At 67.4% G+C, this 55866-nt stretch carries 54 protein-coding genes and 1 tRNA gene (1 of these 55 running past the window's edge); 31 read left to right on the forward strand and 24 right to left on the reverse strand.

Annotated features, from left to right (window positions below):
• Positions 1-160: 160 nt before the first annotated feature.
• Positions 161-724: a transcription elongation factor GreB gene (gene greB, locus A3A5_RS0120260; RefSeq protein ID WP_018312352.1), complete on the forward strand. Its 564-nt coding sequence runs from the start codon at positions 161-163 to the stop codon at positions 722-724.
• Positions 725-805: 81 nt separating this feature from the next.
• On the opposite strand, the gene A3A5_RS0120265 is transcribed toward greB, so the two are convergent.
• The 4 genes from A3A5_RS0120265 to A3A5_RS0120280 form a co-directional block, all read right to left on the reverse strand.
• Positions 806-3217: a bifunctional (p)ppGpp synthetase/guanosine-3',5'-bis(diphosphate) 3'-pyrophosphohydrolase gene (locus A3A5_RS0120265; RefSeq protein WP_026200944.1), complete on the reverse strand. Its 2412-nt coding sequence runs from the start codon at positions 3215-3217 to the stop codon at positions 806-808.
• A gap of 196 nt (positions 3218-3413) precedes the next feature.
• Positions 3414-3617, reverse strand: a complete 204-nt coding sequence (rpoZ, locus tag A3A5_RS0120270) for a DNA-directed RNA polymerase subunit omega (protein ID WP_006578656.1) — start codon at positions 3615-3617, stop codon at positions 3414-3416.
• Between the two features lie 105 nt (positions 3618-3722).
• On the reverse strand, positions 3723-4385 hold the full coding sequence (gene gmk / locus A3A5_RS0120275) for a guanylate kinase (protein ID WP_026200945.1): 663 nt from the start codon (positions 4383-4385) through the stop codon (positions 3723-3725).
• 31 nt (positions 4386-4416) lie between these two features.
• The gene (locus A3A5_RS0120280; protein WP_018312355.1) at positions 4417-5352 is read right to left on the reverse strand and encodes a YicC/YloC family endoribonuclease; all 936 of its coding nucleotides are present in this window, start codon (positions 5350-5352) and stop codon (positions 4417-4419) included.
• Positions 5353-5542: 190 nt separating this feature from the next.
• Between A3A5_RS0120280 and A3A5_RS0120285 the strand changes: the two genes are divergently transcribed.
• The 5 genes from A3A5_RS0120285 to hemW all read left to right on the forward strand — a co-directional run bounded on the left by A3A5_RS0120285 (position 5543) and on the right by hemW (position 10246).
• The gene (locus A3A5_RS0120285; RefSeq protein WP_018312356.1) at positions 5543-6589 is read left to right on the forward strand and encodes a serine/threonine-protein kinase; all 1047 of its coding nucleotides are present in this window, start codon (positions 5543-5545) and stop codon (positions 6587-6589) included.
• A gap of 56 nt (positions 6590-6645) precedes the next feature.
• Complete coding sequence (locus A3A5_RS0120290; protein ID WP_018312357.1) at positions 6646-7560, forward strand: PP2C family serine/threonine-protein phosphatase; 915 nt, start codon at positions 6646-6648, stop codon at positions 7558-7560.
• Between the two features lie 95 nt (positions 7561-7655).
• The gene (rph, locus tag A3A5_RS0120295; RefSeq protein WP_018312358.1) at positions 7656-8375 is read left to right on the forward strand and encodes a ribonuclease PH; all 720 of its coding nucleotides are present in this window, start codon (positions 7656-7658) and stop codon (positions 8373-8375) included.
• A gap of 15 nt (positions 8376-8390) precedes the next feature.
• Complete coding sequence (gene rdgB / locus A3A5_RS0120300) at positions 8391-9017, forward strand: RdgB/HAM1 family non-canonical purine NTP pyrophosphatase (protein ID WP_018312359.1); 627 nt, start codon at positions 8391-8393, stop codon at positions 9015-9017.
• Entirely contained in the window at positions 9014-10246 is a 1233-nt protein-coding gene (gene hemW, locus A3A5_RS0120305; RefSeq protein ID WP_018312360.1) for a radical SAM family heme chaperone HemW, read from the forward strand. The genes rdgB and hemW overlap by 4 nt, the downstream gene beginning before the upstream one ends.
• An 80-nt stretch (positions 10247-10326) precedes the next feature.
• Here the strand turns inward: hemW and A3A5_RS0120310 are convergent, their stop codons facing one another.
• Positions 10327-10824: a glycine zipper 2TM domain-containing protein gene (locus A3A5_RS0120310; protein WP_018312361.1), complete on the reverse strand. Its 498-nt coding sequence runs from the start codon at positions 10822-10824 to the stop codon at positions 10327-10329.
• A 288-nt stretch (positions 10825-11112) separates the two neighbouring features.
• On the opposite strand from A3A5_RS0120310, the gene A3A5_RS0120315 reads away from it, so the two are divergent.
• A tRNA-Ser gene (locus A3A5_RS0120315) sits at positions 11113-11202 on the forward strand.
• 43 nt (positions 11203-11245) lie between these two features.
• Here A3A5_RS0120315 and A3A5_RS0120320 read toward each other — a convergent pair.
• Genes A3A5_RS0120320 through A3A5_RS0120340 form a run of 5 tightly spaced genes read right to left on the reverse strand, consistent with a single transcriptional unit; the run spans position 11246 to position 15174 of the window.
• The gene (locus A3A5_RS0120320) at positions 11246-11620 is read right to left on the reverse strand and encodes a hypothetical protein (RefSeq protein WP_018312362.1); all 375 of its coding nucleotides are present in this window, start codon (positions 11618-11620) and stop codon (positions 11246-11248) included.
• Between the two features lie 48 nt (positions 11621-11668).
• Positions 11669-12838 carry a betaine/proline/choline family ABC transporter ATP-binding protein gene (locus A3A5_RS0120325; RefSeq protein ID WP_018312363.1) on the reverse strand — a complete coding sequence of 390 codons (1170 nt, stop codon included), beginning with the start codon at positions 12836-12838 and terminating at the stop codon, positions 11669-11671.
• A complete protein-coding gene (locus A3A5_RS0120330) occupies positions 12835-13485 on the reverse strand; it encodes an ABC transporter permease (RefSeq protein ID WP_018312364.1) in 651 nt (216 codons plus the stop codon). The genes A3A5_RS0120325 and A3A5_RS0120330 overlap by 4 nt, the downstream gene beginning before the upstream one ends.
• A gap of 10 nt (positions 13486-13495) precedes the next feature.
• The gene (locus A3A5_RS0120335) at positions 13496-14431 is read right to left on the reverse strand and encodes a glycine betaine ABC transporter substrate-binding protein (RefSeq protein WP_018312365.1); all 936 of its coding nucleotides are present in this window, start codon (positions 14429-14431) and stop codon (positions 13496-13498) included.
• A 26-nt stretch (positions 14432-14457) separates the two neighbouring features.
• Entirely contained in the window at positions 14458-15174 is a 717-nt protein-coding gene (locus A3A5_RS0120340) for an ABC transporter permease (RefSeq protein ID WP_018312366.1), read from the reverse strand.
• A gap of 687 nt (positions 15175-15861) precedes the next feature.
• On the opposite strand from A3A5_RS0120340, the gene A3A5_RS0120345 reads away from it, so the two are divergent.
• The 6 genes from A3A5_RS0120345 (at position 15862) to A3A5_RS0120370 (ending at position 22431) form a co-directional block, all read left to right on the forward strand.
• Positions 15862-16794, forward strand: coding sequence for a pirin family protein (locus tag A3A5_RS0120345; RefSeq protein ID WP_018312367.1), 933 nt, complete (start codon positions 15862-15864; stop codon positions 16792-16794).
• 320 nt (positions 16795-17114) lie between these two features.
• On the forward strand, positions 17115-18677 hold the full coding sequence (locus A3A5_RS0120350) for an ABC transporter ATP-binding protein (protein ID WP_018312368.1): 1563 nt from the start codon (positions 17115-17117) through the stop codon (positions 18675-18677).
• Positions 18670-19779, forward strand: coding sequence for an ABC transporter permease (locus A3A5_RS0120355; protein ID WP_018312369.1), 1110 nt, complete (start codon positions 18670-18672; stop codon positions 19777-19779). Before A3A5_RS0120350 ends, A3A5_RS0120355 begins: the two co-directional genes overlap by 8 nt.
• An 18-nt stretch (positions 19780-19797) precedes the next feature.
• On the forward strand, positions 19798-20718 hold the full coding sequence (locus A3A5_RS0120360) for an ABC transporter permease (RefSeq protein WP_018312370.1): 921 nt from the start codon (positions 19798-19800) through the stop codon (positions 20716-20718).
• Between the two features lie 61 nt (positions 20719-20779).
• Positions 20780-21925, forward strand: coding sequence for a BMP family ABC transporter substrate-binding protein (locus A3A5_RS0120365; RefSeq protein ID WP_018312371.1), 1146 nt, complete (start codon positions 20780-20782; stop codon positions 21923-21925).
• A 212-nt stretch (positions 21926-22137) separates the two neighbouring features.
• A complete protein-coding gene (locus A3A5_RS0120370) occupies positions 22138-22431 on the forward strand; it encodes a YkvA family protein (protein WP_018312372.1) in 294 nt (97 codons plus the stop codon).
• A gap of 76 nt (positions 22432-22507) precedes the next feature.
• Here A3A5_RS0120370 and A3A5_RS0120375 read toward each other — a convergent pair whose 3' ends face one another.
• The 4 genes from A3A5_RS0120375 to A3A5_RS0120390 are packed head-to-tail and all read right to left on the reverse strand — an operon-like array spanning position 22508 to position 25745.
• Positions 22508-23485: a quinone oxidoreductase gene (locus A3A5_RS0120375; protein WP_018312373.1), complete on the reverse strand. Its 978-nt coding sequence runs from the start codon at positions 23483-23485 to the stop codon at positions 22508-22510.
• A gap of 39 nt (positions 23486-23524) precedes the next feature.
• The gene (locus tag A3A5_RS0120380) at positions 23525-23917 is read right to left on the reverse strand and encodes a methylglyoxal synthase (RefSeq protein ID WP_018312374.1); all 393 of its coding nucleotides are present in this window, start codon (positions 23915-23917) and stop codon (positions 23525-23527) included.
• Positions 23918-23974: 57 nt separating this feature from the next.
• Positions 23975-24763: an SDR family oxidoreductase gene (locus A3A5_RS0120385; protein WP_018312375.1), complete on the reverse strand. Its 789-nt coding sequence runs from the start codon at positions 24761-24763 to the stop codon at positions 23975-23977.
• A 55-nt stretch (positions 24764-24818) separates the two neighbouring features.
• Entirely contained in the window at positions 24819-25745 is a 927-nt protein-coding gene (locus A3A5_RS0120390) for a DMT family transporter (protein WP_232431412.1), read from the reverse strand.
• Between the two features lie 187 nt (positions 25746-25932).
• On the opposite strand from A3A5_RS0120390, the gene A3A5_RS0120395 reads away from it, so the two are divergent.
• Entirely contained in the window at positions 25933-26412 is a 480-nt protein-coding gene (locus A3A5_RS0120395) for a MarR family winged helix-turn-helix transcriptional regulator (protein WP_018312377.1), read from the forward strand.
• A 30-nt stretch (positions 26413-26442) separates the two neighbouring features.
• Here the strand turns inward: A3A5_RS0120395 and A3A5_RS0120400 are convergent, their stop codons facing one another.
• The gene (locus A3A5_RS0120400) at positions 26443-28716 is read right to left on the reverse strand and encodes a molybdopterin cofactor-binding domain-containing protein (protein ID WP_018312378.1); all 2274 of its coding nucleotides are present in this window, start codon (positions 28714-28716) and stop codon (positions 26443-26445) included.
• A gap of 82 nt (positions 28717-28798) precedes the next feature.
• Here A3A5_RS0120400 and A3A5_RS0120405 point away from each other — a divergent pair, with 82 nt between their 5' ends.
• The gene (locus A3A5_RS0120405; protein ID WP_018312379.1) at positions 28799-29560 is read left to right on the forward strand and encodes a TetR/AcrR family transcriptional regulator; all 762 of its coding nucleotides are present in this window, start codon (positions 28799-28801) and stop codon (positions 29558-29560) included.
• A gap of 27 nt (positions 29561-29587) precedes the next feature.
• Here A3A5_RS0120405 and A3A5_RS0120410 read toward each other — a convergent pair whose 3' ends face one another.
• From A3A5_RS0120410 to A3A5_RS0120425, 4 genes are read right to left on the reverse strand one after another with little or no spacing between them, the layout of a single operon-like run.
• Positions 29588-30223 carry an N-carbamoylsarcosine amidohydrolase gene (locus A3A5_RS0120410; RefSeq protein WP_018312380.1) on the reverse strand — a complete coding sequence of 212 codons (636 nt, stop codon included), beginning with the start codon at positions 30221-30223 and terminating at the stop codon, positions 29588-29590.
• A complete protein-coding gene (locus tag A3A5_RS0120415; RefSeq protein WP_018312381.1) occupies positions 30216-31295 on the reverse strand; it encodes a peptidase M29 in 1080 nt (359 codons plus the stop codon). Before A3A5_RS0120415 ends, A3A5_RS0120410 begins: the two co-directional genes overlap by 8 nt.
• Positions 31296-31308: 13 nt before the next feature.
• Complete coding sequence (locus A3A5_RS0120420) at positions 31309-32139, reverse strand: alpha/beta fold hydrolase (RefSeq protein ID WP_018312382.1); 831 nt, start codon at positions 32137-32139, stop codon at positions 31309-31311.
• Between the two features lie 11 nt (positions 32140-32150).
• Positions 32151-32903 (reverse strand): Asp/Glu racemase, encoded by a 753-nt coding sequence (locus tag A3A5_RS0120425; protein WP_010812897.1) that lies wholly within the window; start codon positions 32901-32903, stop codon positions 32151-32153.
• A 357-nt stretch (positions 32904-33260) separates the two neighbouring features.
• On the opposite strand from A3A5_RS0120425, the gene A3A5_RS0120430 reads away from it, so the two are divergent.
• From A3A5_RS0120430 to A3A5_RS41960, 6 genes are all read left to right on the forward strand, one after another.
• Positions 33261-34421 carry an FAD-dependent monooxygenase gene (locus A3A5_RS0120430; protein ID WP_018312383.1) on the forward strand — a complete coding sequence of 387 codons (1161 nt, stop codon included), beginning with the start codon at positions 33261-33263 and terminating at the stop codon, positions 34419-34421.
• 90 nt (positions 34422-34511) lie between these two features.
• Positions 34512-35009, forward strand: coding sequence for a (2Fe-2S)-binding protein (locus tag A3A5_RS0120435; RefSeq protein ID WP_018312384.1), 498 nt, complete (start codon positions 34512-34514; stop codon positions 35007-35009).
• Entirely contained in the window at positions 35006-37933 is a 2928-nt protein-coding gene (locus tag A3A5_RS0120440; RefSeq protein WP_018312385.1) for a c-type cytochrome, read from the forward strand. The genes A3A5_RS0120435 and A3A5_RS0120440 overlap by 4 nt, the downstream gene beginning before the upstream one ends.
• Before the next feature lie 620 nt (positions 37934-38553).
• Positions 38554-39954: an MFS transporter gene (locus A3A5_RS0120450; protein WP_232431414.1), complete on the forward strand. Its 1401-nt coding sequence runs from the start codon at positions 38554-38556 to the stop codon at positions 39952-39954.
• Positions 39955-40157: 203 nt separating this feature from the next.
• The gene (gene upp, locus A3A5_RS0120455) at positions 40158-40808 is read left to right on the forward strand and encodes a uracil phosphoribosyltransferase (protein WP_018312388.1); all 651 of its coding nucleotides are present in this window, start codon (positions 40158-40160) and stop codon (positions 40806-40808) included.
• 129 nt (positions 40809-40937) lie between these two features.
• Positions 40938-41111: a DUF3149 domain-containing protein gene (locus A3A5_RS41960; RefSeq protein ID WP_018312389.1), complete on the forward strand. Its 174-nt coding sequence runs from the start codon at positions 40938-40940 to the stop codon at positions 41109-41111.
• Positions 41112-41157: 46 nt separating this feature from the next.
• On the opposite strand, the gene A3A5_RS0120465 is transcribed toward A3A5_RS41960, so the two are convergent.
• Positions 41158-42681: a helicase HerA-like C-terminal domain-containing protein gene (locus A3A5_RS0120465; RefSeq protein WP_018312390.1), complete on the reverse strand. Its 1524-nt coding sequence runs from the start codon at positions 42679-42681 to the stop codon at positions 41158-41160.
• A 218-nt stretch (positions 42682-42899) separates the two neighbouring features.
• Between A3A5_RS0120465 and A3A5_RS0120470 the strand changes: the two genes are divergently transcribed.
• From A3A5_RS0120470 to rng, 8 genes are all read left to right on the forward strand, one after another.
• On the forward strand, positions 42900-43625 hold the full coding sequence (locus tag A3A5_RS0120470) for a YebC/PmpR family DNA-binding transcriptional regulator (protein ID WP_018312391.1): 726 nt from the start codon (positions 42900-42902) through the stop codon (positions 43623-43625).
• Positions 43626-43713: 88 nt separating this feature from the next.
• Positions 43714-44982 carry a phosphoribosylamine--glycine ligase gene (gene purD, locus A3A5_RS0120475; RefSeq protein WP_010812906.1) on the forward strand — a complete coding sequence of 423 codons (1269 nt, stop codon included), beginning with the start codon at positions 43714-43716 and terminating at the stop codon, positions 44980-44982.
• Between the two features lie 113 nt (positions 44983-45095).
• Positions 45096-46007: an oxygen-dependent coproporphyrinogen oxidase gene (gene hemF / locus A3A5_RS0120480; protein ID WP_018312393.1), complete on the forward strand. Its 912-nt coding sequence runs from the start codon at positions 45096-45098 to the stop codon at positions 46005-46007.
• Between the two features lie 10 nt (positions 46008-46017).
• Positions 46018-46752 (forward strand): nicotinate-nucleotide adenylyltransferase, encoded by a 735-nt coding sequence (locus A3A5_RS0120485; protein ID WP_018312394.1) that lies wholly within the window; start codon positions 46018-46020, stop codon positions 46750-46752.
• Between the two features lie 65 nt (positions 46753-46817).
• Entirely contained in the window at positions 46818-47567 is a 750-nt protein-coding gene (rsfS, locus tag A3A5_RS0120490) for a ribosome silencing factor (protein WP_018312395.1), read from the forward strand.
• 53 nt (positions 47568-47620) lie between these two features.
• Positions 47621-48100, forward strand: coding sequence for a 23S rRNA (pseudouridine(1915)-N(3))-methyltransferase RlmH (gene rlmH / locus A3A5_RS0120495; protein ID WP_011614787.1), 480 nt, complete (start codon positions 47621-47623; stop codon positions 48098-48100).
• Between the two features lie 33 nt (positions 48101-48133).
• Positions 48134-48748 carry a nucleoside triphosphate pyrophosphatase gene (locus tag A3A5_RS0120500; protein ID WP_018312396.1) on the forward strand — a complete coding sequence of 205 codons (615 nt, stop codon included), beginning with the start codon at positions 48134-48136 and terminating at the stop codon, positions 48746-48748.
• Between the two features lie 87 nt (positions 48749-48835).
• Positions 48836-50302, forward strand: coding sequence for a ribonuclease G (gene rng, locus A3A5_RS0120505; protein WP_018312397.1), 1467 nt, complete (start codon positions 48836-48838; stop codon positions 50300-50302).
• A gap of 62 nt (positions 50303-50364) precedes the next feature.
• On the opposite strand, the gene A3A5_RS0120510 is transcribed toward rng, so the two are convergent.
• The gene (locus A3A5_RS0120510) at positions 50365-50670 is read right to left on the reverse strand and encodes a hypothetical protein (protein ID WP_026200949.1); all 306 of its coding nucleotides are present in this window, start codon (positions 50668-50670) and stop codon (positions 50365-50367) included.
• A 270-nt stretch (positions 50671-50940) separates the two neighbouring features.
• Between A3A5_RS0120510 and A3A5_RS0120515 the strand changes: the two genes are divergently transcribed.
• Positions 50941-51450, forward strand: a complete 510-nt coding sequence (locus A3A5_RS0120515) for a hypothetical protein (RefSeq protein ID WP_018312399.1) — start codon at positions 50941-50943, stop codon at positions 51448-51450.
• 21 nt (positions 51451-51471) lie between these two features.
• Here the strand turns inward: A3A5_RS0120515 and A3A5_RS0120520 are convergent, their stop codons facing one another.
• Complete coding sequence (locus A3A5_RS0120520) at positions 51472-52062, reverse strand: peroxidase-related enzyme (protein ID WP_026200950.1); 591 nt, start codon at positions 52060-52062, stop codon at positions 51472-51474.
• A 180-nt stretch (positions 52063-52242) separates the two neighbouring features.
• On the opposite strand from A3A5_RS0120520, the gene waaC reads away from it, so the two are divergent.
• Entirely contained in the window at positions 52243-53229 is a 987-nt protein-coding gene (gene waaC / locus A3A5_RS0120525) for a lipopolysaccharide heptosyltransferase I (RefSeq protein ID WP_026200951.1), read from the forward strand.
• Between the two features lie 58 nt (positions 53230-53287).
• Here waaC and msbA read toward each other — a convergent pair whose 3' ends face one another.
• Together msbA and A3A5_RS0120535 are read right to left on the reverse strand one after the other, a co-directional pair.
• Positions 53288-55018 (reverse strand): lipid A export permease/ATP-binding protein MsbA, encoded by a 1731-nt coding sequence (gene msbA, locus A3A5_RS0120530; RefSeq protein ID WP_018312402.1) that lies wholly within the window; start codon positions 55016-55018, stop codon positions 53288-53290.
• 91 nt (positions 55019-55109) lie between these two features.
• Positions 55110-55866 carry the 3' portion of a glycosyltransferase family 25 protein gene (locus A3A5_RS0120535; RefSeq protein WP_018312403.1) on the reverse strand. 17 nt of this gene lie beyond the right edge of the window, so 757 of the gene's 774 nt are visible here — the last part of the coding sequence; its start codon lies off the right edge, out of view; the stop codon is at positions 55110-55112.

The following is a 55866-nucleotide window of genomic DNA, read 5'->3' on the forward strand; positions in this document are numbered from 1 at the left end:
CCGCACGCGAGAAAAAGATTATAACCCAGTTTTTATTTTTGGGAAGCCCCTTCGCAACTTTTTTGCGATCTTTCTTTGGAAGGGGCGCAGCAGATGCCCGCCGGCGAGGATCGCCTGTGGCGTTTTCCTATAATGACAGACCCAAGAAGTGATCCGGAACATGAACAAGGCATTTGTCAAAGAGTCGTCCGGCGACGAGGACGACGATCTCCCCGAAGGCGCAACGCCGCTACCTCCCGGCACCAAGAACTACATCACCGCCGAAGGCTACAACCGCCTGCGTAATGAGCTGATGCAGCTGATCGACGTCGACCGGCCCGATGTGGTGCAGATCGTGTCGTGGGCGGCCTCCAATGGCGACCGCTCGGAGAATGGCGACTATCTCTACGGCAAGAAGCGCCTGCGCGAAATCGACCGCCGCATCCGCTTCCTGACGCGCCGCCTCGACAAGGCGGAAGTGGTCGACGCGTCCCTGCAGGGCGACAACGACCAGATCTTCTTCGGCGCCACCGTCACCTACGCCAATCGCGCCGGCGAAGAAACCACCATCACCATCGTCGGCATGGATGAAGTCGACCTGGACAGCAACCACGTGAGCTGGATCTCGCCGATCGCCAAGGCGCTGATCAAGGCGCGCGAGGGCGACACCGTGGCATTGCGCACGCCGGCCGGGGTCGAGCAGATCGATATCCTGGAAGTCCGCTACCCGTCGGGGAAACAATAGCCTGGAGGCCGTTTCAGGGCGGCCCTGGCTAGGCGTGCCGCCGCAGACAGTACAAGAGTACGGCCGTCCTGAGACGGCCTCCTAGCCGTCGTTGCGGTCGCGGAAGATGCGGATGACGTCGGGGTTGCGGCGCAGCCCGCGCATCACGTTGGCCAGGTGCAGGCGGTTCTGCACCTGGATGATGAACTGCATATAGGTGGCTTCCTGGTGGCCGGCGTCCTGCTGCTCCATGGCCACGTGCGCCACGTTGGCATCGGCGGCGGTCAGGTCCGCCGCCACGCGCGCGACGATGCCCTTGACGTTGCGCACCATCACCTTGATCGACACATCGAAGGCGCGCGTGGTCTTCTTGGCCCACATCACGTCGATCCAGTGCTCCGGATCCTTGCTGTGCAGGCGCTTGGCGATCTTGCAGTCCTGCACATGGATCTGCAGCCCTTCACCCTTGCCCAGGTAGCCGACGATCGAATCGCCCGGGATCGGGCGGCAGCACGCCGAGAAGATCATCGACATGCCTTCGTCGCCGGTGATCGGCACCGCGGGCGCTTCCTCGCCGGCAAAGGTCTGCACCGCCGCCAGCAGCGCGCTGTCGACATCGCCGGACAGTTCCTGCAGCAGGATCTCCATGCGCTTGGCGACCACCGCCGGCACGCGCCGGCCCAATGCCAGGTCGGCAAAGATGTCTTCGCGCTGCTTGTTGCCGGTCCACTGGACCATGCGGTCCCACACCGACTGCGGCACCGCCTTGAGCTCGAAGCCGAGCTGGCGCGCCGATTGTTCCAGCAGGCGCTCGCCGAGCTGGATGGCTTCGTCGAGCTTGGTGGTCTTCAGGTAGTGGCGGATCGCCGCGCGCGCCTTGCCGGTGCGCACGAACGACAGCCACGCGGGATTGGGCTTGGAGTACGGCGCCGTCACCACCTCGACGATATCGCCGCTCTTGAGCTCGGTGCGCAGCGGCAGCAGCTCGTTGTTGATCTTGACCGCCACGCACTGGTTGCCCAGGTCGCTGTGCACCGCGTAGGCAAAGTCCAGCGCGGTGGCGCCGCGCGGCAGCGCGCGGATATGGCCCTTGGGCGTGAACACGTAGACCGCATCCGGGAACAGGTCGATCTTGACGTGTTCCAGGAATTCCTGCGAATCGCCGGTCTGGCTCTGGATGTCCAGCAGCGACTGCAGCCACTGGTGCGCCTGCTGCTGGATATCGTTGGCCTGGTCGGCCTGGTGCTTGTACATCCAGTGCGCGGCCACGCCCGCCTCGGCGATCTGGTGCATGTCGCGCGTGCGGATCTGGAACTCCACCGGCGTGCCGAACGGTCCCACCAGCGTGGTGTGCAGCGACTGGTAGCCGTTGATCTTGGGGATGGCGATGTAGTCCTTGAACTTGCCGGGCATGGGCTTGTACAGCCCGTGCAGCGCGCCCATCGCCATGTAGCAGTGCATCTGCGTTTCCACCACCACGCGGAAACCATATACGTCCAGCACCTGCGAGAACGACAGCTGCTTGTCGTGCATCTTGCGGTAGATGCTGTAGAGCGTTTTCTCGCGCCCGGACAGTTCGGCCACGATGCCGGCGTCGGCCAGTCCCTTCTGCGCGGCTTCCAGGATACGCTTGACCACCTCGCGGCGGTTGCCGCGCGCGGCCTTGACGGCTTTCTCGAGCGTGGCGTAGCGGAACGGCGAGCCGACCTTGAAGGACAGCTCCTGCAGCTCGCGGTAGATCGTGTTGAGACCGAGACGGTGCGCGATCGGCGCATAGATCTCCATGGTCTCCAGCGCGATGCGGCGGCGCTTCTCCGGCGGCACGAAGTCGAGCGTGCGCATGTTGTGCGTACGGTCGGCCAGCTTCACCAGGATCACGCGCACGTCGCGCGCCATCGCCAGCAGCATCTTGCGGAAGCTTTCCGCCTGCGCCTGCTCGCGGCTCTGGAATTCAAGTTTGTCCAGCTTGGTCAGGCCATCGACCAGTTCAGCGACCTTGGGGCCGAATTTCTCGGCCAGCTCGCTCTTGGTGATGCCCTGGTCTTCCATCACGTCGTGCAGCAGCGCCGCCATGATGGACTGCACATCCAGCTTCCAGTCCGCGCACAGCTCGGCCACCGCCACCGGATGGGTGATGTAGGGCTCACCGCTCTGGCGGTACTGGCCCAGGTGGGCTTCATCGGAAAACTGGAAGGCCTCGCGCACGCGCGCCAGGTCGGGCGCTTTCAGGTACGCGAGTTTCTCCATCAGCCGGGTGATGGAGATGACCTGCTGGCGCGGCGGTACCGCTGGCTGTGAGGTCGGGCCGAAGAAGTGCCGGTATGACTGCGCCAGCACTGCGTCGATAAACAGGCTGTCAGCCGCCGGCGCCACATCCTGCAGCGCGGCCAGCTCGTCCTGCAGCGCCGCGCCCCTGGCCTTGCCCGGCGCCAGCGCGGGCGCGACGGCACGTTCGCCGACGACATCGTCGCCGAGCGGATCGGGAAGATTGGGAGCGCCGGTGCGCGCGTTCACGGAGGACTGGCCCGGAATGGTGCGCTTACGCGCCGTAGGCGGAGCCGCATCGCCAAGCGCCGGCGCCACGGCAGTCGGCGACGGCTGGGAGGGAGGCTTGGAGGGCGAATGCGGCGAAGGCATGGCGGCGGCCCCTGGAATCCGGCTGGATACGTGCTGGCACGATGCGAGGATAAGCCATGGGCCGCCTGACCAATCAGGTCGGGACCTTCTTCAGCATCTCGATGCCGACCTGGCCCGACGCGATCTCGCGCAGTGCCACCACGGTCGGCTTGTCCTTTGCTTCGACTTTGGGCGTGTGGCCCTGCACCAGCTGACGGGCACGATACGTGGCCGCCAGCGCGAGCTCGAAACGATTCGGAATGTGTTTCAGACAATCTTCGACGGTAATACGCGCCATATCAAATCCACCTTGGGACAAAACCTTACGTTGGGTTGCTATTTTACAGCACGCGGCGGAAAACGCCGGCGGCGCCCCGCGCGGCTGTCATCGGCATGCATCGGCTCAGTGGATGCCCAGCTCGATAAACAGCTCCGTATGCCGCGCTTTCTGCGAGGAAAACCGCAGCCGCGTGGCGCTGATCACATTGCGCAGCTGCTCCAAAGCATCGTCGAAGACCTCGTTGATGATGACGTAGTCCGACTCCGACGCGTGGGCCATTTCACTGCCCGCCGCCAGCAGCCGGCGCACGATCACATTGGGCTCGTCCTGGCCGCGCTTTTTGAGGCGATCTTCCAGCGCGGTCAGCGACGGCGGCAGGATGAAGATCTCCATCGCGTTGGAAAAGCGCTGGTGCACCTGTTGCGCGCCCTGCCAGTCGATCTCGAGCAGCACGTCGTTGCCCTGCGCCATCTGCTGCTCGATCCACACGCGCGAGGTCGCGTAGTAGTTGCCATGGACCTCGGCCCATTCCAGGAAGTCGCCGCGGTCGCGCGCAGCGCGGAACGCGTCGACCGTGACAAAGTGGTATTCGCGCCCGTCCTGCTCGCCCGGGCGCGGTGCGCGCGTGGTGTGCGAGATCGACAGGCGGATGGCCGGGTCCTGCGCCAGCAGCGCGTTGACCAGCGTCGATTTGCCGGCTCCGGACGGCGCCACCACCATGAAGAGGTTGCCGGGGTAGACGGTATCGATGGCCGTGTGAGGCGCAGATTGAGACGTTGGGCTCATGATGATTCTTCGGTGATTCCTGGGGCTGTCTTTATTCGAGATTCTGGACCTGCTCGCGCATCTGCTCGATCAGCAGCTTGAGCTCCATCGAGGCGTCGGCCAGTTCCTTGGCGGCGGCCTTGGAGCCAAGCGTGTTGGCCTCGCGGTTGAGCTCCTGCATCATGAAATCCAGGCGCTTGCCGGCCTGGCCGCCCTTCTTCAGGATATGACGGGTTTCATTCAGGTGCGCCTGCAGCCGCGACAGCTCTTCGGCGATGTCGATGCGGATGCCGTAGACGGTGGCTTCCTGGCGGATGCGCTCGGCGATCTCGTCGCGGCTCATCGACGGCATGCCGGTGGGCGCGGCCAGGTTGAAGGCCTCCTGCAGGCGCTCGGTCAGCTTGTCCTGGTGATGGGCGATCAGCTGCGGGATGGTCGGCGTCAGGCGCTCGACGATCGCCAGCATGGCGTCGATGCGCTCCACCAGCGTCGCCTTGAGCGCGTCGCCTTCGCGGCGGCGGGCTTCCAGCAGCTGGTCCAGCGCCTCGCGCGCGGCGCCCAGCACCGCCTCGCGCAGTGCTTCCTGCGACAGTTCCGGCTCGACCAGCACGCCCGGCCAGCGCAGGATCTCGCCCATGCGCAGGGTTCCGGCGCTGGCGAAGGTGGCGGCGACGGTGGTTTCCAGCGCGCGGATCTGCGCCAGCAGCCCTTCGTTGAGGGCCAGGGTGGCGCCGCCGGCGTCGGTGCGCTGCAGGTTGATGCGGCACTCGAGCTTGCCGCGCGACAGCTCGGCCATCAGCATCTCGCGCAGGGCCGGCTCGAAGGCGCGGCACTCTTCCGGGGCCCGGAACAACAGGTCGAGGAAACGCGAATTGACAGTGCGGAATTCCACCGAAACGGACGCGGAGCGCCCGCTGGGCTCGCCTTGCGCGTTGGTCAATGGCGCCTGGCGCGTCGCCAGGCCATAGCCTGTCATGCTGTGGATCATTGGATGTTCTCGTGAATGGCGGCGGCCCCGGGCTCCTGGCGGCCCGCGCACGCCCGCCTCGAGCGCCCCGCACGGGAGCCCGGGGACGCTCTCAATACGTTGAAAGGAGGGCAACAATGCCCTTATTTGTGTTCTTTACAAGTGACCGATTAGCCCGGACAATCCGGAGGCAAATCAGGTCCCTATTCCCATGACAGAGCTAAAGGGCACGACACAACCGAAGAGTGCACCGCTGCCCGTCGGCACGCTGTTGTCCAACTATCGTATTGTAAAGAAGTTGGCCAGCGGGGGGTTCAGTTTCGTCTACCTGGCCACGGACGATACCGGCGCACCGGTTGCCATCAAGGAATACCTGCCGGCGTCGCTGGCGCGGCGCAACCCGGGCGAACTCATCCCCGTGGTGCCCGAGGAAAACGCCGCCGCGTTCCGGCTGGGCCTGAAATACTTCTTTGAAGAGGGCCGCTCGCTGGCCCGCATCTCCCATCCCAGCGTAGTGCGCGTAGTGAATTTCTTTCGCGAGAATTCCACCGTCTATATGGTGATGAACTACGAGCTGGGCAAGACGCTGCAGGAGCACGTGCTGGCCGCCCGGCAGCAAGGCGGCCCCAAGGTGCTGCGCGAGCATTTCATGCGCAAGGTCTTCCACGACCTGATGAGCGGCCTGCGCGAGGTCCATATCCACAAGCTGCTGCACCTGGACATCAAGCCCGGCAACATCTACCTGCGCGAGGACGAATCCCCGATCCTGCTGGATTTTGGCGCCGCGCGGCAGACCCTGACGATGGAAGCGGCCCGCTTCCAGCCGATGTACACCCCCGGCTTTGCCGCGCCCGAGCTCTATGGCAAGCATTCCGACCTGGGCCCGTGGACCGATGTCTACAGCCTGGGCGCCACGCTCTATGCCTGCATGGCCGGCATGCCGCCGCAGGAAGCCAACCAGCGCGAAAAGGAAGACCGCATGGGCGAAGCCCTGACGCGGCTGCGCAACAGCTACACCAACGGGCTGGTGGACCTGGTCGAATGGTGCCTGCGGCTGACGCCGGCCGAGCGCCCGCAGAGCGTGTTCCGGCTGCAAAAGGAGTTGCGCGAGCAGACCAACGCCCTGGGCGAGCAGGCGCTGGCGCCGCAGACGCAAGCCCCGGCCCTGGCGCCGGCGGAGCGGCCCGCGGTAACCTCGCGCTTCCTGACCCTGCTGCGCCGGCGTGACGAATCCATCCCCGGCGCAGGCATCGACTGAATCACAAATCTGGCGCCCCGGTTGCGGCCAGTCCACTGAATTCCCTGAAAGCCAACATGCGATTCTCTGTCTACCAGGAAAGCAGGAAAGGCGGCCGCCGCGTCAACCAGGACCGCATGGGCTATTGCTTCACGCGCGACGCGCTGCTGATGGTGCTGGCCGACGGCCTGGGCGGCCATGCGCACGGCGAAGTCGCCGCGCAGCAGGCGCTGCAGACGCTGGCGCGCCAGTTCCAGGTGCAGGCGCGGCCCACGGTGCGCAACCCGGCCGAGTTCCTGCAGGACACCATCATGCTGGCCCACCGCGAGATCCACCGCTATGCCGAAGCCAACCAGATGGCGGACGTGCCGCGCACCACGGTGGTGTGCTGCCTGGTGCAGCAGGGCCAGATCTACTGGGCCCATGCCGGCGACTCGCGCTATTACCTGCTGCGCAAGGGCCGGCTGCTGACGCGCACGCGCGACCACTCCAAGATCGAGAACCTGCTGCAGCAGGAGCGCGTGCTGCCGATGCACGTGGCCAACCACCCGGAACGCAACAAGCTCTACAACTGCCTGGGCTCGCCCAACCTGCCGCTGATCGACCTGGGCGGCCCGGTGCGGCTGGAGCCGGGCGACGTGGCCCTGCTCTGCTCCGACGGCCTGTGGGGCGCGCTGGAAGAGCCCGCGCTGGTGGACAAGCTGTCGCGCCTGTCGGTGGTGCAGGCGGTGCCGGCGCTGATCGAGCAGGCGCTGCAGAACGCCGGCGAAGGTGCCGATAACACCACCGGCATCGCCATGATGTGGGAACTGGACAGCAACGCGGCGGGACAGGATTCGGTCATGACCGACACCCTGCCGCTGAACGCCTTCACCACCTCGATCCTGGAGCGCACCGGCTCTGACAGCGACCTGCTGTCAGAAGAGGAGATCGAGCGCTCGATCGCCGAGATCCGTGCCGCCATCGACAAGACCAGCAACCTGATGCGGTAATGCCCGTCCCCGCGCACGCCGGGACCGGGTGAGAAGCGCACAAGGGCTGGCGGCGTTAGAATCACGGTCTCTCCCCGATTCGGACAAACCATCCCATGCGACCCAGCGGCCGCGCAGCCGATGCGCTGCGTTCCATCAGCCTTACCCGCCACTACACCCGCCATGCCGAAGGCTCTGTCCTGTGTGCCTTTGGCGATACCAAGGTGCTATGCACGGCCAGCGTGCTGGCCAAGGTGCCGCCGCACAAGAAGGGTAGCGGCGAAGGCTGGGTCACGGCTGAATACGGCATGCTGCCGCGCGCCACGCACACCCGCTCGGACCGCGAAGCCGCGCGCGGCAAGCAGACCGGCCGCACCCAGGAAATCCAGCGCCTGATCGGCCGCGCCATGCGCTCGGTGTTCGACCTGGCGGCGCTGGGCGAATACACCATCCACCTGGACTGCGACGTGCTGCAGGCCGACGGCGGCACCCGCACCGCGGCCATCACCGGCGCCTTCGTCGCCGCTCATGACGCGGTTTCGACCATGCTGCGCGACGGCCTGATCGCCGCCAGCCCGATCCGCGACCATGTTGCCGCGGTCTCGGTCGGCATGGTCGACGGCGTGCCGGTGCTGGACCTGGACTACGCCGAGGACAGCAGCTGCGACACCGACATGAACGTGGTCATGACCGGCAGCGGCGGCTTTGTCGAGGTGCAGGGCACCGCCGAAGGCGCGCCCTTCAGCCGCGCCGACCTGGACGCCATGACGCGCCTGGCCGAAGCCGGCATCGCCCGCCTGGTGCAGCACCAGCGCGAAGCGCTCGGCCTGGCCTGAGAAGCGGGGTCCGCGATGCAACGGCTGGTACTGGCTTCCAACAACGCCGGCAAGCTGCTCGAATTCGGCGCGCTGCTGGCCCCGCTCGGCTTTGACGTGGTGCCCCAGGGCGAACTGGGCATTCCTGAGGCCGAAGAGCCCTTTGCCACCTTCGTCGAGAACGCGCTGGCCAAGGCCCGCCACGCCAGCCGGCTGGCCGGGCTGCCCGCGCTGGCGGACGACTCCGGCATCTGCGTGCAGGCGCTGGACGGCGCGCCCGGCGTCTATTCCGCGCGCTATGCGCAGATGGCCGGGCAGGCCAGGTCGGATGCCGCCAACAATGCGCACCTGGTCTCGCAACTGGCCGGCAAGCTGAACCGCCACGCGCACTACTACTGCGTGCTGGTGTTCGTGCGCCACGCCGAAGACCCCTGCCCGATCATTGCCGAAGGCCTCTGGCACGGCGAGGTCGTCGACGCGCCGCGCGGCGCGGGCGGCTTTGGCTACGACCCGCACTTCCTGCTGCCGGGCCTGGGCAAGACCGCCGCCGAACTGTCGCCCGAAGAGAAGAACACGGTCAGCCACCGGGCGCAGGCGCTGCGCGCGCTGGTGGCACGGCTGCAGGCCGAGGCCGCCGAAGCCACTAAAGCCACCACCCGATGATCCCGATCGTACCGGCCTCCGCGTCCGTGCCCATGGACAGCAAGCAGCTCTGGCTCAAGCCCGGGCAGATCAGCCTGCCCGGCTCGCCGCCGCTGTCGCTGTACGTGCATATCCCCTGGTGCGTGCGCAAGTGCCCGTATTGCGATTTCAACTCGCACGCCGCACCCGGCGCCGACAACCACGAGATCCCGGAAGACATCTACCTGGACGCGCTGCGCGCGGACCTGGAGCAATCGCTGCCGCTGGTCTGGGGCCGCCCGGTGCATACGGTCTTTATCGGCGGCGGCACGCCCAGCCTGCTGTCGGCAGCAGGCATGGACCGGCTGCTGTCGGATATCCGCGCGCTGCTGCCGCTGGATGCCGACGCCGAGATCACGATGGAGGCCAACCCCGGCACCTTCGAGGCCGACAAGTTCGCCAGCTACCGCGCCAGCGGCATCAACCGGCTGTCAATCGGCATCCAGAGCTTCAACGACCGGCACCTGCAGGCGCTCGGCCGCATCCACGGCGGTGCCGAAGCGCGCAAGGCGATCGACATCGCCCAGGCCAGCTTCGACAACATCAACCTGGACCTGATGTACGCCCTGCCCGGCCAGACGCTGGACGAATGCCGGCAGGATGTGGAAGCCGCGCTGTCATACGGCACCACGCACCTGTCGCTGTACCACCTGACGCTGGAGCCCAACACGCTGTTCGCCAGGTTCCCGCCCGCGCTGCCGGACGACGACAGCGCGTACGAGATGCAGGACTGGATTGAAGCGCGCACGGCCGAGGCCGGCTACCGGCACTACGAAACTTCGGCGTATGCCAAGCCGCATCGCGAGGCGCGCCACAACCTGAACTACTGGCGCTTCGGCGACTACCTCGGCATCGGCGCCGGCGCGCACGGCAAGCTCTCGTTCCCGCATCGGATACTGCGCCAGATGCGGCACAAGCATCCGGCCACCTACATGGAGCGGGCGCTGGCCGGCAATGCCGTGCAGGAAGCGCGCGATGTCGGCGCCGACGAGCTGCCGTTCGAGTTCATGCTCAACGCCCTGCGCCTGACCGGCGGCGTGCCGGCATCGAGCTTCCACGACTACACCGGGCTGCCGCTGCATACCATCAGCAAGCAGCTGGCCGAAGCGGAAAAGAAAGGGCTGCTGGAAGCGGACCTGACCACCATCCGCCCCACCGAGCTGGGCCGGCGCTTCCTCAACGACCTGCAGGAGATGTTCCTGAAGGACTGAGCGCCGCCGTGCACCGGCACAAAAAAAGGGCCACGCATCGCGTGGCCCCTTTACATGCTGGCAAACGTCAGGCTGGCCTATCAGTACGGCGTTGCCATGTCGTTGGCCACGCGCGCCCGCATGCCCACCTGCAGGTTGCCCAGGCTTGACTGGGTCACCGTGGCCATGCGGCCATCATCCAGGCGCACGTTGACGCGGTACACGGTCTGCGTATTGCTGCCCGCGCGCTTCTCGATCTGGTTGCCGGCCACGGCGCCGACCACGGCCCCGCCGATGGTCGCCGCGGTCTGCCCGCGCCCGCCGCCGATCTGGTGGCCCAGCAGGCCGCCGGCCGCACCGCCGATCACGGTGCCAAGCAGGCCCGAGCTGTTTTGCGTGTTGGTGATCGGTTCAATCGATTCCACACGGCCGTAGTACACCGTGCCAGCCGGGGCTTGCGAGGTGTTGGGAGTCTGGTACCCCGGAGGCGGGGCGTTATAGCCGGTGTTGTAGCCGCTGTCATACGGCGCGGCACAACCGGCCAGCACAGCCGCTGCGGCCACCGGAATAATCAGCCATTTCTTGCTATGGATTCGCATTTTGAGTTCTCCTCTGTTGCCAGGCAAAAGCCGGGGATGCGGTACACACCGCGCCATCCGGCCCGACAATATGAGCGATGCCGGCATGTGAAGGTTCCGTAATGTCAGACAGACGCTGACATCCGCGGCAGTGGATGTGGCAGGAAGTTTACGCGCGCTTGCGTGCCACAACACAAGACCACCATCGATCCACGCGAGCCTTGTATAATGCGCGGCCTGACCGTCAGGTCTGCAGGCGGCAGCGCGCGGGGCCCATGCCCTTTCGCGCTACAATGCCCGCACTTTCCAGGAAGCGTGGCCGAGTGGTTTAAGGCAGCAGTCTTGAAAACTGCCGATGGGGTGACCCATCCGTGAGTTCGAATCTCACCGCTTCCGCCAGACAAAGCAAACGGCCCGCGCCAGTGACTGGTGCGGGCCGTTTTCATTCGGCATCGCCGTGCAGGTCTTGCGTCAGCAGGCGGTACGCCTCGGCTTCTGAAATCTTAAGCCGGTACTTACACGACAGCACGCGCGCCAGGCCGTGCGCCGCGCCCGGCGGGCTATGCCGCAGCTGCACGCGGTACGCCTCCACTTCATAGCGCAGGCGCCAGCGCCGGCTGGCCAGGTAAAGCACGCCCATCAGGCCCCAGCTGCGCCAGAACTGGCGCACATGCACCTTCTCATGCTCGATCAGCGCCTGGCTGGCGCCGGGGCGCAGCAGGATCAGCGGACCGGGCGTGAAGCCGTCAAACCCGCGCGGGACCAGCCAGCGGGTTTCGACGACCAGGCACAGGGGCGAGCGGCAATAGCGGAGCATGCACCTAGCATAGCGCGGACGCCGCCCTGCTGCAGCCTGGTGCGGTCCTCAGGCCGCCACGCGCAGCGGCGCTGCCGCGCTGGCGGCCAGCGCCCCGGCCTGCCCGCGCGAACGCCCCGAACTCAGGTACCCGGCGATCGATTCCTGCGTGACCTCGCCCAGGTAGGCGCCGTCCGCACCCATCACCGGCAGCCAGCTGGTGTTGTGCTGGTACATGCGCGACAGCACGATGCGCAGGTGCTCGTCGAAGGCCGCGGTGACGGCGAACGGGCGCATCACGTCGCAGCACTGGCCCTGGCCCGAGCGCGCATCGCGGCGCGTGACGTAGCCCAGCGCGACCTGCGCGTCGTCAACCACCGGCAGGTGCCGCACGTCGGCATCGTCCATCACGGCCAGCGCCTCGGCCAGCGGCATGTCGGGGCGGCAGCTCGGCGGCATGGTGGCGGCGTCGCCGGCGCGCACCAGCAGCAGGCGCTTGAGGGTATTGTCATGGCCGACGAAGGCCTGCACGAACTCATCGGCCGGATGTGCCAGCAGTGCGTCGGGGTGGTCGAACTGCACCAGCTTGCCGCGGCGGAACACCGCCACCTTGTCGGCCAGCTTGATCGCCTCATCGATGTCGTGCGAGACCATGATCACGGTCTTGCCGAGCTGGCGCTGCATCTGCAGGAATTCGTTCTGGATGCTCTCGCGGTTGATCGGGTCGACCGCGCCGAAGGGCTCGTCCATCAGCAGCAGCGGCGCGTCGGCCGCCAGCGCGCGGATCACGCCGATGCGCTGCTGCTGGCCCCCGGACAGCTCGCGCGGATAGCGCGACAGCAGCCGGTTGGGATCGAGCTGCACCATCGCCATCAGTTCACGCGCGCGCTCGCGGCACTGCTTCTTGTCCCAGCCGAGCATGCGCGGCACCACCATGATGTTCTCTTCGATGGTCATGTTGGGGAACAGGCCGATCTGCTGGATCACATAGCCGATCTTGCGGCGCAGGGTCACGCCATCAAGGCCGCGCGTGTCCTCGCCCTCGATGCGCACCGTGCCCGAGGTCGGCTCGATCAGCCGGTTGATCATCTTCAGCGTGGTGGTCTTGCCGCAGCCCGAGGGGCCGAGGAAGACGCAGATCTCGCCGCGCGGCACCGTCAGCGACACGGCGTCGACGGCGCGCGTTTCAGTGCCGTCTTTCTGCGGGAAGGACTTGGTGAGTTGGTCGAGTTCGATCATAGCCGGATTCCTTTTGGCGTCAGCGCCCGCTGCAGCCACTGCAGGAAGGCGTCCGCCACGATGGCGAGCAGGCTGACCAGGACCGCGCCCACGGCCAGCTTGCTCATGTTGCTCTGGCTGATCGCCTGCAGGATCAGCACCCCAAGGCCACCCGCGCCGATGATGGCGGCAATGGTGGCAACCCCGATATTCATCACCACGGCGGTACGCACCCCGCCAAGGATCACCGGCACCGCCAGCGGCAGGTCCACCAGCCGCATCCGTTGCCAGGTGGTCATGCCGATGCCGCGGCCCGCTTCCTGGATGCCGGGGTCGACATTGGCCAGCGCGGTGTAGGTGTTGCGCATGATCGGCAGCAGCGAGTAGAGGAACACCGCCGTCACCGCGGGCACGTAGCCCAGCGCATGGCCGAAGCGCGCAAAGACCGGGATCATCAGCCCGAACAGCGCGATCGACGGCAACGTCAGCACGATCGTGGCCAGCGCCAGCAGCGGCGTGGCCAGCGCCCGGAAGCGCGTGATCACGATGCCCAGCGGCACCCCGATCAGGATCGCCAGCCCCACGGCCGAGCCCACCAGCGCCAGGTGCTCGCCGGTCATCTTCAGCAGCGTGGGCCAGCTGTGCTGCAGGTAAGAGAACAAGTCCATGCGGCCCTCCTCAGATCAGTCCGTGGCTGCGCAGGAAGTCCTCCGCGACCTTGTCCACCGGCTGCTGGCCGATGTCCACCTTGTAGTTCATGTCGGTCATGCTCTCGTTGTCGAGCTTGGCCGCCAGCGCGTTGAGCAGGCCCGCCAGCTCCGGGTGCTGGTCCAGCACCGGCTTGCGCACCACCGGCACGGCGTTGTAAGGCGGGAAGAAATGCAGGTCGTCTTCCAGCAGCACCAGGTCGAAACCCTTGACGCGGCCGTCGGTGGCATAGACCAGGCCCAGCTCGACCTGGTTGTTCTTCAGTGCGGTGTAGACCAGCCCCGGATCGAGCTGGATCACGTCGCGGCGCGAGAACGGCAGCTTGTATAGCGCCTTCAGCGGCTCCAGCCCGTCCGGGCGCGCGGCGAATTCCATGTCGACCGCAAACGGGTGGCTGGCGTCGGGACCGGCGCGGCGCATCTGCCCGGCAAAGCCCGACAGCGTGGTCACGCCGCTGGCCGCTGCGCGTTCCTTCGGCATCGCCAACGCATAGGTGTTGTTGATGTTCGAGGCATCGAGCCACACCAGCCCGCGCGCGCCGTCCATCTGCCTGACGCGCTCGTAGCTTTCCTTGGCGCCCAGCTTTTCCTGGACCTTGTTGAACACGATCAGCGCGGTGCCGGTGTAGTCCCACACCACGTCGAGCTGGTTGCTCTCCATCGCCTGGCGCATCAGCGTGCTGCCCAGGCCGGCGGTCAGTTCAGTGGTGAGGCCCTTGGCGCGCAGGTACTTCGAAGTCATCGACGACAGCAGCAGCTGCTCGGTGAAGTTCTTGCCGCCCACGCGGATCGGCGTGGCCTCGGCATGCGCTTCAGGCGCAGTGGCCAGCGCCAGGCCCGCCGCAAGCGCGGTGACGGCAGCCACCACCATGGCGACACGCCGGGCACGGCGGCGGATGAATTGCATCTGGTTTTCCATTTCGGTCCCCAAGGTCAGCGCGCCAGGCCGCGGCGGCGCAGGTACAGCTGGCCGGAGGCGGCAAAGAGCGCGTCCAGTGCCAGCGCCAGCAGCGCCGTGGCGGCAGCGCCCAGCAGCAGCAGCGGCTGGTTGTTCAGGTAGATGCCCGGGAAGATCAGCTCGCCCAGGCTGTTGGCGCCGATCAGGAACGACAGCGGCACCGTGCCCACGTTGATGACCAGGGCGATGCGGATGCCGGCCAGCATCACCGGCAGCGCGTTGGGCAGTTCCACGCGCACCAGGCGTTGCACCGGCGTCATGCCAATGCCGCGCGCCGCTTCCAGCAGCGTGGGCGAGACATTGCGCAGGCCTTCGTAGGTGTTGCGCACGATCGGCAGCAGCGAGGCCAGCCACAGCGCCAGGATGGCGGGCCGCTCGCCGATGCCGAGCACGGCCAGGGCCAGGGCCAGCACCGCCAGCGACGGCACAGTGTTGCCCACGTTGAAGACCTGCATCAGGCGGTCGGCCCAGCGGCGCATGCACGGGCGGCTCAGCGCGATGCCGGCCGGGATGCCGGTGGCCAGCGCCAGCGCCATGGACAGCACCACCAGGCGCAGGTGATCGGCCACGTCGTAAACCAGGCGCTCCTGGTACTGGCGGATCACATCGACGCCGATCCATGCCACCAGTGCGGCCAGCGCGGCAAGCGTCAGTCCTGCCCAGGCGAAGGCCCGCGCCGAGTGCTTTGACATACTCTCCCCTTTTCCGAAACCGAAAAGCGCGCAGCACGCCACTTCCCGGCAATGGAAAACAATATGGGCTGGTGCGTGCGGAGATGGAGCGCCACCAGGCCCGGTTCAGATTGCATTGCCGCCATGACCGGCACGATTGCCGGCGGACGGTCTGTGGATTCCTCCGCCGTGGGCGGGAAGTCCGATTGACGGGATGCCGGGTTGGATGGCAGTCCCTGAAGCGGCGCAACCGGCGACGCAAGCGTGTTGCGATCGGTTGGCCAGTGGCAGCGCAGTGTTGAAGTTTTCCGACGCGCCGCCGGTCCATCGGCCGTTGACTGGCAAGGGCTGGCGAGGTTTTACCCGCCCCGCATTTCGCCTCAACGGATGACAAAGAGAGCGCTATTATAGCGATCTTCATCGATCTTGTCATCTTCCCGCTTTCTTACGGCCTTCCTGCGGCGATCTGGCGCGAATTGAGGGCATTGGGCAGGCATGCAAGGCATGCATTAAGTGCCACACCGCGACAGCCCACATTGTTCTGAATTCGCCACAACAAGTACGGCTTATTGTCACGCCAGCAGAACAATCTGTTGCCCGGCGCCCCTCTACTCTTTCTCCGCCAAACCACTAAATTGACGAGGTAGCTGAAACGACGGGAACCCGGCCTGGCCCTTGCCGCGCGGGCCCCGCCCACAGGAGAAAGACATGGACACCCGTACCACCCCACTTGCCACCGTTCCCGCCGCCGCCGCGGAAACCGTGCAACGCTCGCGCGCCGTGGACCGCGTCGTGCGGGGCATCGCCACCTCGGACGGCGCCGGCGTCAAGCTGACCCGCGTGCTGACGCAGAACCTGCAGCGCCGGCTGGACCCGTTCCTGATGCTCGATGCCTTCGGCACCGACAGCAAGGACGACTACATCGGCGGCTTCCCCGACCACCCGCACCGCGGCTTCGAGACCATCACCTACATGCTGGCCGGGCGCATGCGCCATCGCGACAGCGCCGGCAACGAAGGCCTGCTGCAGAATGGCGGTGCGCAGTGGATGGTGGCGGGCGCCGGCGTGGTCCACTCGGAAATGCCTGAGCAGGAAGACGGCCGCATGGAAGGCTTCCAGCTGTGGCTGAACCTGCCGGCCGCGGACAAGATGACCGCGCCGTGGTACCGCGACCTGCCCGCCGCCGAGATCCCGACGGTCGCGCTGGAAAACGGCGGCGCGGTGCGCGTGCTGGCGGGCGCCACGCACGGCGTGGCCGGCGCGATCACGCGCCCGGTGACCGAGCCGGTCTACCTGGACGTGCACCTGCCGGCCGGCCAGACCTTTGCGCAGACGCTGCCGGCCGGGCACAACGCGTTCGTCTACGTGTACCGGGGCGAGGTCTCGATCGGCAGCGGCGACGACCGCGCCGTGGTCGAGGCCCAGCGCATGGGCGTGCTGGACAACGCCGGCCACTCTGACGGCGTCATCGTCAGGGCCGAGGCCGACGCGCGCTTCCTGCTGATCGCGGGCCAGCCGCTGAACGAGCCGATCGCGCAGTACGGGCCGTTCGTGATGAACACGCAGGAGCAGATCTACCAGACGCTGGCGGACTTCCGCGACGGGCGCTTCGCCACCAGCGCCGCCGCCATCGACGCCTGAGTCCAGCCTGCGAGCAGCCGCCCTGGCCCGCCCGCCGCTGCCGCGCCAGTCCAGCCGCTGGCTCCCGCAAGGAGCCGGCGGCTTTTTTTCGTGCTGTCGTCGGCACGCGACTTGCAACCACCCCCAAACCGTTGCAGGGACTGGAATGACGCCGGAATCGGCCCGCCCGGCCCCCCGTCACTTATATAATCCATCACCAATATCGGGCATCACCAAACCATGATGAATGCTGCAATGCGTCGCGGCGATGCTGCGCCACGCACTGCCGCGCCGTTGACTCATCCCACGTTGCTGCCACCACCACAACCCGAGCCGCCTCAGTGACATCACAACTCCCTCCCAGGCTGGCGCTGGCCCATATCAGCAAGCGCTACCCGGGCGTCGTCGCCAATGACGACGTCAGCCTCAGCGTCGCTCCCGGCGAGATTCATGCCGTGCTGGGTGAAAACGGCGCAGGCAAGTCCACCCTGATGAAGATTATCTTTGGCGCGGTCCGTCCGGATGCCGGCGAGATGCACTTCAACGGGGCGCCGGTCAGCATCAACAGCCCGCACGACGCCCGCAACCTGGGCATCGCCATGGTGTTCCAGCATTTCTCGCTGTTCGACACGCTGACCGTGACCGAGAACATCGCGCTCGGCCTGCCCGCGGGACAGCAAGGCAACATCAAGCAGCTGGCCGAGCGCATCCGTGCTACCGCCGAGCGCTACGGGCTGCCGCTGGAGCCGAACCGCCATGTGCATACGCTGTCGGTCGGCGAGCGCCAGCGCGTGGAAATCGTGCGCGCGCTGCTGGCCAATCCGCAGCTGCTGATCCTGGACGAGCCCACCTCGGTGCTGACCCCGCAGGCGGTGGAAACGCTCTTCGTCACGCTGCGCCAGCTGGCCGCCGAAGGCACCAGCATCCTCTACATCAGCCATAAACTCGACGAGATCCGCGCGCTGTGCCATCAGGCCACCGTGATGCGCATGGGCAAGGTCACCGGCGTGTGCGATCCGCGCCAGGAAACCGCGGCGTCGCTGTCGCGCCTGATGATCGGCGGCGAGCCCCCGCGCGAGACGCGCGTGGCTGCCGAACGCGGCGCGGTGCGGCTCAGCGTGCAGGGCCTGGCGCTGCCGCGCGCGCATGCCTTCGCGACCGAGCTGAGCCGGATTTCGCTGGATGTCCATGCCGGCGAGATCGTCGGCATCGCCGGCGTGTCCGGCAACGGGCAGCAGGAACTGCTGGCCGCTCTGTCCGGCGAAGACACGCGCGCGGACAACACGTCCGTGCAGCTTGGCGGCAAGCCCGTCGGCCGGCTCGATGCGCGCCAGCGCCGCCGCGCGGGCCTGGCCTTCGTGCCGGAAGAGCGCCTGGGCCGCGGCGCGGTGCCGGGCATGAGCCTGGCCACCAATATCCTGCTGTCGCACCAGACGCCGCCCTATGTGCAGCAAGGCATGATCTCGCCCAAGGCCGCCACCGGACTGGCCGCGGCGGTGATCAGCCGCTTCCGCGTCAAGGCCAGCGGGCCGCAGGCGCTGGCGCGCAGCCTGTCGGGCGGCAACCTGCAGAAATTCATTGTCGGCCGCGAGATCGAAAGCGGCCCGAAGGTACTGATCGTGGCACAACCGACCTGGGGCGTGGACGTGGGCGCCGCCGCGCAGATCCACAACGAGATCCTGGCGCTGAAGGCCACCGGCTGCGCCATCCTGGTGGTGTCGGAAGAGCTCGATGAGCTGTTCGCGATCTGCGACCGGCTGCACGTGATCGCCAAGGGCCGGTTGTCGCCTTCGGTGCCGACCGAGACCGCCACGCGCGAGCAGGTCGGCCTGTGGATGAGCGGACTGTGGGAAGGCGGACCCGCCCAGGCGCAATCCGGCGCGGAGGTGGCAAGCCATGGCTGATGTGCGACAACTGCTGCCCCGCTCCCCCCTCTCACTGGCGCCGCGTGGCCTGCCCTCGCGCACGATGGCCTATGCCTCGCCGGTGATCGCACTGGCGCTGACGCTCTTGTTCGGCGCGCTGCTGTTCCTGGCGCTCGGCAAGGATCCCGTGGCCGCGCTCAAGGTGTTCCTGGCCGATCCGCTGCGCGACCAGCGCGCCATCGGCGAGGTGCTGCTCAAGACCGTGCCGCTGGTGCTGTGCGCACTCGGCCTGTCGGTGTGCTACCGCGCCAACGTGTGGAATATCGGCGCCGACGGGCAGCTGGTTGCCGGCGGCATCTGCGCCGGCGCCACCGTGCTTTATTTCGATGTGCCGGGCCAGGCCATGAACGGCACCGTGGTGCTGGTGCTGGCCTCATTGGCCGGCATGATCGGCGGCATGCTGTGGGCCTCGCTCACGGCGGTGCTCAAGGACAGGTTCAACGCCAACGAGATCCTGGTTTCGCTGATGCTCACCTATATCGCGCAGCAGCTGCTGCTATGGGTGGTTAACGGGCCGCTGAAGGATCCCAACGGCATGAACTTCCCGCAGTCGAAGGTGTTCTCGTCCGAGTACCTGCTGCCCAACCTGATGTCGGGTTCGCGCCTGCACGCCGGCTTTGTGGTGATGCTGGTGCTGGTGGCGGTGATGACGGTGTTCGTGTTCCGCAGCTTTGCCGGCTACCGCCTGCAGGTGGGCGGCACCGCACCGGCGGCGGCTCGCTACGCGGGTTTCTCGGCGCGCAGCGCGCTGTGGAGCGCGCTGCTGATCTCGGGCGCCACCGCGGGCCTGGCGGGCGCGTTCGAAGTGACCGGCCCGATCGGCCAGCTGCTGCCGTCGATCTCGCCGGGCTACGGCTTCACCGCCATCATCGTCGCCTTTATTGGCCGGCTGCATCCGGTCGGCACGGTCTTCGGCGGCATCATGATGTCGCTGTTCTATATCGGCGGCGAGATGGCGCAGTCGCGCCTGGGCCTGCCATCAGCCCTTGGCTGGGTGTTCCAGGGCATGCTGCTGTTCTTCCTGCTGGCCTGCGACACGCTCATCGAAAACCGCCTGCGCTGGCGCGCCACCACGGCCTGAGCCGAGCTACGGAACAATATGGAACAACTCGCTCCCCTCATCGCCACCGCCATCAACGCGGGCACGCCGCTGCTGCTGGCCGCGCTCGGCCTGCTGATCAACGAACGCTCGGGCGTGCTCAACCTGGGCGCCGAAGGCATGATGCTGGTCGCGGCGGTGGCCGGCTTCATGGTCGGCTATCAGACCCAGTCGCCGCTGCTCGGCTTTGCCGCCGGCGCGCTCGCCGGCATGCTGATGGCCACGCTGTTCTCATGGCTGGCGCTGGTGCTGGCCACCAACCAGGTCGCCACCGGCCTGGCGCTGTCGATCTTCGGCACCGGGCTGTCGGCGTTCATGGGCCAGCGCTTCGTCGGCCATGCCATGCCGGCGCAGGCCAAGGCCGTGCCCGGCCTGGCCGACCTGCCCTTCTTCGGGCCGGCCTTCTTCCAGCATCACTGGATGGTTTATTTCAGCCTGCTGCTGTGCTTCGCCATCATGTGGTTCCTGTTCCGCACGCGCGCAGGGCTGACGCTGCGCGCGATCGGCGAAGCGCCGGAATCGGCGCACGCGCTGGGCTACCCGGTGCGCACCATCCGCTTTGGCGCACTGCTGTTCGGCGGTGCCTGCTGCGGGCTGGCCGGCGCCTACCTGTCGCTGGTGTACACGCCGATGTGGGTCGAGAACCTGGTCGCCGGCCGCGGCTGGATCGCGCTGGCGCTGACCACCTTCGCCACCTGGCGGCCGGGCCGCGTGCTGGTGGGGGCGTGGCTCTTTGGCGGCGTGACCATCCTGCAGTTCTACCTGCAAGGGATCGGCGTGTCGGTGCCGTCGCAGTTCCTGTCGATGCTGCCCTACGCGGCCACCATCGTGGTGCTGGCACTGATCTCGCGCAATCCGGCCTGGATCCGGCTGAACATGCCGGCCTCGCTGGGCAAGCCGTTCCGGCCCGGCAATGCCTGAGTCTCGAGCTTTTTTTGACGGAAATCCCTGAGCTACCAACAATTCATCACAAGGAGAAATCATGATCGTCACGCGCAGGAAGACCCTGGCGGCCCTGGCCGCCACCGCCGTGCTGGCCCTGGCGGGCTGCGGCAAGAAAGAGGCCGAGAAGCCTGCCGAGACGGCGGCCCCCGCCTCCGCGCCCGCAGCCGAGCAAAAGGCCGAGCCGCTCAAGGTCGCCTTCGTCTATATCGGGCCGGTCGGCGATGCCGGCTGGACCTTCGCGCATGACACCGGGCGCAAGGCCGTGGAAGAGAAGTTCGGCGACAAGGTCAAGACCACCTTCGTCGAGAACGTGCCCGAATCCGCCGCCGACGCCGAGCGCGTGTTCCGCGACCTGGCCAGCCAGGGCAACAAGCTGATCTTCGGCACCACCTTCGGCTACATGGAGTCGATGCTCAAGGTCGCCAAGGAATTCCCGGACGTGAAGTTCGAGCACGCCACCGGCTTCAAGACCGCCGAGAACCTGGCCCAGTACGACGTGCGCACCTATGAGGGCGCCTACCTGGCGGGCGTGGTCGCCGGCAAGATGAGCAAGACCGGCAAGATGGGCGTGGTGGCATCGGTGCCCATCCCCGAGGTGATCCGCAATATCGACTCGTTCACGCTGGGCGCGCGCAGCGTCAACCCCAAGGCCACGGTCAAGGTGGTGTGGGTCAACAAGTGGTTCGATCCGGGCAAGGAGCGCGAAGCCGCGACCACGCTGATCGGCCAGGGCGTTGACATGCTGATGCAGAACACCGACTCCGCCGCCGTGGTGCAGACCGCGCAGGAAAAGGGCGTGCACGCCTTTGGCTGGGACAGCGACATGAGCAAGTTCGGCGACAAGGCCCACCTGGCCGCGTCGGTGATCTCCTGGGGCGTCTACTACAACAAGGTGGTGGAAGACGTGCTGAGCAAGCAGTGGAAAAACAGCACCACGTGGTGGGGCCTGAAGGAAGGCATGATCGACCTGAAGGGCTTCAACGCGGACGTGCCGGCTGAGGTCAAGGCGCTGGTCGAAGCGCGCAAGAAGGGCATCGCCGACGGCAGCGCGCCGATCTGGAAGGGTCCGATCAAGGACAACACCGGCAAGGAACAGCTGGCCAAGGACCAGGTGGCCGACGACGGTTTCCTGCACGGCGTGAAGTTCTACGTCGAAGGCGTGGAAGGCAAGATCCCGGGCTGATCGCCACGCAGCCCAGCCGCGCGCCGGTGATGGTGCGCGGCGCCCGCCTCCGCCGCGCGGGGGCGGAATCGCCACAATTCCCAGCCCTGCCGCCCTTTCCGGGACCCTCCCCGCACCGCCCCTACCTTGCGGAACTTGAAGCCGCCGATAACGGCCCAAGCTATCTGTGCATGCGCCAGTGACCGGCGCCCGCAATGTGAAGGAGGCCTCTCATGTGGAAGCGATTTTCGGCCCTGTGGACGCTGGTTCGTAGCGACGGCCGCCTGTTCTGGTACGCGCTGCGCCACCCGGATGCGCCGCCGTGGCTCAAGCCCGCTGCCTTCGGGCTGCTGCTCTATGCGATCTCGCCGATCGACCTGATCCCCGACGTGGTCGCGGGCCTGGGCATCGTCGATGACGTGGTGCTGATTCCGCTCGCGGTGCACCTGATCCTGAAGCGCCTGCCGCCGCATATCCTGCGCCAGGCACAGAGGCGCGCCACTGCCACCACGGTCCGGCCGCACTGACGGCACCGTTCAATAAAAAAAGCCCCGGGGCGGCACCTGCCGCTCCGGGGCTTTAGCTTGCCTGCCTGGCTATCGCTCAGTTCGGCAGCAGGATGGTCGAGCCGGTGGTCTTGCGCGATTCCAGGTCGCGGTGTGCCTGCGCCACCTCCGACAGCGCGTAACGCTGGCGGATGTCGATCTTCACCTTGCCGGTGGCCACGGCGTCGAACAGGTCGGCCACCATCGGCTCCAGCAGCTCGCGATTCACCACGTAGGTCATCAGCGTCGGGCGCGTCAGCCGCAGCGACCCCTTGCTGCTCAGCACCGACAGGTCGAACGGCGGCACCGGGCCCGAGGCGTTGCCGAAGCTGACCATGGTGCCGCGCGGCGCCAGGCAGTCGAGCGAACCCTGGAAGGTGTCCCTGCCGATCGAGTCATAGACCGCCGGCACGCCCTTGCCGTTGGTGATCTCCCTGACCCGCTCCACGAACGACTCGCGCGTGTAGACGATGGTGTGGGCGCAGCCGTTGGCGCGCGCCAGCTCGGCCTTCTCGTCGCTGCCGACGGTGCCGATCACGGTCACGCCCAGCGCCTTGAGCCACTGGCTGGCAATCAGGCCAACGCCGCCGGCGGCCGCATGCAGCAGCACCGTGTCGCCCGGCTGCACCTTGTAGCTGTCGCGGATCAGATACTGCGCGGTCAGGCCCTGCAGCATCATCGCCGCGGCGGTGTCGAACGGGATCGCATCGGGCAGCCGCACCACGATATCGGCCGGCATCACGCGCACCTGCGCATAGGCGCCGGTGGGGCGGCCGGCGTAGGCCACGCGGTCGCCCACGGCGACGTGGCGCACGCCCTCGCCCACCGCTTCGACCACGCCGGCGCCTTCCATGCCCAGCCCGCCCGGCAGCGGCTGCTTGTACAGCCCGGTGCGGAAATAGACATCGATGTAGTTCAGGCCCACCGCCTCATGGCGCACGCGCACCTGGCCGGGACCGGGGTCGCCCACCTGGACATCGACCCACTGCATGACTTCGGGACCGCCGGTCTGCTCGATCCGGATGGCTTTGCTCATCTGTGTCGCTCCTCGTTATGGTGATGCATCGATGGGAATTCAGTTGCCGGCTTCAGCCTCGCGCGTCAGCCCGGCGATCAACAACTCGGCGGTGGCCACGTTGGTGGCGCACGGCACGTTGTGCACGTCGCAGGCGCGCACCAGCGCGTTGATATCGGGTTCATGCGGCTGCGGCGTCATCGGGTCGCGCAGGAACACCACGGCGCGCACCTGGCCTACCGCCAGCTGCGCGCCGATCTGCAGGTCGCCGCCCCACGGCCCCGACAGCATGCGCGTCACCTCCAGCCCGACCTCGTCGATCAGGCGCCCGCCGGTGGTGCCGGTGGCCAGCAGCTCGCACTGCGAAAGGAAGGCGCGGTGGCGCGTGGCGAAGGCGACGATATCGTCCTTCTTGTGGTCGTGGGCGATCAGCGCGATACGGGGGCGAGTCATCAGGGGTTCCTTGTTGCGGGGTCGGTGAGCGTCAGGAAACAAGAGAAAGCAGCGGGATCAGAAGGTGCCCGGGTAGGCGCCGCCATCGAGCAGGATGTTCTGCCCGGTGATGTAGCCGGCATGGCGGCTGCACAGGAAGGCGCAGGTGGCGCCGAACTCGGCCGGCTCGCCGAAGCGGCGCGACGGGTTCGCCGCGGCGCGGCGCTGCGCCACCTCATCGACGGTCAGGCCAGCCTTCCTGGCCCCGCCTTCCATGGTCTTGAGCAGGCGGTCGGTGTTGAACGGACCCGGCAGCAGGTTGTTGATGGTCACGCCATGCTGCGCCACTTCGCGCGCCACGCCCGCGACAAAGCCGGTCAGGCCCGAGCGCGCGCCATTGGACAGGCCCAGCACATCGATCGGCGCCTTGACCGCCCCGCTGGTGATATTGATGATGCGGCCCCACTGGCGCGCGATCATGCCGTCGACGGTGGCCTTGATCAGCTCGATCGGGGTCAGCATGTTGGCGTCCAGCGCGGCCAGCCAGTCGCTGCGCTCCCAGTCGCGGAAGTTGCCCGGCGGCGGACCGCCGGCGTTATTGACCAGGATGTCGAGATCGCCCAGCTTGGCCACGGCGTCCAGCGCCGCCTTGCGGCCTTCGGGCGTGGTGATATCGGTCGCCACCGCGATCACGCGGCGGCCATGGCGCGCGCGCAGGCCGGCGGCGGCCTTTTCCAGCGCCTCGGCGCCGCGCGCCACGATCACCACGTCAACGCCCTCGGCCGCCAGCGCGTCGGCGCAGGCAAAGCCCAGGCCCTTGCTGGCGCCGCATACCAGCGCATGCTTGCCGCGCAGTCCCAGATCCATGTCCTTCTCCTTTGTCTGTTGTCTTTGGCGGGCCAGCCCCGGGGCCGGCCCGAAATCACGTCTTTCTTGCCGACAGCAAATACATGCCGCCCATCACCAGCGCGCTGCCGGCCAGCTGCACGCCGCTGACGGGCTCGCCCAGCAGCCAGAAGGCCAGCAACAGGGTCGACACCGGGCCGATCATGCCGGCCTGCGAGGCCATCGGCGCGCCGATGCGCGACACCGCCACCATGGTCAGCGACACCGGCAGCACGGTGCAGAACACCGCATTGATGAGTGACAGCCACATCACCGGCGCCGGCTGCGCCAGTTCCGCCACCGGCCGGCCCAGCACCAGGTACTGGATCACGCAGCAGGCGGTCGAGACGCACATCGCATAGGCCACCAGCCGCAGCGAGCCGATGCGCCGCACCAGCTCGCCGCTCAGGATCAGGTAGATACCATATGTCATGGCGCTGCCCAGCACCAGCGCGCCGCCCAGCCACACCTCGCTGCCGCTGACGTCCAGGTCGTGCGCGAATACCAGCACGATGCCGGCGTAGGCCAGCAGCAGCGACAGCCACTGGCGCATGGCAATGGGCCGGCGGAAGACCAGCGCGGTGGCCAGCAGCACGAACGACGGCGTCAGGAACAGGATCAGCCGCTCCAGCCCGGCGGTGATGTATTGCAGGCCGATGAAATCGAGGAAGCTCGACAGGTAGTAGCCGATGAAGCCGAGAAACACCACGCGCCCGCGATCCGCCCACGACAGCGGCGCCAGCCGGCGCGACTGCCACCAGCCGATCGCCATGAACAGCGGCACGGCGAACAGCATGCGCAGCGTGATCACCATCACCGCATCGACGTGGTAGCGGTACATCAGCTTGGCGACGATCGCCTTGGCGGAGAACAGCACCGCACCGACGGCGGCGATGACAAGGCCAGAGTGCTGCGGCGACGGCAGCACGGCAGGTGCGGCGAGAGACTTCTGGGAGGCGGGCACGGGGGAATACAGGGGAAAGCGGGCGGGCCTCGCGGCCCCGCGAAACGACCCGACGATTGTATTCGAAAAGACGCAATGGCATCGGGCGTCACCCCAGTGGCCCCGGCACCTTTCCTTTGCCTTCGCGCCACCTTCGCGCCACCTTCCTCGGTATACTCTGAGTCACCTCATCCACTGCACCCATTTCGTGCCCCAACCCGCCGACACGCCTTCCGGCAAGACCGCCGCCGACTATGATTTCACCGAGCAGGTGGGCCACCTGCTGCGGCGCGCCTACCAGCGCCATGTGGCGATCTTCCAGCAGACCATCCCGGATTCGCAGCTGACCGCGGCGCAGTTCGTGGTGCTGTGCGCGGTCAGGGACCGGCAGCCGTGTTCGATGAACGAGGTGGTGCGCGCCACCGCCATCGACCAGGCCACGGTGCGGGGCATTATCGACCGGCTGAAGTCGCGCAAGCTGATTGCGGTATCGCACGACCCCAACGACCGGCGCAAGGTGGTGGTAACGGTCACGCCAGACGGGCTGGCCTTGATCGACGAGACCGTGCCGTTCGCGAAGGAGATCTCGGAGCAGACCTTCGGCAACCTGAACCCGGCCGAGCGCGTCGCGGTGACTTACCTGCTGCGCAAGATGAGTGAGATCGACGAGGGGAATGGCGGCGCCTGAGCAGGCGCCGCTTTAAGTTAGGGGATCGCCTCAGCGAGCCGTCATCGCCGCCAGCACCGTCTCGGGCACGAACGGCGGCCGGCGCAGGCGCACCCCCAGGGCATCGAACAAGGCATTGGCGATCGCCGGCGCGCCCGGCAGCGAGGCCGATTCGCCTGCGCCCAGCGGCGGCTCCGACTGCCGCGGCATCAGCACCACGTCAATTTGCGGGATTTCCGGGAAGGTCAGCAGCGGATAGCTGCCCCATTCGCGGCTGGCGACACCCTCCGCATCGAAGCGCACCTGCTCCTTCAGCACCCGGCTGAGCGTCTGCACCACGTTGCCGTGGATCTGGTGGCGCACGCCGTCGGGATTGACCATCATGCCGGTGTCCTGCCCGACCACCACCTTTTCGATGGTGATGCGGCCGGTGCCGGCATCCACCGCCACGTCCACCACCCAGGCCGACCAGGCTGCGCCGAAGCCCGGGAAACGGCTGTGGATATAGCGGGCATAGGCCACGCCCCGGCCGCGCAAGCGGCCTTCGGCATCCGCGATGCCGCGCGACCCGGCCACGCCCCGCTGCCAGCCAGCCGCTTCGGCCACGGCACGCAGCAAGGCCGCGGCACGTTCATCCGGCAGGTGCCGCAGCCGGAAATCCACGGGATCGGCACCCGCCTGCGCGGCCAGCTCATCGATCACGCACTCATGCGCAAACGCATTGGGCAGCGCCGACACGCCACGCAGCCAGGACGCGCGCACGATTGCGGGCGTGTCGTCGCAACCGATGCGGCGCGCGCCGTATGCGTATGGCGGCACGGCGGTGCGGTCGCCCATCTCCAGTGTGCGCGGCGCGTTGGGCACGGCACCGGTCAGCACCAGCGCCAGCGTGGGCGCATCGTTGGACGGATAGCGGCTGGTGAAGTCATAGCCGAGCAGCGCCCCGTCCGGGCCCAGCGTGGCGCTGACGTCCATCAGCTGGGCCGCGCCCTTGGGCTCCCACAGATGCTCCTGTTCGCGCGAGAGCTGCACGCGCACGGGCCGGCCAACGGCACGCGACAGCAGTGCCGCGTCGGCGCATACATCGTCGGCGCAGTTGCGCCCGTAGCAGCCGGCGGCCTCCATGCGCACGATCTCGATGCGGTCTTCGCCGAGCCCGCACAGCTTTGCCAGATCGATGCGCAGCACATGCGGGTTCTGCGTGCCGGACCACACCGTCAGGCCATCGTCATGCCAGTCGGCCACGGCGCATGACGGGCCGATCGAGCCATGCATCTGGTACGGCCAGACGAAGCGCCGCTGCAATACCGTGCCGGCGCCGTTTGCCGGCAGCTCGCCGTCGGACAGCAGCTCGCGCCGCGTGGCCGGGTTGGCGCGCAGCGCGGGCTCCGGATCGTCCAGCGCGGGTAGCGGCGGCACCGGCTTCCAGCGCACGCGCAGCCGGCGCGCGGCCTGGACCGCGTATTCCTCGCGCTCGGCTATCACGCCGACAAAATCGCCCTGCACCACCACATCGACCAGGCCGGGTATATGGCGCACGGAATCGCGGTCGACTTCCAGCAGGCTATTGCCGACAAAGCCGCCGCTGTCGCGCCCCGCATACGGCGGTCGCACCACGCGGCCATGCAGCATGCCGGGCACGCGCACGTCGTGGACAAAGGTCAGCGCGCCGCGCACCTTGTCAGGAATATCAACGCGGCCCGCGGCGCGGCCGACGATACGGTAGGACTCGACCGGCTTGGTGGGTATGTCGTCTGCCAGCTGCAGTTCCACATGCTCGCCGGAAACCAGCGCGCCGTAGCCGATGCTGGCCTGGGTGCCGGGAACGCGGAAGACGCAGTCCTCTGCCTCCAGCCGGCCGGATTCCACGCCGAGCCGCTGCGCGGCGCGCGCCTGCAGCCACGCACGCGCCTGGGCGGCGGCGCGGCGCAACGGCAGCGCCGAGATCTGGATCGATGCGCTGGCGATGGTGGGACCCTGGTTGGGGGTGGCTTCGGTGTGGCCAAGCACCATGCGTACGCGTTCGAGCGGCACGTCGAGTTCTTCCGCCACGATCTGCGCCAGCGCCGTGCGGATGCCGGTGCCAAGGTCGACGTGGCCGTTGAAGGCCAGCACCTCGCCGCTGTCGCGCACGGCAATGAAGAGGTCCGGCAGCGCCGGCACGTAGTCCGACGCCGCGCCGGGCTGGCCGGGCGCTGGCCGTGCGGCCGCCTGCGGGGCGCGCGTCACCAGCAGCACGCCGGTGGCCCGCAGCAGCGCCAGCCGCAGCGTGCGCGGCGTGTCGGCGTCGGACTGTGCCGCGGGTTGCAGGTTGGTTGCCGTCATCGTTCTGCCATCTCCTTCACCGGCTGCGCCCCGGGGCGCCGTTATACTGCAAGCCAACAGTGGAATAGCCCAGGCATCGACCATGACGATCACGACCAGACCTGCGCCCAAGCCAGCCGCGAAGCGGGCGGCAGCCGGCACGCGGGCCAGGCAAGCGCAGGACAGCCGCGACCGCATCCTGAAGGCTGCGATCAAGGTCTTCGCCCAGCGCGGCTACGACGGGGGCCGCATCGAACGCATCTCGTCGCTGGCCAAGACCTACGACCGGATGATCTACTACTACTTCGGCAGCAAGGAAAAACTGTTTGTCGAAGTGCTCGAGACCATCTACCTGCAACTCAATGAAGCCGAGCAGCAGCTCGAACATGAGCTCGACGCCGCCGATCCTGTGCGCGCGCTGACGCAGCTGATCGATTTCGTCTGGCAGTACTACCTGGATCATCCGGAGTTCGTCGCCATCCTGACCAGCGAGAACATGAGCCAGGGCAAGCACGCGAAGAAGTCGGTGCGGCTGCGCGAGATCTCCAGCTACGCGCTGTCGGTGCTTGACGGCATCCTCGCGCGCGGCAAGGCCGCGGCGCTGTTCCGGCCAGACGCGGGCGCGCGCGATGTCTATATGGTGATCGCTTCGCTTGGCTACTTCTACAACTCCAACCATCATACGCTCAGCGCCTTCCTGGGCGAACCCATGATGAGCCCGCCCGCGCTGGCGCACTGGCGCGATGTGATCCAGCAGACGGTGCTGCGCGCGGTGGCCGTGCCCGGCGCGGTGGCGGATGCGGACGTGGCGCCGCCGGCCGCGCCGCGCAAGCCGGCACGCGGCCGGCGCACGGCGGCAGGCTGACGCCAGGCCCGCCCGCATCGCCACGCCTCAGGCGGCGGCCCGCACGCTGGCAACCTGTGCCAGCGCCTCGTCGCGCGTCAGCACCGTGGCGTATTTCTGCGCCATGTCGAACAGGTTGGCGTCATGCGGGCCCAGCGCGCGGTCGCCCACGCAATCCGACACCACCAGCGGGCGCAAGCCCAGAGACATCGCGTCGACCACGCTGGCGCGCACGCAGCCGCTGGTGACGCAACCCGCCACCAGCAGCGTCTGCACGCCACGCTGCGTCAGCCACGCCGCCAGCGAGGTGCCGAAGAACGCCGACGGCACCGTCTTGCGCACCACCAGCTCTCCCGGCGCGGGCGCCAGCTCCGGCACGATCTGGCTGTTGTGCCCAGCCTCCTTCAGCGTCAGCATCCCGGGCACCTTCAGCGTGAAGATGTTGTGGTCGCTGTCATCGTCGGCAAACACGATACGGCTGTGCGCCACCGGCCAGCCCTGCTCGCGCGCGGTGCGCAGCAGCGGCTGCGTATTGCGGATCGCCTCGGGGATATTGCCGCCGCCGAACACCGCCGGATCGGCGAAGCCGTTGACGAAGTCGATGATCAGCAGGCCGTACGGCGCCTTGAGTTCCATCGACGCGCCGAAGCCCTGGCGCTGGTAGGTCTGCACTGCGTCATCCATGGCGCGATTCCTTGTAGAGCGATGCGGCGGGAACGTGGTGCCCGTCCATCACCTTGCCGCGCACCACCACCGGCTCACCGTCGAGGCTTACGGTGCAGTGGCGCACCGGGATATCGATATGGCAGGCGGTGGTGCGGCTGCCGCCCGCTTCGTTGTTGGGGCCGAACGAGCACAGGAAGTTGCCCTCGTAGGCGCGCGCGTCCATGCCGATGGTGGCCTCGCGGTCGTACATCGCCAGCGCCGACCAGCTGGCACGTGGCTGCAGGCCCCAGCCGATATGCGACATGGCATAGGCCTCGGGGTCGTTGAACGAGGCCATGTAGTCGGCCAGCAGCTCGGCATCCACGTCGCCCTCGATGCCGCGCACGTAGCCGGCCTCGACCGTAATGCGGATCGGCGCCTGGATATAGGACTTCATCGGCAGCAGGATGTCGCCGCGGTCCAGCACGATGGTGCCGTTGGTGCCGCCCTCGTCCGGCCAGGTCAGCACGAAGCCGCTCGGCCAGTGGTCCCAGCGGCCGGGCTCGTCGACAAAGCCGTACTCGCTGATTGCCGGGAACTCGCCCAGGCGGCAGCGCAGGTCCATGCCGGCGTCAGACACGATATGCATCTCGCGCGCCTTGCCCAGCCGCGCGGCCGCGGCCTTGACGCGGGCACGGTCGGCTTCGGTCGGCACCAGCCGCGCCAGCACTTCGGGCGGTTCCACCGCCAGCAGGATCCTGGTGCCTTGCGCCAGGATCGCGTGCTGCTCGGGCGAGAACAGCAGCGTCATCAGGTCCAGCACCAGGTCGCTGGCCTTGAGCGCGGCAATCGCGGCCGGGTTGCCGGTCAGCGGCGTGGTCCCCAGATAGGCCAGCGCGTCGCGGCTGAGCGCCTTTTCGCCATTGACCGGCGGCAGGTCGAGCCGGTTGACGATGGCGCCCATCGATGCCGCCGCCACCATTGCGGTGCGCAGCGTCTGCGGATGCGTGGCGGCGCCGGTCAGCACGGTGACGGTCTGCCCCGGCTCAAGCCTGGACAGCGTCAGCACCTGCTTCCACGCCGTGGTCAGGTCGTAATCGCTTACGGGCATATTCGCTCCTTGATCAGTTCAGTGCCGCACCCAGGAAGTCGCCGAAGGCGCGGTAGAAACCGGCCTCGTCGTCCCACGGGATCATGTGGCCGGCGTTGGCGGCATGCGCAAGCAGCAATGCGGGCAGCAGCTTGCGCATCTCCTGGACGTCTTCCTCGCGGATCACGTCGCCACGCCCCGCGGTCATCAGCAGGGCCGGCACGGCCACGTGCGGCAGGTCGGCGTGGATATCGTCCTCATGGAAGCCATTGAAGCTGGCCAGGACCGCGCGCTCGTCGCAGGTATGCAGCCATTGCGCGCGCAGGCGCAGCTGGTCCTCGGTCCAGGTCGGGCAGAAGCGGCGCATGCCTTCCACGTCGATGCCCTGCTGCGCCAGCCGGATCGAATCGATGTACCACGGCAGTTGCGACGGATACTGGCGGCGGCCCGGGCCCGACACCGGCGGATCGACCAGCACCAGGCGCGTCAGGCCTGCCGGCTTGCTGCGCGCGGCGCGGATGCCGATGCGCGCGCCCATCGAATGGCCAACGATGGCGTAGCGCTGCAAGCCAAGCGCGCCAGCAAACGCGATCACATCGGCAGCCTGCGCATCGAGGCTGTAGTCCAGCTCCGCGCCGGCCTGCGACAGGCCGCGGCCGCGCACGTCGAGCACATAGGTATCGAACTGCTGCCCGAACTGCTCGCCGACAAAGCCCCAGGTCACCGCGGGGCTGGTGATGCCCGGCACGATGATGACGGCATCGCGCTGCGCACGCGCGCCGCCCTGCCCGCCATAGCGCAGGTAGTGCTGGCGGATGCCGTTGGCGTTCACGTTGGCGCCGTAGAGAAAGGTGCTGTCTGCCATGGCCGCCTCCTTCAGTACGCGCCCGACAGCAGCGCGCCGGCGCCCGGCACCACCGGCTCCAGCCCCAGCCGCTTCAGCAGCGCATAGGTGGTGGCGACGGCGGCGGTGACCACCGGCTTGCCGGTCATCGCCTCGACCTTGGCCACGGCCGGCAGCGACGGCATCTGCACGCACGCCGACAGCACGATGACATCGGCGTCGGCCGTATTCATCTGCGCGACGATCTCCGGCAGCCGCGCCGGGTCGTGGCGACCCACCTCAAGGTTGTCGGGGATCTCCAGCGCGCGGTAGTCGACCACCTCATAGCCTTCATTGCGGATGTAGTCGACCACCAGCTCGGTCAGCGGCTTCATATAGGGCGCCACCACGGCGATGCGCTTCGCGCCCATCACCTTGAGCGCATCGACCAGCGCGCCGGCGCTGGTGATCACTGGCGCGTCGCCGCCGTTCTCGGCGGTATGCGCCTGCAGGCGCTGCTCGGACACACGGTGGTAGCCGTGGCCCATCGCCATGATCGCCACCAGGCAGGCGTAGCCGAGCACGTCGACGCGGGCGTCGCTCAGTTCCACCGCGCAGCGGTCGGATTCGGCGTCCATGGCCGCCAGCTCTTCCTTGACCACCTTCTTCATCCGCATCCGGCTTGAGTGGAAGGTGAAGCGTTCCGGGCGCACCAGCTGGCGCGCGGCCAGCATCGCCGGGATCTCGGTTTCCATGGTGGTGTTGGAGCTCGGCACGATCTGGCCGATTCGGAAAACTTTCTGCACTGTCGACTCCGTCATCTGTTTGTCTGCGCTTTGTCTGTCTACCCGCCTGCCTCGGCCTGGCGGCCCTGCATGCTGCGATTGATTGTAGTGTACACACTTTATCTAAGCAAACAGAATCTGTGCCGTCGCGAATTCACTCGTTCAGTGCATGCTTAATTAATCAATCCCTGTTTTTGCGCATAAATTCACCGGTATAGCGCGATGTGCGAGCGTCATCACCTTGTAATAAGGGTTTTCCATAGGTTCATCATTTTCTTCTTTTACTTTGATATTTTGAGTGTGTACACTCGTTTCAACGGTCGGCCGAGTGGCCGCCCCAGCCCCCATCGACCTTGTGTCATTGCCAGGAGAAATAACGTGCAAGGCAAACCGCGAATCGCAGTTGTCGGCGCCGGACTCGGAGGGACGGCCGCGGCCGCCCTGCTGCAGCGAGCCGGCTTCCAAGTCAGGCTGTATGAACAGGCACCGGCGTTCTCGCGCCTGGGCGCGGGCATCCATGTGGGGCCCAATGTGATGAAGATCATGCGGCGCATCGGCATCGAAGACGCGCTCAACGACATGGGCTGCCATCCGGACTACTGGTACAGCCGCGACGGGCTGAGCGGCGAGGTGATCGCGCAGATCCCGCTGGGCGACTACGCGCAGCGCCACTACGGCGCCAGCTACCTGACCGTGCACCGCGGCGACTTCCACAAGCTGCTGACCGATGCCGTGGCGCCCGACACGCTGTTCTTCAACAAGAAGCTGAACAGCGTCACCGACCAGGGCGATGTGGTGCAGCTGCGCTTCACCGACGGCACGGTCGAAGAGGCCGACATCGTGATCGGCGCGGACGGCGTCAACTCGCGCATCCGCGAGACGCTGCTGGGCGCCGAGCCGCCCAAGTACACCGGCTACGTGGCGCACCGCGCGGTGTTCCCGATCTCGCGCGTCAAGGGCTTCACGCATGAGCGCTGCACCAAGTGGTGGACCGACGACCGCCACATGATGGTCTACTTCGATACCAGCAAGCTCGACGAGATCTACTACGTGACCGGCGTGCCCGAGCCCGAATGGGACATGAGCAAGAGCTGGGTGCCGAGCAGCATCGAGGAAATGCGCGCCGCGTTCGACGGCTGGCACGAGGGCGTGCAGTCGCTGATCGAAGGCACCGTCGAAGTGACCAAGTGGCCGCTGCTGGAGCGCGACCCGCTGCCGTTGTGGAGCCGGGGCCGCCTGGTGCTGCTCGGCGACGCCTGCCATCCGATGAAGCCGCACATGGCGCAAGGCGCCGCGATGGCGATCGAGGATGCGGCCATGCTTGCGCGCTGCTTCACCGAGACCGGCGTGGATGACTTCGCCTCGGCATTCGCGTTGTATGAAGCGAACCGCAACGAGCGCGCGAGCAAGGTCCAGCTGGTCTCGCACAACAACACCTGGCTGCGCAGCAACGAGAACCCCGACTGGTGTTTCGGCTACGATGTGTTCAACGTGCCGCTGGTGTCGGCCGGGTCCGCGCCGCTGTCCGCAGCCGCCTGATCGCCTGACCGCCCCTGCCCGCCGCAGCCCCTCGCCAACGAAGGGGCGCGGCGCCGCGATGCGTGATGTTCAAACCGCCCCCAGCCCCCGATGAACACGCCCCGCCCCCTGACACTGCAGGTCAACCACGCCGAGCACACGCTCAGCGCTGCGCCTGACACGCCGCTGCTCTACATCCTGCGCAACGACCTGTGCTGCAACGGGCCCAAGTACGGCTGCGGCCTGGGCCAGTGCGGCGCGTGCACGGTGCTGGTGGACGGCTTGCCCGCACGCTCTTGCGTACTGCCGGTCAGGGCCGCGGTGGGCCATGCTGTGACCACGCTCGAGGGCCTGGGCACGGCGCAGCGTCCCGATCCGGTGCAGCAGGCCTTTATCGACGAGCAGGCCGCGCAGTGCGGCTACTGCCTGAATGGCATGATCATGACCGCCAAGGCACTGCTCGCCCAGAATCCCGATCCCGACGAAGCGCAGATCCGCGAAGCGCTGCGCTTCAACCTGTGCCGCTGCGGCACGCATGTGGAAATCGTGCGCGCGGTCAAGCGCGCCGCGGTGCTGCAACGGCAAGCCGCCGGGGGAGCGGCATCGTGAACGAACTACGCGCTTCGCAGGCCACCTGCGCCACTGCGGTTGCGGGCAGCATGCCGCCGCCCGCCGCCGACTGCCTGGTCGCACAGGTGCTGACACCGCCCGGCCTGCGCTGGATCGACGGCCAGCCGCTCGCAGCGCGCCTGCTGGGCGCAGAGCGCGAGGCCGCGCTGGCGCTGCCCGGCATCCGCGCGGTCGTGATCCGCAACAACTTTGCCGGCGTGGCCGCGGCTTCGCCTGCACAGGGCGCCGGCGCCATCCATGCGCTGCAGGCACGCTGGTCCGCCGCGCCCCGCGCAGACGGCGCGCCGATAGCGCGCCGCGCGCTGGCTCAGCGCGGCAACGCCAATGCGGCCCTGGCCAGCGCCGAGGCACGCCAGACGCAGCACTACCAGTGGCCGCTGGCCGGAGCCCGTGGCCAAGCGTATTGCACTGCCGTCGCCGACTGGCGCGACGGCAAGCTGACCGTGTGGCTGCCGAGCACGCGCCCTGGCGCGCTGCGCGCCGAGCTTGCCGCGCTGCTGGGCATCGCGCCGCAACAGGTGGTGCTGGCCTGCTGGCAGGCGCCCGACGACCGCGCGGACCCCGCGCTGCTCGCGCCGCACGCCGCCGCCGACGCGGCGCTGCTGGCCCACGCCGCCGGGCAGCCCGTGATGCGTCGGCTGTGTGCCGCCGACGTGGGCCTTGCCGATGCCGCTCTCAATGTACGGGTCGACACCGCGCTGGCCGGCACTGCCGTCGAAGCCTACGCCGCAACATTGGCGGGCACGGCCGCTCCGGCCGTGCCGCTGGCGCTGTGGCTCACGCATACGGCATCGCCCGTGGCGGACAGCATCGATGCCGACCGCGCCGGCGATGCCGCCATGCCGCCCTATCGCATCCCGCATGTCGACCTGGTTGCGACAGGCAACCCCGCCGCGTTCGATGCGGCGCCACTGGCGACCGCCCGGGCACAGGTGTTCGCCCGGGAATCCCATCTCGACGAGCTTGCCGCCGCCTCCGGCACCGACCCGGTCGCGCTGCGGCTGGCGCATCTCGACGACGCGCGCGGCACGGCACTGGTACGGCAAGTGTCGCAGCGCGCCGGCTGGACGCCGGCCGCGCCCCGCGCCAACTCAGCGGCCGGCAACGTGCAGCGCGGCCGCGGCTTTGCCTATGCCCACACCGTCGATCACGATGCCGGGCAGACTTGGTCGGCATGGGTGGCCGAGGTCGAGGTCGACGGCACCACCGGCGAGCTGGCGGTCACGCGCGTGACGGTGGGGCATGACAGTGAATCGCTGCCGCGCGCACAAGCCGCGCCGTCGGCGCGCTCGCTCGAGCAGGCCGTGGCCGATGCTGCCCTGCAGCTGACGTCGGCCACGCCCGCCTTCGACACCTGGCCGGCCGAGGCGCCACCTGCCAGCCAGACCCTGCCAGCCGTGCCGGGCGGCACCCCGCCGGAAGTCCGCCTGGCCGGCACGCTCGCCACGCATGACGCGCTGGCTGCCGGCCCGGCCGACACCATGCCCGCCGCCGCGGCCGTGGCCAATGCCATCTACGACGCCACCGGCGTGCGCCTGCGCGCGCCACCCTTCAGCGCCGATCGCATCCGCCTGGCGCTGGCCGAGGCCAGGCCCGGCAACCAGCGCAGCAAGCGCGGCTGGATCGCCGCTGCCGCCGCAGCCGCGGCGGGCGTGTGCGCCACGCTGCTGCCCTGGCGCGCGCCGGTCGCACCGGTGGCGCCGCCCGAGGCCGGCTTCTATTCCGCCGCCACGCTCGAACGCGGCCGGCTGGTGGCCGCTGCGGGAGACTGTGCGGTATGCCATACCGCGCCGGGCGGCGTGAAGAACGCCGGTGGCCTGCCGCTGGAGACGCCCTTCGGCACGGTCTACAGCACCAATATCACCCCGGATGTGCAGACCGGCATCGGCAACTGGTCCTTTGCCGCGTTCGAGCGCGCCATGCGCGAGGGCATACACCGCGACGGGCGGCGCTTGTATCCCGCGTTCCCGTACACCGCATTCGCGAAAATCAGCGACGGCGACATGCAGGCGCTGTATGGCTACCTGATGTCGGCGGAGCCGGTGAAATCCGAAGTCCCGCAGACGCAGCTTGCGTTCCCCTTCAACGTGCGCCCGCTGCTGGCGGGCTGGAACCTGCTGTTCCATCGCAACGAACGCTTTACGCCGGACCCGTCGCGCTCCGCGCAATGGAATCGCGGCGCCTATCTGGCCGAAGGGCTCGGCCATTGCAGTGCCTGCCATTCGCCGCGCAATGCGCTCGGCGCCGAGCAAGGCGGCCGCCAGTACCTGAGCGGCGGCAGCGCCGAAGGCTGGGAAGCGCCGCCGCTGAGCGCACTGTCGCACGCACCGCTGCCCTGGACCGAGGCGGCACTGTTCTCCTACCTGCGCGGCGGCTACGCGCCGCACCATGGCGCCGCGGCGGGGCCGATGGCACCGGTGGTCGAAGAGCTGGCGCAACTGCCTGAAGCCGATGTGCGCGCGATCGCGCACTACGTGGCCTCGTTTGGAACCCCGCCGCCGGCACCGACAGTACTGGCCGCACAGGCAGCGCAGATCGAGCAACGCAGCGCGCAAGCCGCGCGCACCCTGAGCGGTCCCGGCGAGCGCCTGTACCAGAGCGCATGCGCGGTCTGCCATCAATCGGACCAGGGCATTGCCCAGTTCGGCGTCAAGCCTTCGCTCGCGCTTAATACGAACCTGCACAGCAAGCTGCCGGACAACGTGATCCAGGTGCTGCTGCACGGCATGCCTGCCCCACCCAACAGCGAACTGGGTGCGATGCCGGCCTATGCCGACACGCTCGACAACCAGCAGATCGCGCAGCTCGCGCAGTACCTGCGCGCGCGCTTTGCGCCCGACAAACCCGCCTGGCAGGGCCTGGAGAACACCGTCGCGCGCCTGCGCGCGATGCCTGCCCATTAAGACCAAGGAATGACCGCGAGGCCGGCTCGCCGCGCCTTCCGCATCCACGCTAACCGCACATACGCCGTGCCTGGCAAGGCGCTTCGCCACCGGCCGGCAGACGTGCGCCCCAAACGCCGGCCGCATGCGCGCCACGCGCGGGAAAACCCCGAGGAGGGAAATCGCAATTCGGCCTTGCCCGCCAGTTTCATGTAGCTTACGCTGAACGATCATGTAGTGTGCACTACATGAGTGCCGCGTGACGCGCAGCGGTGCCTCCCCCGCACAAGGACGGCGTGCCGCAAGCGGCGAACGAGACCATAACTACAAGATTGGCCCTATACATCACCGGAAGCGCTGGCCCGAGGCTTGCATAGTCCACCGTCATGCCAACCGGGAGGCCGGGCCTGGACCAACCAAGGGTAGACAACAAGGAGTGACTATGTCGCATCAGTACCAGGAAGTTGTTGCGAGCGTGCTGCCGGGTTAGTTCGAGCCTCGCCAAGATGGAGTAGTCACCACGTTTCGTTGCAACCCGGTGCCGTTGCATCACGCAGTCATTGCGTACCGTAGTCTGGCCCTGCTTCGATAAACGTGTGCTTCCGAGTTCAAGAACCAGCCTATAAAGACAGGTAGACAACATGTCGTCATCCATTTCATCCATGACAACAACGGCAATCCCAGAAGCAACGCTAGGCTCGGCCCCACAGCCAGGCGCGCGGGGAGCGTCGTCTCAAACCATCACGATCGAGCAAGGCATCCGCGCGGCCGGAGTCGGCCGGTTCCAGTATCGGCTCTTTGTCATCTTCGGCCTGGTCTGGCTCGCCGACGCGATGCAGGTGCTGTCGATCGGCTTCACCGCGCCGTCGATCGCGGCGACGTTTGGCATTCCCGTACCGACGGCCTTGCAGACCGGGACGATGTTCTTTGTCGGCATGCTGATCGGCGCTTTCGTGTTCGGCCGGCTGGCTGACAGGATCGGCCGCCGGCCCGTGCTGATGATGGCGGTGGTCATCGACGCCATCTGCGGTGTCGCTTCCGCTTTCGCACCGGACTTCCAGTGGCTGCTGCTGCTGCGCTTCCTGACCGGCATCGGCGTCGGCGGCACGCTGCCCGTCGACTACACCATGATGGCCGAGTTCCTGCCCTCGGACCGGCGCGGCCGCTGGCTGGTCCTGCTGGAGTCGTTCTGGGCCGTTGGCACGATCCTGCTCGCCATTCTTGCGCTGATCGCCGTGTCGCGAGGCGATGGTGCCTGGCGGCTGATCTTCCTCGTCACGGGCATCCCCGCCCTGGTCGGCGTGGTTTTCCGGTTCTTTGTACCCGAGTCTCCGCTCTACCTGAACAAATCGGGGCGCTCAGCCGAGGCACGCGCGGTGCTGCAGCGTGTCGCCACCGCCAATCGCGTATCCGTGGAAATTGGCAAGCTGGAGCCCCAGCCGATGGAGCGCAAGTCGGTCTTTGCGCTCTTCGCGCCCGGATGCCGGCGCCGCACCATCTGCCTGCTTGCCGCCTGGGCGCTTATCTCGATCGCCTACTACGGCGTCTTCGTTTATCTGCCGGTCAAGCTGGCGGGCCAGGGCTTTGGCTTCATGCGTGGCCAGGTCTTCCTGATCGTGCTCGCGCTGGTGCAGCTTCCCGGGTTCGCGCTGGCCGCGCACGGCGTCGAGCGCTGGGGCCGCAAGCCGACCCTGATCGGCTTCCTGCTGCTCAGCGCGGCAGGTTGCATGCTCTACAGCCTGGGCCAGTCCCCTGCGCTCGTGGTCGGCTCGACCCTGCTGATGAGCTTCTCGCTCCTCGGTACCTGGGGCGCTCTCTACGCCTTCACGCCCGAGGTGTACCCGACCGACCTGCGCGCCAGCGGGATGGGCACTGCCGGCGCGATGGCGCGCTTTGGCGGCCTCTTCGCACCGTCCATCATCGCACCGATCATGGCCAGCCAGTTCACCCTTGCCCTGGCGCTGCTTTCGTCATTTCTTGCCGTGGCGGCGGTCGCCATCTACATGGTGGATATCGAGTCGAAGAATCGCGCGCTTGACTAACACAAGGCGCCGTCGGCCGGCCCCGGCAGTTCAGGGGGCCCGCCGACAGCGCTGCCATGGGGCAGGTATCGAAAGCGAAGCCACAGGCAGGGCGGCCCGCTTCCATTACAATCCGGCTGCAACGGCGCGGCGCGCCGATCCACCCGATCTCGCCGCCCGCTTCACCTGCTTGCCCCTATCCCGCCGAGCCCTCGCCGCCAGCCATGAAACAAGATCCGCGCTTTCCCAACCTGTTCATCCTCGACCACCCGCTGATCCAGCACAAGCTCTCGCACCTGCGCGACAAGGAGACGTCGACGCGCACCTTCCGCGAACTGCTGCGCGAGATCACGCTGCTGATGGGCTATGAGATCACCCGCAACCTGCCGTTGACCACGCGCCGCATCGAAACGCCGCTGGTAGCGCTGGAAGCGCCAGTGATCGCCGGCAAGAAGCTGACCATCGTGCCGGTGCTGCGCGCGGGCGTGGGCATGAGCGACGGCCTGGTCGAGCTGATCCCTTCGGCGCGCATCGGCCATATCGGCGTGTACCGTGACGAGCAGCACCGCCCGGTGGAATACCTGGTGCGGCTGCCCGACCTGGAAGACCGCAGCTTCATCCTGTGCGACCCGATGGTGGCCACGGGCTACTCCGCCGCGCACGCGGTTGAGGTGCTCAAGCGCCGCGGTGTCAAGGACGAAGCCATCACCTTCGTTGCGCTGGTGGCAGCCCCCGAGGGCGTGGAAGTGTTCCAGAAGGCGCATCCGGGGGTGAAGCTGTTCGTCGCCTCGCTGGACAGCCACCTGGACGGCGACGCCTATATCGTGCCGGGCCTGGGCGATGCGGGCGACCGCCTGTTCGGCACCAAGAACTGAGCGGTGCGGCGGCGGGCTGGCCTGGCTCTTGACCGGCCTCAATAGTCCGCGCCACAGGGCTCCCTACACTGGCGGCAAGCGCCGGCGAGACCTCGCCGGCCGCCATCGCCAACGCAAAGGGAGCCAAGCATGGAAGCCTTCAAGATCCTGATCAGTACCAGCACCGGCCTGATGAGCCTGGGCGTGATCGTCTTCATCATCGGCATGGGGTGGTTCTTTGCGCGGATGTTCGCGCGCAAGATGCGCGAGGATGGGGAAGCGGCCAAGGCGCGGGAGACGGCACAAGCGGCGCAACGCCGCTGACCAGCTCAGGGCGGCCCCCGGTGCCGCCCGTCCCTTCCTGTTTTTTCTACTTCTTCTTGCCAAGCAGGCTGCCAAGCACGCCGCGGATCAGTTCGCGGCCGACCTGCGACCCCACCGTGCGCGCGGCCGACTTGGCCATCGACTCCAGGATCGAATCGCCGCGGCCGGTCTTGCCGGTGCCCTTGGTCAGGGTGCCGAAGATCTCGCCGGCCGTGCCGAGCCAGCCGCTGTCCTGTTCGCCCGCCGGCTGGCCGGCCGGCGCGCCGCCGCCCTTGCCATTGCCGTTGGCCACCGTCGGCACGTTGCCGCGCAGCTTCTCATAGGCGGATTCGCGGTCAACGGTCTTCTCGTAAGTGCCCGCCACCAGCGAACTGGCGATCAGTTGCTTGCGCTCTTCCTCGGTCGCCGGGCCGATGCGGCTTCCGGGGGGCAGCACCCAGGCGCGTTCGGTCACGCAGGGCGTGCCCTTGGCGTCCAGGAACGACACCAGCGCCTCGCCCACGCCCAGTTCACTGATGGCGGTTTCCAGGTCCAGCCCGGGGTTGGCGCGCATGGTGGTGGCCGCCACCTTGACCGCCTTCTGGTCCCGCGGGGTAAAGGCGCGCAGCGCATGCTGCACGCGGTTGCCCAGCTGACCCAGCACGGTGTCGGGGATGTCGGTCGGGTTCTGCGTGACGAAGTACACGCCCACGCCCTTGGAGCGCACCAGCCGCACCACCTGCTCGATCTTGTCGAGCAGCGCCTTGGGCGCATCGTTGAACAGCAGGTGGGCCTCGTCGAAGAAGAACACCAGCTTGGGCTTGTCCAGGTCGCCGGCCTCGGGCAGCTTCTCGAACAGCTCGGACAGCATCCACAGCAGGAAGGTGGCGTACAGCCGCGGCGCGTTCATCAGCTTGTCGGCGGCCAGGATATTGACCACGCCCTGGCCGTTCTCGGTCTGGATGAAATCTTCCAGGTTCAGCATCGGCTCGCCGAAGAAGACATCCCCACCCTGCGATTCCAGCGCGATCAGCCCGCGCTGGATGGCGCCGATCGAGGCGGCCGAGATATTGCCGTATTCGGTGGTGAACTGCCCGGCGTTGTCGCCGACATACTGCAGCATGGCGCGCAGGTCCTTGGCGTCGAGCAGCAGCAGGCCGTTGGCGTCGGCAATGCGGAACACCAGGTTCAGCACGCCCTGCTGGGTATCGTTCAGCTCCAGCATGCGCGACAGCAGCAGCGGGCCCATGTGCGAGACCGTGGCGCGCACCGGGTGGCCCTTCTCGCCGAACACATCCCACAGCGTGGTCGGGCACGCGCCCCATACCGGCTCGGGCAGGTTCAGGTCGGCCAGCCGCTGCTTGAGCTTGTCGGACGGCTGGCCGGCTTGCGAAATGCCGGTCAGGTCACCTTTGACGTCCGCCATGAAGACCGGCACGCCCAGGCGCGAGAAGCCCTGCGCCAGCGTCTGCAGCGTGACAGTCTTGCCGGTGCCGGTGGCGCCGGTGATCAGCCCGTGCCGGTTGCCCATCTGCGGCAGCAGCACCAGTTCATGTTCGGCGTTCTTGGCGATGAGGATGGGGTCGGCCATGATGTTCCTGGGTTACGTAAGTGTCTGATGGGATCTGGTGGATCGGGGCGGCGCGGGCAGGCCCGCGTGATAAAATCCTCGGCTGATTATAGCCAGCCGCCAGGCATATCCGTCACCTGGCGCGCGCTGTCCGAGGGCTTTGCCGCCCCCGCCACGGCGTGCATGGCGACCCCGCACAACATCACCGCAGATCACCGCATTCCGCTTCGGAGAGAATCATGGCCGGTCACTCGAAATGGGCCAATATCAAACACAAGAAGGCCGCCGCTGACGCCAAGCGCGGCAAGATCTGGACCCGCCTGATCAAGGAAATCACCGTTGCCGCCAAGCTTGGCGGCGGCGATGTCGACTCCAACCCGCGCCTGCGCCTGTCGATCGACAAGGCCATGGACGCGAACATGCCCAAGGACAACATCCAGCGCGCCATCCAGCGCGGCGTGGGCGGCATGGAAGGCGCCAACTACGAAGAAATCCGCTACGAGGGCTACGGCCTGGCCGGCGCGGCGATCATCGTCGACTGCCTGACCGACAACCGCACCCGCACCGTGGCCGAAGTGCGCCACGCGTTCTCCAAGCACGGCGGCAACATGGGCAACGAGGGTTCGGTGGCGTTCATGTTCACCCACTGCGGCCAGTTCCTGTATGCCCCCGGCACGCCGGAAGACAAGCTGATGGAAGCCGCGCTGGAAGCCGGCGCCGACGATGTCGTCACCAACGACGACGGCTCGATCGAAGTCACCTGCCCGCCCAACGATTTTTCGGCGGTCAAGGCCGCGCTGGAAGCCGCCGGCTTCAAGGCGGAAGTGGCCGACGTGGTGATGAAGCCGCAGAACGAAGTCAGCTTCAGCGGCGATGACGCGGTCAAGATGCAGAAACTGCTCGACGCCCTGGAAAACCTGGACGACGTGCAGGAAGTCTTCACCAACGCGGTGATCGAAGACTAAAACAGTAACAAGCCCCAACGGCGGCAGCCCGGCTCCAAAGACCCAAGCTGCCGCCTTTTTGCATGCGTTTCTTTTCTGGCAGTGGATCATGAAAGTATTGGTTGTCGGCTCGGGTGGACGTGAACACGCGCTGGCCTGGAAATTGGCCCAGTCCCCCAAGGTGCAGGTGGTGTACGTCGCGCCAGGCAACGGCGGGACCGCGCTCGACAAGCGCCTGCAGAATGTTCCGCTGACCGATCCCGAGGTCATCGCCGCCTTTGCCGAGCGCGAGGGCGTGGCCTTCACCGTGGTCGGCCCCGAGGCCCCGCTGGCCGCAGGCATCGTCGATATCTTCCGCGCCAAGGGCCTGCGCATCTTCGGGCCCACCCAGGCTGCCGCGCAGCTGGAATCATCCAAGGACTTCGCCAAGGCGTTCATGGAGCGCCACGGCATCCCGACCGCCGCTTACCAGACCTTCTCCGACGCCACCCAGGCGCACGCCTACATCGACGCCCAGGGCGCGCCGATCGTGATCAAGGCCGACGGCCTGGCCGCGGGCAAGGGCGTGGTAGTGGCGATGTCGCTGGAAGAAGCGCACACCGCGGTCGACATGATGCTGGCCGACAACAAGCTCGGCGATGCCGGCGCGCGCGTGGTGATCGAAGAGTTCCTGGACGGCGAGGAAGCCAGCTTTATCGTGCTGGTCGACGGCAAGAACGTGCTGGCGCTGGCCACCAGCCAGGACCACAAGCGCCTGCTGGACGCTGACGCCGGCCCCAACACCGGCGGCATGGGCGCGTATTCCCCCGCCCCGGTGGTCACGCCCGCGCTGCATGCGCGCGCGCTGCGCGAGATCATCCTGCCGACCGTGCGCGGCATGGAAAAGGACGGCATCCCGTACACCGGCTTCCTGTACGCCGGCCTGATGATCGACAAGGATGGCAACCTGAAGACGCTGGAATTCAACTGCCGCATGGGCGACCCCGAAACCCAGCCGATCCTGGCGCGCCTGAAGACCGACCTGGTCGATGTGATGGAGCACGCCGTCAATGGCAAGCTCGACAGCATCGAACTGGACTGGGACCGCCGCACCGCGCTGGGCGTGGTGATGGCCGCCTACGGCTATCCCGACAGCCCGCGCAAGGGTGATGCCATCACCGGCATCCCGGCGGAAACCGACGACAGCGTGACCTTCCACGCCGGCACCACCCTCAAGGACGGCACCCTGCTGACCTCGGGCGGGCGCGTGCTGTGCGTGGTGGGCCTGGCCGACACCGTCAAGGCAGCGCAGCGCGCCGCCTATGCCGCGGTCGAGCAGATCCGCTTCGACGGCATGCAGTACCGGACCGACATCGGCTACCGCGCCATCAAGCGCTGAACCGTCACGGCGAACGGCCTCAGCCAGTACAATCGTGACAACATTGTGAAGCACCCGGCAGCCAGCACGGCTGCCGGACGCCCACAGCCGGGTCCACCCGCATTCCGCCAATCATGATCGATTCCCAGGCAGTCCGTGCCTATCTGCTCGGTCTGCAAGACCGCATCACCGATGCCATCGGTGCCATCGACGGCCAGCCGTTCCTGACCGACGCCTGGGAGAAACCGCCCACCGACCGCCTGCGCGGCAGCGGCCGCACCCGCATCCTGGAAGGCGGCGCGGTGATGGAGCGCGCCGGCGTGGGCTTCTCGCACGTCAGCGGCGACACCCTGCCGCCGTCGGCCACGGCCAACCGGCCGGAGCTGGCCGGGCGCAGCTTCGAGGCCATGGGCGTGTCGCTGGTGTTCCACCCGCGCAATCCCTATGTGCCCACGGTCCACATGAACGTGCGCTGCTTCCTGGCGGTCAAGCCCGGGGCCGAGCCGGTATGGTGGTTCGGCGGCGGCATGGACCTGACGCCCTACTACGGCGACGCCGGCGACTGCACCCACTTCCACCGCACCTGCCAGCAGGCGCTGGCCCCCTATGGCGACGACCTGTACCCGCGCTTCAAGCAGTGGTGCGACGAGTATTTCTTCCTGCGCCACCGCAACGAGGCGCGCGGCGTGGGCGGGATCTTCTTCGATGACTTTTCCGCGCTGGGCTTCGAGCGCAGCTTTGCGATGATGCAATCGGTCGGCGACGCCTTCCTGGCGGCCTACCTGCCGATCCTGCAGGCGCGCAAGGACACGCCCTACGGCGAGCGCGAGCGCGGCTTCCAGGCCTACCGGCGCGGGCGCTACGTCGAATTCAACCTCGTGTTCGACCGCGGCACGCTGTTCGGCCTGCAATCGGGCGGACGCGCCGAATCCATCCTGATGTCGATGCCGCCGCTGGTGACCTGGCGCTATGACTGGCAACCGGAACCGGGCAGCCCCGAAGCGGCGCTGTACACCGATTTCCTGCCGGCGCGCGACTGGGCCTGACGCCTGACCTATGGCCAATCCAGCGCAACGCCGCAAGCCCGCCGCCGACGCGGGAGAACCGCCGCAACCGTCCGCCCGCCCCTATCGCCTGGGTATCCTTGGCGGCACTTTCGACCCACCCCATGTCGGCCACCTGGCACTGGCGCGGCTGTGCATCGAACACCTTGGGCTGGATGAGCTGGTGTGGATTCCCACCGGCCAGTCGTGGCAAAAAGGCGACGACGTGACCCCTGCCGCCGATCGCCTGGCCATGACCGGACTGGCCGCCGCGGCGCTTGGCGACAGCGGCGCCAAAGTCCGCGTGAGCCGCATGGAAGTGGACCGCGCCGGTCCCAGCTACACCATCGACACCGTACGCCAGCTGCGCGCCGAATACGGCCCCGAAGCCTCGCTGTGCTGGCTGATGGGCGCCGACCAGCTGCTGCGCCTGCACACCTGGCACGGCTGGCAGGCACTGTTCGAACACGTGCACCTGTGCACCGCCACGCGGCCGCGCTTTGCGCTGGCGGCACTGGAGGGGCCGGTGCTGGCGGCACTGGCCGAGCGCCAGGCTGACACGCACCTGATACAATGCACGCCCTCCGGCCGGATGTGGATTGACCAGACGCTCGCCGTCGACCTGTCTTCCACCCACCTGCGCCAGCGGCTGGCAGCCGGCCAGCCGGCAGATGACCAACTGCCGCCCGGCGTGGCACACTACATTGCCAACCACGGGCTGTACCGCAACGCCCCGGCCAGGGCATGACCGGGGTTGGTTGTACCAATCCCGGCGCCCACCCCCAACCGATCTCAGCTGAACAAGAAGACACCATGGATATTCGTAAACTGCAACGCGCCATCGTCGACGGCCTCGAGGATGTCAAAGCGCAGGACATCAAGGTGTACGACACCAGCCACCTGACCGAACTGTTCGACCGGGTGGTGATTGCCAGCGGGACATCCAACCGCCAGACCAAGGCGCTGGCAGCGTCGGTGCGGGATACGGTGAAGGGAGCCGGCGGCCATATCGTGGCGGTCGAGGGCCTGGAAACCGGCGAATGGGTGCTGGTCGACTGCGGCGACGCCGTGGTCCACATCCTGCAGCCGCAGTTGCGCCTGTACTACAACCTGGAAGAGATCTGGGGCGACAAGCCGGTGCGCATGAAGCTGGCCACCGGCGGCCGTGGCCTGGCCAAGGCCAGCGAGCCGATGGACGAGGACGAGGATGAAGCCCCGGTGCGCACCGTGCGCCGCGCCAGCAACCTGCGCCCCGCGCTGGCCCGCCTGCCCGAAGGCATGAAGGAGCCGTCGCCGCCGATGGGCCATGAGGACACCGACGCGGACGCCATCGCCACCATCCGCAAGCCGGCCCGCAAGACCGCCACCAAGACCGCCACCAAGACGGCAGCCACCAAGACCGCCGGCACCCGTGCCGCCGCGCCGCGCAAGACCGCTGCCGGCACCACCGCGCGCAAGGCTGCAACCAAGACCGCGGCGAAGAAGGCCCCGAGCAAGACCGCTGCCAGCAAGACCGCAGCGGCCAAGCCGGCCGCGCGCAAGCGCACCACCCGCTCGGCCTGAGCCCCGCTGCGCGGCCGCCAGGCGGCCGCGCCGCATGACCCATCCTCAGCCCCATGCAACTGGTGATCGTGGCCGTCGGCCACAAGATGCCCGGCTGGATCGAAACCGGCTTCAGCGAGTACGCCAAGCGCATGCCGCCCGAGCTGCGCATCGAACTGCGCGAGGTCAAGCCCGAAACCCGCTCGTCCAGCAACAACGCCGCCACCGTGATGCAGCGCGAAGCTGCGCGCATCGAGGCGGTGCTGGGCTCGCTGTCGAAGCAGTGCCGCATCGTCGCGCTGGATGAGCGCGGGCGCGACTTCACCACTGTGCAACTGGCCGCGCAGCTGACCGACTGGCAGCGCGAGGGCGGCGACGTGGCCTTCCTGATCGGCGGCGCCGACGGGCTCGACCCGGCCCTGAAAGCCCGCGCCAGCACCCTGATCCGGCTGTCCAGCCTGACCCTGCCGCACGGCATGGTGCGCGTGCTGCTGGCCGAGCAGCTGTACCGCGCCTGGTCCGTCACGCAGAACCACCCCTATCATCGGGCCTGATCCCGGCTATCGCCGGAAGGCCCCTCCGCCGCGATGCCCGACACCCTGCACGACTATCTTTACCTCGCCTCGCAGAGCCCGCGCCGCCGCGAGCTGTTGACCCAGCTCGGCGTGCGCTACGAACTGCTGCTGGCTGATGACGACGAGGATGCCGAAGCGCTTGAGGCCGTCCAGCCCGGCGAAACCCCCGACGACTACGTCCAGCGCGTCTGCGCGCTGAAGGCCGAAGCCGCGCTGCGCCGCCGCGAACGCCGCGCGCTGCCCGATGCGCCGGTGCTGACCTCCGACACCACGGTCTGCCTGGGCGGCCGCATCCTGGGCAAACCCGCCGACGGCGCCGATGCCGCGGCCATGCTGGGCGCGCTCTCGGGCAGCACCCACCGCGTCCTGACCGCAGTGACGATCGTGTCGACCACAGGCATGCGGCATGCGCTGTCGATCTCCGAAGTCACCTTCCGCCCGATGCAGCCCGCCGAGATCGAGCGCTACGTCGCCAGCGGCGAGCCGCTCGGCAAGGCCGGTGCCTACGGCATCCAGGGCCGCGCGGCCGAGTTCGTGGAGCGGATCGCGGGCAGCTATTCAGGTATCATGGGCTTGCCCTTGTTTGAGACGGCGGCGTTACTTCGCCAGGCCCGCCTGCAGTTCTGAGCAGCGCCCTCCGTGCCCAGACAAGACCCGGCCCCCGCGCCGGGCCACCCTATACAGCCGGGCCACCGGCGACGCGTTTCACCCGCTATGACTGAAGACATCCTCGTCAACATCACGCCCCAAGAGACCCGCGTCGCCATCGTGCAGCAGGCCGCCGTGCAGGAACTGCATGTCGAACGCACGCTGACGCGCGGGCTGGTCGGCAATATCTACCTGGGCAAGGTGGTGCGCGTGCTGCCCGGCATGCAATCGGCCTTTATCGACATCGGCCTGGAACGCGCCGCCTTCCTGCACGTGGCCGACATCTGGCATCCGCGCGATGCCGACCGCAACAATTCCACCCCGCAGCTGGCCATCGAGAAAACCCTGTTCGAGGGCCAGGCGCTGATGGTGCAGGTGATCAAGGATCCGATCGGCACCAAGGGGGCGCGGCTGTCGACGCAAGTGAGCATCGCCGGGCGCACGCTTGTCTACCTGCCGCAGGATCCGCATATCGGCATCTCGCAGCGCATCGAAGGCGAAGTGGACCGCGAGGCGCTGCGCAACCGAGTACAGGGCCTGGTGCCCGCGGACGAGCGCGGCGGCTTTATCGTGCGCACCATCGCCGAGGAAGCGACCGACGAGGAACTCGGCAACGATATCGCCTACCTGCGCAAGATCTGGGGCGCGATCCGGCAGAACGCCACCACCCAGCCCGCGCCCAGCCTGCTCTACCAGGACCTGAATCTGGCCCAGCGCGTGCTGCGCGACTTTATCAACGACGCCACCGGCGTGATCCAGATCGACTCGCGCGAGAACTACCAGATGCTGCTGGAGTTCGCCAAGGAATACACCCCGGCGGTGCTGCCGCGACTGTCGCACTACACCGGCGAGCGCCCGATCTTCGACCTGTTCAATATCGACGCCGAGATCGAGAAGGCGCTGTCGCGCCGGGTTGACCTGAAGTCGGGCGGCTACCTGATGATCGACCAGACCGAGGCGATGACGACCATCGACGTCAACACCGGCGGCTACGTGGGCGCGCGCAATTTCGACGACACCATCTTCAAGACCAACCTTGAGGCGGCCCACACCATCGCGCGGCAGCTGCGCCTGCGCAACCTCGGCGGCATCATCATCATCGACTTTATCGATATGGAGAACGCCGAGCACCGCGACGCGGTGCTGTCCGAGCTGAAGCGAGCGCTCGCACGTGACCGCACCCGCATCACGGTCAACAGCTTCTCGCAACTGGGCCTGGTAGAGATGACGCGCAAGCGCACGCGCGAGTCGCTGGCGCATGTGCTGTGCGAGCAATGCCCGGTCTGCCAGGGCAAGGGCCAGGTCAAGACGCCGCGCACGGCCTGCTACGACATCCTGCGCGAGATCATGCGCGAATCGCGCCAGTTCAACCCGCGCGAATTCCGCATCCTGGCCTCGCAGGAAGTGATCGACCTGTTCCTGGAAGAAGAAAGCCAGCATCTGGCGATGCTTGGCGACTTCATCGGCAAGCCGATTTCGCTGCAGGTGGAATCGACGTTCCACCAGGAGCAATACGACATCATCCTGATGTGAAGATGCCGGCGCAGGCATGGAAAGGCCCGCTCACTGGCGGGCCTTTCTGCATTCTGGCCGGGCTAGGGCCGGATCACGACTTGCGGACTCACCACGAAGGCGGGTTCGGGCTGGTAATACACAGCCGGCGGCGGCTGGTACACGACCGGCCGGTCCTTGCACTTGCGCTCTTCCTTGTACTCGCCGTTGTCTTTCCACTTGCGCTTGATCTTGCAGTTGCCGACCCAGAACTCTTCCTTGTAGTCGCCGCCCTTGTACCGGCGCGCGTAGTGGTGATCGTCGTCCCAGTCGTCGGCATGGGCGGCGGCGGAGATGGTGCCAAGGAGCACGGGCAATACAACTAGGGAAACAAAGACGCGGGGCTTCATTTTTGGGGGCGGCAAGCGATGGTTGAGGAAGGCTAGCACGCCAAATCCCGCATCTGTGTATCAAGCTGTTTACGAACGTAACCACGTTGCGGCGCCTGCGCCTGTCCGCCTGCGTCCGCCTCCTTACGGACTCGGGGATGGTCCTACTCCAATTCCGTTTGCCATCCGCTATAACTAAGCCAAGGTAGTCAGCGGCATCCGCACGGATGCCGCGCCCGGCTTGCCGCCCCGATGCGAGGCGCGGCCCGGTCGGCAAGCAAGGAGTCCGGCATGAACGCCACGAACCATGGGGCCTGTCTGCTGGCCGTTCTGTTGTCGGTGGCGTGCGCGCCATTGCCGATCGCCCAGCGCGCGCCCGTACCGCCGCCCGAGGCGAAGGGCGAAGCTGCCGCCGCGCCCAAGGAGCGCGCCACCCCGATCGCGAACAAGACCATCAACATTGCCGCCGCCTGCAAGCGCACCGAGGAAGACGGCTTCCGCGAAGACGCGCTGATGGACGTCAAGGCCAACGAAGTGCGTGCGCTCAAGTGGAAGCTGTGGGTATCGCGGCGCGGCAGTTGCGAATTCAACCTGGCCGAGTTCCGCCAGGTCCGCGAGACCCCGCACATCGAACTGCAGGCCATCGACGGCAGCCAGTGCAAGCTGCTGGTGTGGCAGGACCCGCGCCGCGTGACGCTGGCCCATGCCCGCTGCGAGAAGCACTGCACGCCCGGCATCTACGAGCAGGCGTGGCCGGTGCTGTTCGATCCGAAGAGCGGAGCCTGCGCCGAAGTGCGCTGACCCCGATCGCCGGCGTTACCTTTACCTGGCCTTTGGCACCCGGCCCATCAGGTAGAACTCGTCGTTCGGGCGCATGCTGATCGTGTTCGCCATCCGGTTCGACAGGCCGAAGAACGCCGTGATGGCGGCAATATCCCAGGCATCCTCCTCGGAAAAACCGTGCTCGCGCAGCGCAGCAAAGTCGGCATCGCCCACTTCATGCGACGCCTTGCACACCTTCATCGCAAAGTCGAGCATCGCGCGCTGGCGCGGCGCAATATCCGCCTTCAGGTAGTTCACCGCCACCTGGTCCGCCACCAGCGGCTTCTTCTCATAGATGCGCAGGATCGCGCCATGCGCTACCACGCAGTACAGGCACTGGTTGGCACCGGAGGTCGCCACTACGATCATCTCGCGCTCGCCCTTGGTCAGGCCGCCGTCCTTGAGCATGAGCGCGTCGTGGTAGGAGAAGAACGCGCGGAACTCGTCGGGTCGGTGCGCCAGCGCCAGGAAGACGTTGGGGACGAAGCCGGCTTTTTCCTGGACCTCCAGGATGCGGGCGCGGATGTCGTCGGGGAGATCGGTCAGCGCGGGGATGGGGTAGCGGCTGATGGGGAATGCCGTGTCGGACATGGTGGTCTCCGGTTGGATATGCTTCATCGATCGTGAGCTTCTGATGCAGATACTAACGGATCGGCTCGTGCGTGGCGGGCGCCATGTCGCCCACGCATCGCACGGACACATGTCCGATGGATAAGGCATACTACGCACCTTCCGAACCAGGCGGGCATGCTGCCCGCCCTACTGTTCCTGATGAAACGTATTCTCATCGTCAAGCTGACCTCCCTCGGCGACATGGTGTTCACCCAGCCGCTGGTCGCAGACCTGCAGCGGGCTTTTCCCGGCGTCAAGATCGACTGGATCGCCGACGAATATTGCGCCGACGTGCCGCGCTGGAATCCGAATATCGAGCGTGTGATTTCCGCGCCGCTGCGCGGCTTCAAGAAGTCGCGCAATTGGGCTGGCTTGCGTGCGATCTTCAGTGCACTGCGTGAACTGCGCCGCGAGAAGTATGATGCGGTGCTGGACGTCCACGGCGTCTACAAGAGCGCCATCGTGACGTTCCTGGCACGCACGCGCAAGCGCTATGGCTACCCCGTGCAAGAGTTGGGCGAGAGCGGCGCTCGCTTCGCCTACAACCGTGTGTTCCAGCCATTTGTCGAAGAAGATTGCGCGCGGCAGCGGATGCGCCGCGCCGTCAGCCGCGCCTTGGGCTATGAGCTGGCCAGGGAGATGGACTACGGCCTGGAGATGCCCGCAGACACGCCGGCGCTGGCCGCCAAGGGTCCGTACGCGATGCTGTTCCATGCCACCTCGAGCGAAGAAAAGAAGTGGCCGGTCGCCGACTGGATCAGCGTGGGCAGCGCGATCTCGGCGCGCGGGCTGCGCGTGCTGGTGCCCTGGGGCAACGACGCGGAGCGCAAGGAAGCCGAAACCATCGCCGCCAGCGTGCCCAACGCCGAAGTGATGCCGCGCCTGAGCATCACCGGCGTGGCGCAGATGGTAGGCAAGGCATCGCTGGTGGTTGGCATGGACACCGGCTTCGTGCATATCGCCGATGCGCTGCGCCGCCCGACCGTGATCCTGTTCACGACCACGTCGCGCCACCTGTACGGCGTCGATGCGCCGGGCCGCGCGGTCTCGCTGGGCGGCGGCGGCGCGGTGCCGCGGCGGGATCAGGTGCTGGCTGCCATCGATGAAGTGCTGGGCGTGCAGCCGCCCGTCACCTCGCCAAACTGAGCACGATGGAAACGACAAAGGCCGGCGCAAGCGCCGGCCTTTGTCGTTGGTAGGTCCGTTACCCTCGCTGCGTCGCGAACTGGATCCGGTGCAGCCCGGCGTACAGGCCGTTGGCCGCCAGCAGCTGCGCATGCGTGCCCTGCTCCGCCACGCGGCCCTGGTCCAGCACGGCGATGCGGTCGGCGTTCTCGATGGTGGACAACCGGTGCGCAATCACCAGCGTGGTCCGGCCCTTCATCAGTGCCTCCAGCGCCGCCTGCACCTGGCGCTCCGACTCCGAATCCAGTGCCGAAGTGGCCTCGTCCAGGATCAGGATCGGTGCGTTCTTGTACAGCGCCCGGGCAATCGCCAGCCGCTGGCGCTGGCCACCGGACAGCTTCATGCCGTTGTCGCCGATATTGGTGTTCAGGCCCTCCGGCAGCCCCTTGACCGTTTCCGTCAGGTAGGCGGCCGCCAGCGCGCGCTCGACGCGGGCCATGTCGATCTCGCTGTCGGATTGCGTGCCATATGCCACATTGGCGGCGACGGTGTCGTTGAACAGCACCACGTCCTGGCTGACGAAGGCAATCTGGTTGCGCAGGTCCTTCAGCGACAACTCGGTCAGCGGCGTGCCGTCCAGCAGGATGCGCCCGGCAGTGGGGTCGAAGAAGCGCGGCACCAGGTTGACCAGCGTGGTCTTGCCGCTGCCCGACGGGCCCACCAGCGCCACCACCTCGCCCGGACTGACACGCAGGTCAATGCCCTCCAGCGCGGCGCGCGATGCTTCACCGTAGCGGAAGCCGACTTGCTCGAAGGCCAATTCGCCACGGGCACGATCCAGCATCTTGCCACCGTCCTGCGGCTCGATCGGTTCATCGATCAGCCGGAAGATCATCTCAGCTGCGGTGATGCCGCGCGTCAGCGGCTGGTTGATGTCGGTCAGGTGCTTGAGCGGCGAGATCAGCAGCAGCATCGCCATCACAAAGCCGGTAAAACCCCCCACCGTGGTCTGGTTGGCCTGCGCCTGCACCATCGCAATGGTGATGATCACCGACAGCGCCAGCGCGGCCAGGAAGGCCGTGACCGGCTGGTTCAGCCCGCCGGCAACCGCCATGCGCATCGAGTAGTTCTTGAGCCGCTCGGCCACGGTGCGGAAGCGGCCCATCTCGTAGGCTTCGCCGCCGTGCAGCTTGACCACCTTGTAGCCGCCCACGGCCTCTTCCACGACATAGGCAGCGTTGTTGGTAAATGCCTGGTGATCGCGGTTGAGCTTGCGCAGCCGGCGGTTGATCTTCGACATCAGGTAGCCAATCACCGGCAGGATCACCGCCACGATCAGGGTCAGGCGCCAGTTGGTATAGAAGAGGTAGATCAGCAGCGCGACAACCGTCAGCGAGTCCCGCACCAGCGTGATAAAGACGCTGGTCAGGATCTGCAGCACCTGGTTGACCTCGAAGATCACGGCATTGATCAGCGAAGCCGCCGTGTTGCGGTGGAAGAACGACGCCGGCGCCTGCAGCAGGCGCTCGAACATCTGCAGGCGCATCTTCAGCAGCACGCGGTTCGAGATCAGGTTCAGCAGGTAGCCCGAGGCAAACTGCGCCACGCCGCGGATCAGGGCCACGCCGGTCAGGATGGCGGGGACATGCCACAGCGTGCCGGCGTAATCGCCGCCGAAGCCCTTGTCGAGCAGATCGTTGACGACCTTGGGAATCACCCCTTCGCTGCCCGCCACGACCGCCATGGCAAGGATGGCGCCGACGAAGATGCGCAGTTCAGGGCGCAGGTAAGACCAGAGCCGGCTGGCCATGCTGGACGGCACGGCGGCACCTGGCGAAATGGGCGGTTTGGATGTGGTCACTGATATGTCTTCTGTGTGGAGGCGGCGTGCCGGCCCGGCGCTAGCCCGGCCGCTTCTGCCGGGCTACCCGAAGGAAGGGCCTGACGATGAGCTGGAACAGGAAGCGCTGATAGACGTAGCGGCGCAGATAATAGCCGATGCTGCGGCGAGCCTTGTCGGTGGCGTCCAGGTCGGCGCGATGCGTTTCGAGCGACGAGGTCTCGGCCAGGTCGGTCAGGCCGATGCAATACGGCACCACCGCGCTGACCGACACCAGGCCCTGCTTTTCGAAGGCCGACCAGTAGTCGGCCGCGCACCACATCGGCTGCAAGCCCGCCAGCAGCCGCTGCGCCGCGGCGCGCGTCACCACGTAGCCGTGCGCGCGCCACCATTCGCCGTAGCGCCTGACCAGGCGTCGTTCGCCGCCGAGCCTGCGGGCACCCCAGCGGGTGTACTTGTCGACATGGGACAGCAGCACCACCTCGGCCCGGTCCGGATCCAGGCGCGACTCCAGGTCGGCCAGCACGGTGGCCAGGTCGGGGCCAGGCGAAGCATCGTCCTCCAGCACCAGCGCAAAGGCGGCGCCGTCGTCCAGCATCTTGCGGTACACCCCAAGGTGGCTCAACCCGCACCCGACCTCGCCCCGGCTCATGGGCCGGTAGCGCGCGGCGGCCGCGGCGGCATCGTACTTGCTGGCCACCTCCTCCTCCGCCAGCACGCGGCCATCCACGGCCCGGAACACCTGGAACGGGATGCCAAGGCCCGCCAGCTGGCCGGAAATGCGCTCCCGGCGTTCCAGCGCGGTGTCGAGATTGATG

The sequence above is a fragment of the Cupriavidus sp. UYPR2.512 genome (assembly GCF_000379565.1).
Classification (GTDB): domain Bacteria; phylum Pseudomonadota; class Gammaproteobacteria; order Burkholderiales; family Burkholderiaceae; genus Cupriavidus.

Coding starts and splice junctions, on each gene's coding strand:
- greB (WP_018312352.1), top strand. CDS start 161: ATGAACAAGGCATTTGTCAAAGAGTCGTCCGGCGACGAGGACGACGAT.
- rpoZ (WP_006578656.1), bottom strand. CDS start 3,617: ATGGCGCGTATTACCGTCGAAGATTGTCTGAAACACATTCCGAATCGT.
- gmk (WP_026200945.1), bottom strand. CDS start 4,385: ATGAGCCCAACGTCTCAATCTGCGCCTCACACGGCCATCGATACCGTC.
- A3A5_RS0120280 (WP_018312355.1), bottom strand. CDS start 5,352: ATGATCCACAGCATGACAGGCTATGGCCTGGCGACGCGCCAGGCGCCA.
- A3A5_RS0120285 (WP_018312356.1), top strand. CDS start 5,543: ATGACAGAGCTAAAGGGCACGACACAACCGAAGAGTGCACCGCTGCCC.
- A3A5_RS0120290 (WP_018312357.1), top strand. CDS start 6,646: ATGCGATTCTCTGTCTACCAGGAAAGCAGGAAAGGCGGCCGCCGCGTC.
- rph (WP_018312358.1), top strand. CDS start 7,656: ATGCGACCCAGCGGCCGCGCAGCCGATGCGCTGCGTTCCATCAGCCTT.
- rdgB (WP_018312359.1), top strand. CDS start 8,391: ATGCAACGGCTGGTACTGGCTTCCAACAACGCCGGCAAGCTGCTCGAA.
- hemW (WP_018312360.1), top strand. CDS start 9,014: ATGATCCCGATCGTACCGGCCTCCGCGTCCGTGCCCATGGACAGCAAG.
- A3A5_RS0120310 (WP_018312361.1), bottom strand. CDS start 10,824: ATGCGAATCCATAGCAAGAAATGGCTGATTATTCCGGTGGCCGCAGCG.
- A3A5_RS0120320 (WP_018312362.1), bottom strand. CDS start 11,620: ATGCTCCGCTATTGCCGCTCGCCCCTGTGCCTGGTCGTCGAAACCCGC.
- A3A5_RS0120325 (WP_018312363.1), bottom strand. CDS start 12,838: ATGATCGAACTCGACCAACTCACCAAGTCCTTCCCGCAGAAAGACGGC.
- A3A5_RS0120330 (WP_018312364.1), bottom strand. CDS start 13,485: ATGGACTTGTTCTCTTACCTGCAGCACAGCTGGCCCACGCTGCTGAAG.
- A3A5_RS0120335 (WP_018312365.1), bottom strand. CDS start 14,431: ATGCAATTCATCCGCCGCCGTGCCCGGCGTGTCGCCATGGTGGTGGCT.
- A3A5_RS0120340 (WP_018312366.1), bottom strand. CDS start 15,174: ATGTCAAAGCACTCGGCGCGGGCCTTCGCCTGGGCAGGACTGACGCTT.
- A3A5_RS0120345 (WP_018312367.1), top strand. CDS start 15,862: ATGGACACCCGTACCACCCCACTTGCCACCGTTCCCGCCGCCGCCGCG.
- A3A5_RS0120355 (WP_018312369.1), top strand. CDS start 18,670: ATGGCTGATGTGCGACAACTGCTGCCCCGCTCCCCCCTCTCACTGGCG.
- A3A5_RS0120360 (WP_018312370.1), top strand. CDS start 19,798: ATGGAACAACTCGCTCCCCTCATCGCCACCGCCATCAACGCGGGCACG.
- A3A5_RS0120365 (WP_018312371.1), top strand. CDS start 20,780: ATGATCGTCACGCGCAGGAAGACCCTGGCGGCCCTGGCCGCCACCGCC.
- A3A5_RS0120370 (WP_018312372.1), top strand. CDS start 22,138: ATGTGGAAGCGATTTTCGGCCCTGTGGACGCTGGTTCGTAGCGACGGC.
- A3A5_RS0120375 (WP_018312373.1), bottom strand. CDS start 23,485: ATGAGCAAAGCCATCCGGATCGAGCAGACCGGCGGTCCCGAAGTCATG.
- A3A5_RS0120380 (WP_018312374.1), bottom strand. CDS start 23,917: ATGACTCGCCCCCGTATCGCGCTGATCGCCCACGACCACAAGAAGGAC.
- A3A5_RS0120385 (WP_018312375.1), bottom strand. CDS start 24,763: ATGGATCTGGGACTGCGCGGCAAGCATGCGCTGGTATGCGGCGCCAGC.
- A3A5_RS0120400 (WP_018312378.1), bottom strand. CDS start 28,716: ATGACGGCAACCAACCTGCAACCCGCGGCACAGTCCGACGCCGACACG.
- A3A5_RS0120405 (WP_018312379.1), top strand. CDS start 28,799: ATGACGATCACGACCAGACCTGCGCCCAAGCCAGCCGCGAAGCGGGCG.
- A3A5_RS0120410 (WP_018312380.1), bottom strand. CDS start 30,223: ATGGATGACGCAGTGCAGACCTACCAGCGCCAGGGCTTCGGCGCGTCG.
- A3A5_RS0120415 (WP_018312381.1), bottom strand. CDS start 31,295: ATGCCCGTAAGCGATTACGACCTGACCACGGCGTGGAAGCAGGTGCTG.
- A3A5_RS0120420 (WP_018312382.1), bottom strand. CDS start 32,139: ATGGCAGACAGCACCTTTCTCTACGGCGCCAACGTGAACGCCAACGGC.
- A3A5_RS0120435 (WP_018312384.1), top strand. CDS start 34,512: ATGAACACGCCCCGCCCCCTGACACTGCAGGTCAACCACGCCGAGCAC.
- A3A5_RS0120450 (WP_232431414.1), top strand. CDS start 38,554: ATGTCGTCATCCATTTCATCCATGACAACAACGGCAATCCCAGAAGCA.
- upp (WP_018312388.1), top strand. CDS start 40,158: ATGAAACAAGATCCGCGCTTTCCCAACCTGTTCATCCTCGACCACCCG.
- A3A5_RS41960 (WP_018312389.1), top strand. CDS start 40,938: ATGGAAGCCTTCAAGATCCTGATCAGTACCAGCACCGGCCTGATGAGC.
- A3A5_RS0120465 (WP_018312390.1), bottom strand. CDS start 42,681: ATGGCCGACCCCATCCTCATCGCCAAGAACGCCGAACATGAACTGGTG.
- A3A5_RS0120470 (WP_018312391.1), top strand. CDS start 42,900: ATGGCCGGTCACTCGAAATGGGCCAATATCAAACACAAGAAGGCCGCC.
- purD (WP_010812906.1), top strand. CDS start 43,714: ATGAAAGTATTGGTTGTCGGCTCGGGTGGACGTGAACACGCGCTGGCC.
- hemF (WP_018312393.1), top strand. CDS start 45,096: ATGATCGATTCCCAGGCAGTCCGTGCCTATCTGCTCGGTCTGCAAGAC.
- A3A5_RS0120485 (WP_018312394.1), top strand. CDS start 46,018: ATGGCCAATCCAGCGCAACGCCGCAAGCCCGCCGCCGACGCGGGAGAA.
- rsfS (WP_018312395.1), top strand. CDS start 46,818: ATGGATATTCGTAAACTGCAACGCGCCATCGTCGACGGCCTCGAGGAT.
- rlmH (WP_011614787.1), top strand. CDS start 47,621: ATGCAACTGGTGATCGTGGCCGTCGGCCACAAGATGCCCGGCTGGATC.
- A3A5_RS0120500 (WP_018312396.1), top strand. CDS start 48,134: ATGCCCGACACCCTGCACGACTATCTTTACCTCGCCTCGCAGAGCCCG.
- rng (WP_018312397.1), top strand. CDS start 48,836: ATGACTGAAGACATCCTCGTCAACATCACGCCCCAAGAGACCCGCGTC.
- A3A5_RS0120510 (WP_026200949.1), bottom strand. CDS start 50,670: ATGAAGCCCCGCGTCTTTGTTTCCCTAGTTGTATTGCCCGTGCTCCTT.
- A3A5_RS0120515 (WP_018312399.1), top strand. CDS start 50,941: ATGAACGCCACGAACCATGGGGCCTGTCTGCTGGCCGTTCTGTTGTCG.
- A3A5_RS0120520 (WP_026200950.1), bottom strand. CDS start 52,062: ATGTCCGACACGGCATTCCCCATCAGCCGCTACCCCATCCCCGCGCTG.
- waaC (WP_026200951.1), top strand. CDS start 52,243: ATGAAACGTATTCTCATCGTCAAGCTGACCTCCCTCGGCGACATGGTG.
- msbA (WP_018312402.1), bottom strand. CDS start 55,018: ATGGCCAGCCGGCTCTGGTCTTACCTGCGCCCTGAACTGCGCATCTTC.